This window comes from Colwellia asteriadis (assembly GCF_039523295.1).
Classification (GTDB): domain Bacteria; phylum Pseudomonadota; class Gammaproteobacteria; order Enterobacterales; family Alteromonadaceae; genus Colwellia; species Colwellia asteriadis.
The window spans coordinates 467,086-524,756 of sequence record NZ_BAAAFA010000001.1; the positions used below are offsets into that span (position 1 = coordinate 467,086).

A 57,671-nucleotide genomic window follows, 5' to 3' on the forward strand; every position below is an offset into this window, starting at 1 on the left:
GATCTTCATCTTCTTTTGCATATATTTCCGTTGATGAAAGCGACTCATGGCCCATCAATATTCTTACGTATTGTATGGGGAGACCAAACTCATCATTTGGAAGAGGTAAGTAATTTAGGGTATACCCACCATACGTGTGCCTCATCGAATGTGGACTAATATGAGTCGTATCTGTAATTCCGGATTTCTTTGCTGCCTTTTTAAATTGTTTAATGCGACTGCTTCTATCTGAGCAAAAAAATGGTCTTAATGTCTTGTAGTTTTGAAAAATAAACGGATGACCACAAGTTGAAACCCTGTCTTGCTTCATATACTTTCCTAAGTAACGAAAAAACATTGATTTGAACGGTTCAATAAGAAATGTTGTTTCTGTATTTCTACCTTTCCATGCTAACTGTCTTTCTTCCTCGGGAGTCAATCCAAGCGTATTTCTATTTACTTCTGCCGGATCACGTAGATACACCTCTTTTTTATGTATATCAAAATCCGTAAGTCTCAACTGAAGTGCTTCGTGCGTTCTAGCGCCAGATGCTGCCAACAATGAATAAAGAGTTTTATCCCTAAGGTTTGTCGCTGACTCAATCAAGCCGCTAATACATGAGAGTTCGATGGATTGAGTCGAATATACTTTATTTTTTTTACTTGACCTTTTTGTTATAAGTACACCATAGCTTACACGCTCTTTTGCTGTTAACCCTCCCTTAATGACACCGGCAATCATGCTGTTCTTTTTAATATTTTTACTTTCAAAAGAACTAATTAGACTTTTTGCAGCTGTAAACAAAGGAGTGATATCTCCTTCGTCAGCTTCTTCAAGTTGTTTCAGTTCGCCAAAACGAATGAAGTAGGAAATAGCATTATCAATTAGTACAAGAGAATTCAATGATGTCTTTTCTCTTTTACCTTGTTCAATCGCAATTTGTCTAACAATTGGATCTGGTGCATCTTCAGCATGCAGCAAATAACTAGTGTAGCTAATAATGATTAATTTAAGCGAAGATTTATCAATTGCTCCGGGGGTAAGCTCAATTGCACGTGTGATATAGTTCAGGAAGCGATAAACATGTTCGGCATAGCCATTGACGGTATTTGCCGCATACCCCCTTTCGATCATGTGTTGAACAAAAAACTGATATGGGCGGTATAGGTTACCAGCTTTATCAGCAATAATGCCGTCAATTGGTTCACCGATCATGTAAAAAGCTTTGCTTACTGTACCGTACTGCATAAATACTACTCCTACTACTCACCACTATAGTCGGATTTTTTAAATGTGCAAATACATTCTCGCATATATAGATTATCAAATCGATTACGTGTATTTAAACGGAGATATACAAATGGACTAAATTCCAGTAGTTATTTTGTGCCCTCGCTACATTGAGTTCTACATTAAATCGTGGATGTTATAATATAGTTTTGGGTGGTAGGTAAAGTGCATACGTTGAACTTTCTGCTCTTCTGATACAAAAAAAGACGCCATATGGCGTCTTTAGATGATGTATGGTGGCCCCTCTGTGATTTGAACACAGGACCTACCGATTCTGGTTATCCAATACTTTCGTAAAGGCCTGGACTATATCATCACCCTCGAAATACTTCGGTGGGGTGTTGGACGCTAATGATGTATTAATCAGCAAGATCGTGCTGAGCCATCTAGTCTCTGAACCTTCCTGATACGCTTATCAGGCTTGGCTGCTGATTGGCATGTTTCAAAAGAAACGAAGCTTTCCAGCAATTCATCCAATTTTCCATACAGCATTACTGCCATAGGTCACAATTTCTTATGAGTCGGGCGCTCTAACCAACTGAGCTAAGGGGCCAAATTGTTTTTTAAATATGCAAGTTGCATAAGCAAATCATATTAACGGCAATACCGTTTTATTGCAAGGCGTTAAACCTTGTTCTACACTCTTTCAAATACACTAGCTCTTACTATACCACATAAGAACGGGGGACCTGCCGATTATGAGTCGGATGCTCTAACCAACTGAGCTAAGGGGCCACAAATCCATCACTTGGTTTGGTGATGTTGCTTAACAAATAGGATAATTCATTGAAGCGCGGGCAGTATAAGCATTTTTTATTTTATTGTCACCTAAAGAGCTTTAAATATTTTATTCTTTTTTACTGTTAGCTTATTTGTTAAGCAAATAAGCTAACTCGTGGGCTTATTACACTTTAAAATGCGATAGAAATACCGGCATTCACCTCGCTTTGCACCCAAATATCACTGGAGATTGAAATTAAACAATTGTTTTGATCACAAAAAATACTACTGTCTGAATTAAAGAAAGTACCATATACACGACCACTTAATTGAAAATTTACATTGTCAGTAATCGGCAGTTTTGTCATTAAACCAATATTCATTGAAAAGCGAGTTTCACTGTCAAGTTGGCTGTCTTGTGGTGATAAATACGTTAAGCCTAAGCCTCCTGTAACATACATAGGCACTAATCCTTGCGATATAGCAACATTGCCACCTAAATGAGCATAGGTTATGCCTAGTTCATCATTTGATGGAATAAAATCGCTATGTTGGGAAAAGTTGGTTTGATAGTGGCTAATTAAAAACTCACCTTGTCTAAATTTATCGTATTTCCAAGCAGTAAGTAAGCCGTAACTCACTTCATCTATTAATTTAAGGTTAGAGGTTTTACTGTTGTTGGTAACATCAAAATCACCACCAAAGCGATAACCTATTAAAGGGGTCATTTCGAAGTTGTTTTCTTGTGCCGCAAAGGCAGGTGCGGCAAGTAAAGCACTAAAAGCAATCGTGATTAATGTACGTAACATAATAACTCTATTAATAAGCAATAAGTTTGGTGAAAAGTTTACAGGGTTTTCGGTTAAAAAACAGCAGCTTTTCATTTTATATACTGACATAAAAAAAAGAGTAAACTAGCTTAACTAATTTACTCTTTTATAACTTACACTAAATATTACACAGTGTATTTTATCTAGGTATTATTCACCGTCTAAGAAGCTTTTTAATTGCTCTGAACGTGATGGGTGACGAAGTTTACGTAGTGCTTTCGCTTCAATTTGACGAATACGTTCACGTGTTACATCAAATTGCTTACCTACCTCTTCTAAAGTATGGTCGGTATTCATATCAATACCAAAACGCATTCTTAATACTTTAGCTTCGCGAGCTGTTAAGCCTGCTAACACTTCGTGAGTCGCACCTTTAAGGTTTTCAGCAGTTGCTGAATCTACCGGTAATTCACCACTACCATCTTCAATAAAGTCACCTAAGTGTGAATCTTCATCATCGCCAATCGGTGTTTCCATTGAGATTGGCTCTTTCGCTATTTTTAATACCTTACGAATTTTATCTTCTGGCATTATCATACGTTCAGCTAATTCTTCAGGTGTAGGCTCACGTCCCATTTCTTGTAACATTTGACGTGAAACACGATTAAGCTTGTTAATGGTTTCAATCATATGCACCGGAATACGGATAGTTCTTGCTTGGTCGGCAATAGAACGCGTAATTGCTTGGCGAATCCACCATGTGGCATATGTTGAGAATTTATAACCACGACGGTATTCAAATTTATCAACGGCTTTCATTAAGCCGATGTTACCTTCTTGAATAAGGTCAAGGAACTGCAAGCCACGGTTAGTGTATTTTTTAGCAATTGAAATAACTAAACGTAAGTTAGCTTCAACCATTTCTTTTTTAGCACGTCGTGCTTTTGCTTCACCAATTGACATACGACGGTTAATATCTTTAATACCGTGAATGTTTAAGAATGTTTCTTCTTCAACTTGGTTTAACTTATAAATACAACGCTCTACATCAAGCTCTATGTCGCCTAGTTTGGCTGAGTAGCTATGCCCTGCAGCTTTTTCTGCTTCAAACCAGTCTTTTGACGTTTCATTACCAGGGAAGATCTTAATGAAAGTTGTTTTTGGCATGCCAGCACCAACAACACAGTGCTTCATAATTAATCGTTCTTGAACACGTAATCTGTCCATCATGCTTCGCATGTTAACGACTAATTTATCAAATAATTTTGGAATTAAACGAAACTCTTTAAATACATCGGCAACCGCATCAACAGCAAGTTGTGCGTCTTTATGACCACGACCTTTTGCTTTAATCAGTTTGGTGGCATTTTCATGTGCTACGCGCAATTCAGTGAATTTTTCACGCGCTAACTCAGGATCAGGACCAGTATCTTCTTCTTCCTCATCCTCGTCATCTTCGTCGCTGTCTTCGGTATCTTCGTCTTCTAAGTCTTCTTTAGATAACTCAGATCCTACATGTGTTGCTGCAGCAGCAATATCATCATCTTCAGCATCTGGGTCTAAAAACCCGGTGATAATGTCAGTTAAACGTAATTCTTCAGCTTCATAATTGTCCCACATTTCAAGGAGATAATTAATTGCTGGCGGATACTCAGAAACACTACGTTGTACTTCTTTAATACCTTCTTCGATACGCTTCGCAATAACTATTTCACCTTTACGGGTTAATAGTTCTACCGTACCCATTTCACGCATATACATACGTACAGGATCAGTTGTGCGACCAATTTCACTTTCAACTGTGGCAAGTGCTTGAGCAGCAGCTTCAGCGGCATCTTCATCGGTATTCGCTTCACTCATCATCAAGGTATCTTGATCTGGTGCGCTTTCAAATACTTGAATACCCATATCGTTGATCATACTTACAATGTCTTCAACTTGATCTGAGTCGATTATGTCTTGTGGAAGATGATCATTAACTTGCGCAAACGTTAAATAACCTTGTTCTTTACCTTTGGTTATTAAGTCTTTAAGTCTAGATTGAGGGGCTTTGTCCATTGACGAGTGTCCACCTATGAATTATAAATATGGAATATAAATATGTGCAAATGAGAAGTCTTTCACAAATACCACACACACAATAAAGCAGGAAATTATAGCGAATTTTTTGAGCAGTTACCAGCAGATACACTGCTTAATTTTAGCGTCAAAAGCTATAAAATCCAGCCTTAATAAAAATTTATTCGTTAAGCATTCAATAATGCTTGCAGCTCTTGCTTTTCATTATGATCCATTTGCCCAAGACGTGCTTTTTGCAATAACACTTCTGTGCGTTGTTCAACAAAATTATTCAGCAATTTTTCAATACTATCTAAAAATACATCTTGCGCTGCTTCAGGCTCTATATGATGTTGCCAGCACATTAATTTAGCGAGTTGCTTACCTTGCTCTGTATCTCTAAAAAATTCTAATAGCTGTGCTGATTTTATATTGGGCTTGTCTAAACAAATTTCAAGTACCTGAATCAAAAGAGGTATGCCTGGCATAGTTAATGGGCGCAACACATCAACGTGCCCTAAGCTTTGAGCAATACTGGGTTGCTCTAACAATAAGGCAATCGCGAGTCTTACAGGCGTTACTTTAGAGCTAGTTTTAGCTTTTTGTACTGGCTTTTCTGGTTGGATATTTTTGGTGAGTTTTGTTAAAAACTGCTCGCTGCCTGTGCCAAAGTTATTTGCAATATCATTTAACATTGCATCCTTTAAGTTGCTATCAGGCAGTTTGGCTAAGTAAGGGTTAAACATTTCGACTAATGCGCCTCGCCCTTCAAATGAATTCATATCGACTTGCTGCATTAGCTGTTCAAATAAAAATTTTGATAAGGGAACTGCGCTTTCAATAATGTCTTCAAAAGCTTGCTTACCTTGCTCTCTAATTAATGAGTCGGGATCTTCACCGTCAGGTAAAAATACAAATTTCAATGAAAAACCATCTCGCATTAATGGCAGAGCATTTTCCATAGCACGCCACGCAGCGCCACGCCCTGCTTTATCGCCATCGTAACAACAAACAACATCATTAACTGTTCTAAATAATGTTTGTAGTTGCTCAAAGGTGGTTGCTGTGCCTAGTGATGCTACTGCGTAATCAACGCCATGTTGCGCCAAAGCAACCACGTCCATATAACCTTCTACTACCACTAAACGTTTAAGATCTTTGCTCGCTTGTTTGGCTTCATACAAGCCATAAAGCTCTTGCCCTTTACTGTATACGCGTGTTTCAGGGGAGTTTAAATATTTAGGTTTTTCATCACCGAGCACTCGACCACCAAAACCAATAACACGACCTCGTTTATCACGTATTGGAAACATAATACGACCACGAAATCTGTCATAAGGGCGATTTTGCTCGCCAGAAATGGCCATACCTAAATCAACCAATTGCTGATTAGCACTTTTACTGCGACCAAAAACGCTCATCATGCCGTCCCAAGCATTACTAATATAGCCAATGCCAAAGCGCTTAACGATTTCACCACTTAAGCCACGACCTTTTAAATAATCAATAGCAACGTCTTTATCATTCGCCACTTTTAATTGCTGCTGGAAAAATCGACTTACTTGTAACATCAACTCGTAATCATCTTGCTTTTGTTGATGTATTTGCTGTTGGCGGCGTTGCTCCGCTGGGCTGGCAGTGTTTTCTTCTCGTATAACCTCCATACCACAGTGTGATGCTAGCTCTTCAATAGCATCAACAAAGTCAAGACGATCAAACTCCATTAAAAATGAAATGGCGTTACCATGCTCACCACAACCAAAGCAGTGATAAAACTGTTTATCTTGGCTTACTGTAAACGATGGGGATTTTTCATTATGAAAAGGACAACAGGCTTGATAATTTTTACCGGCTTTTTTGAGCGGTACACGCGAATCAACTAGCTCAACAATATCTGCTCGTGCTAATAAATCATCTATAAACTGTCGAGATATACGTCCGGCCATACTTGATTAGTCATTCAAAAAAAATAAAATTACTGGGCTATTCTACACAAAAAGTACTGATAAAGTGCTAGCTATTTTAGCTGTGTGAATAATTATTGAGTCTGAACTCAGGTTATTTAGTGTTCAAAAAACAAAAACCGCAAGTGCTAGGCACTTGCGGTTTTTTTATAATACTTTGAAAAGTAATACTTATGCGTTAAGTGCTGCTCTAACTTGACCGCTTACTGCGCCCATGTCGGCTTTACCCTGCATTAATGGTTTTAATACTGCCATTACCTTGCCCATGTCAGCCATAGAGCTAGCACCGGTTTCGTTAATTGCATTAGCGATTAATTCATTAATTTCAGTATGACTTAATGGCTGAGGTAAGAAAAACTCTAAAGCAATAACTTCAGCAGCTTCTTTTTCAGCTAATTCATCACGACCACCTTCGCTAAACATTTTAATAGACTCTTTACGCTGTTTAACCATTTTGGTTAATACGGCAATAACATTGTCATCTGTTGCTTCGGTATTGTGATCAATCTCAGCTTGCTTAACAGCTGATAGCGCCATGCGAATAACACCAAGACGTAATTTGTCTTTAGCTCGCATAGCGACTTTCATTTCATCGTTGAGTTGTATTAGAAGTGACATCTAAATCAAGCTCTTAGATAACTATACTAAGATATTTCTTAGTACATGCGAACGCGACGAGCGTTCTCACGAGAAACTTTTTTAGCAGCACGTTTTACCGCAGCAGCTTTCTTACGTTTACGTTCCCAAGTTGGCTTTTCATAACATTCGCGACGACGAACTTCTGAAAGGATTCCTGCTTTTTCACATGAACGTTTAAAACGACGTAATGCTACGTCAAATGGTTCGTTCTCTCTTACTTTAATTACTGGCATGTACTTTTTACCTTAGTATGTATCTATAAAATCGGTATTGATTCCCGCAAAATTAACTCATTTCCCTTAGTTTTAACGCTAAGTTAGTTATATTTGCTTCATCTCCACCCGCTCTATCAAAAATTGGTGCCGTATTCTACTGCTAACGAGAGTATAAAGTAAAGGCTATTTTATCAATCTACTGAGTTAATTCTGGAGAAAAAGAGCAATGACAGGTAAAATCGCCGCTCTCTTTTTTTCTAAGGCTCAATGTTATGCGTATTTTAGGTATTGAAACCTCTTGTGATGAAACTGGTATTGCTATTTATGATGATGAGCAAGGTATTTTGGCACATCGCCTTTATAGCCAAATAGCGGTACATGCTGATTACGGTGGAGTTGTGCCTGAATTAGCATCGCGTGATCATGTCCGCAAAACAATCCCTTTAATTAAAGAAGTGCTGGCTGACGCTCAATTAACTCCACAAGATTTAGACGGTGTTGCCTACACCGCAGGCCCTGGATTAGTTGGCGCTTTACTTGTTGGCTGCTCTATCGGTCGCAGTTTAGCTTACGGTTGGGATTTACCCGCGGTGCCAGTACATCATATGGAAGGTCATTTACTTGCGCCGATGTTAGAAGATGATATTCCTGAATTTCCGTTTGTCGCATTATTAGTTTCAGGCGGACATACTATGCTGGTACGCGTTGATGCTATTGGCGAGTATAAACTATTAGGTGAGTCGGTAGACGATGCTGCCGGCGAAGCATTCGATAAAACAGCTAAGTTACTAGGCTTAGATTACCCCGGCGGTCCTGCATTATCTAAAATGGCAGAACAAGGTGTTGCTGGTCGCTTTAAATTACCACGCCCAATGACCGACAGACCCGGCTTAGATTTCAGCTTTAGCGGTTTAAAAACAGCAGCAGGTACTTTAGTTCGCAAAGAATGCACTAATTTATCAGCAGATGAACTTGCACAAACCCACGCAGATATTGCTAATGCATTTCAACAAGCGGTAGTTGATACTCTGGCAATAAAGTGCAAACGTGCTTTACAGCAAGAAGGATTAAAACGTTTGGTGATTGCCGGTGGTGTCAGCGCAAATACCAGCCTTAGAGAAAAATTAGCAATAACAACTAAAAAGCTTGGTGGTAGTGTTTTCTACCCTCGCCCTGAGTTTTGCACCGACAACGGCGCTATGATCGCTTATGCAGGTATGCAGCGTTTAAAGTCGGGTACTGATGCCGATTTAACCTTTAAGGCTAGCCCTCGCTGGTCACTCGACTCATTGCCACCAGTAAAACAAGATTAGTCAGTTGAGAGTTAAGTTAGTTGTTTATTACAGCTAACTTAACCTGAATTCGGTTTAATAGACATTTAACAAATTGAAATATCAACAAAAAATTCAAATTTTATGAGTAATTTTGCTTTCCATACCTGTTAATAATCGAGCAATATTCGCACGATGCCTAAAAATAATCAGCGCACTGAGCATTAACGTAGGGTAAACATATAAAGGTTTAAGCAAATAGACATAAATAGGTGCAAGTGACACCGTAATAATAGCGGCTAAACTTGAGTACTTAGTTACCTTAACTACCGCCAGCCATGTTGCCATTAGTAAGGCTCCTAAAGTAAAACCAATAGGAAGCAAAGTGCCTAATGCGGTAGCAACTGCCTTACCACCTTTGAAGCCAAAAAATACTGGGTACATGTGCCCTAAACAAGCAGCTACACCAACAAAGCCTAAATACAAAGGTTCAACCGCTAAAAAGTAAGCGCCCCATACCGGAATAGTGCCTTTTAATACATCAAGCATCAGCACCGTTAGTGCTACCATTTTATTTGATATACGCAACACATTAGTTGCGCCAGGGTTTTTAGAGCCGAAAGTTCTTGGGTCAGGTAAGCCTAACGCTTTGCATATTAAAATTGCACTAGAAATTGAACCTATTAAATAGGCCGCAATAATCATGGCAAGCGTTAATATCAACATATATGAGAAATCCGTTACTAAATATCTGTTAAGGCAAAGGGGTAAACTAAAAAAGTTTCGACATTTATTATTCTATCTTGTTCTGCGCTAGTTTTTCTACAGTTACACAGGTAAACTCGGCGTTTATTTTGTAAAAATATAATTAATTAGAGCATATAGTCAAACTAATAATACGTTTAAGCTTGTATGACTATGGCACGATTACCGATAAAGAGTACTAGAGAGCAATAATGGATAAAGTTTTCATCAAAGGTTTGAGCATACAAACAACGATTGGTTTTTATCAGTGGGAAAAAGAAATAAAGCAAACCTTAATAATAGACTTAGCCATGGGTTGGAATATTGCCGCAGCAGCAAAAAATGACGAATTAGCCAAAACCTTAGATTATGCGGATATTTCACTTGCCGTTGAGCGTTTTGCTAATGAAAACCCCGTTGACTTAATTGAAACCTTAGCAGAGCGTTTAGCTAACTTTTTAATGACTCAGTACCAGATTCCTTGGTTAAAGCTAAGCATTGGTAAACCCGGTGCAGTGCATAATACGCAAACGGTAGGTGTTGAAATTGAACGTGGTCAATATAACTAATGGCCACTATTTACATTTCACTTGGTAGCAACATCAATCGTGAAAAGAATGTAAAGCAAGGTATTGAAGCACTCACTAAAGCTTTTGGCACATTAACCTTATCTTCATTGTTTGAAAGTAAAGCCATCGGTTTTAGTGGCGCTGCTTTTTATAATATGGTGATTGGTATAGAAACCAATAAAAATATTGAACAAGTAACCGCCACATTAAGAGAAATAGAGTTTGCTAATGGTCGTAGCTTTGATGCGAAAAAATTTAGCCCGCGAACATTAGATTTAGATTTATTGCTTTTTGATGATTTAATATGCGAACACCCCGCACAATTACCGCGCGCAGAAATAACAACCAATGCTTTTGTTTTATGGCCATTAAGCCAAGTAGCTCCCAACTTATTGCACCCTATTTTAAACAAAAGCTACCACGAGTTATGGCAAAATTACGACAAAAAAAGCCAGCAACTAGCTATTATTGAGCCGTGTTGGTAAAACTGCATTTAATCAAAATTACACCCTATTTGCCCAATCACCGAGTTAAAGGACAACGACGCTAAATGAGTACTTTAGAAATTATTATCTTAGCTTTACTACAAGGCTTAACTGAATTTTTACCTATTTCAAGTTCGGCACATTTAATATTGCCATCGCAAATTCTAGGCTGGCAAGATCAAGGATTAGGCTTTGATGTTGCCGTACATGTTGGCAGTTTACTCGCCGTCGTGCTTTATTTTAGAAAAGAGGTTGGTGAAATGGCCGTTGCTTGGTTAGGTACGGTTAATATAGGCCCCGCAGCCAATAGCAGCCAAGCAAGCTTCGATGGTAAACTAGCTTGGTGGATTATTCTAGCCACAGTACCTGCTGGCTTATTTGGTTTATTTGGCAAAGACTATATTGAAGAGCATCTACGCTCTGCATTAGTTATTGCTGCAACCACATTACTGTTTGGCTTTTTATTAGGCTTTGCCGATGTAAAAGCCGGCCATAGAAAAGTAAATAAACCACTCGAAAAGTTAGGGCTAAAAGGCGCGATGTTAATTGGTTTAGCGCAAGCGGTTGCCCTTATTCCTGGCACATCACGATCAGGTATTACCATGACAATTGGTTTAATGCTTGGCTTAAGCCGTGATAACGCCGCACGTTTTTCATTTTTGCTCTCAATTCCAGCCATTGCCATGGCAGGTAGTTACCTTACTTTAAAATTAATACTTTCAGCAGAAGGTGTAGATTGGTATGCCATGGGGCTTGGCAGCTTACTCGCTTTTATTAGCGCTTATGCTTGTATACATTACTTTTTAATTCTAGTGAATAAAGTCGGCATGATGCCATTTGTTATTTATCGATTAATTTTAGGTGCTGGTTTATTGTGGTTTGTTTTAGCTTAATAACTAAACTTTTAACCGTGACTTCCCTTGAGAAATTGCTATATAGACGCATATAGAGACTAAACGAGACCATAAGTGGGATATACCGTGAATACAAATATGATTGAAATCACCCTAGAAAATTTTCAACAAGTTATTATTGATGAATCAAAAAACAAACTTGTGTTAGTTAGCTTTTGGGCTGAGCAAGTCCCTGAGAGTATTACGTTGCGCGATGCGCTTGCCACTAAAGTAGCCCCTTTTACAGATCATATCTTATTAGCAAGTGTTGACTGTCAAAGCCAAGGTCAAATTGCCCAGCAATTTGGTATTCAAGGTTTACCTACCGCTATTTTAGTGAAGGATAGCCAACCACTTGACGGGCTTTCTGGCCCTCAAGAAGAAGCGACTATTGCGGCATTTTTAGATAAATACCTGCCTAAAGCTGAAGATTTATTACTACAACAGGCACAGACTTTTTTAATTGAAAATAAACTCGCTGATGCACTACAAGCCATAAGTCAGGCTTACCAAGAAAACAATGAACGTGCAGATATTAAATTAGTGCTCGCTGACGTTTTATTGCAAAGCGGTAAAAATGACGAAGCAAGAGCACTGCTTGATAGCATTTTAATGGCAGATCAAGACAGCTACTACAAAGCACTAATTGCCAAGCTTGAATTAGCTGACGAAGCCGCTAACTCGCCTGAAATACAAGCATTAGAAACACAGTTAAAAAACAACCCTGACGATGCTGTATTAACGCAACAACTTGCTGCTCAGTATAACCAAGTTAATCGTAATGAAGAGGCACTGGCACTACTGTTTAATTTAGTTCGTGCTGGTGGCACTATTAACGATGATGGCAGTAATTCAGCGGTAAAAAGCCGAGAGTTATTACTTGATATATTAAAGTCATTGCCCGATGGAGATTTACTTGCCACCAAATACCGTCGCAAACTTTATACCTTAATGTATTAAGCTATAAAGCACACACAAAAGCCTTAATTGAATCAATACAATTAAGGCTTTTTTTATAGCTCAGTAATATTACTTAATTTGAGCTCGGCTCAACAAATGAAAAGTGATTTTTTCTGATATTTCAATTTGTTAAATATCTATTAAACCGAGTTCAGGTTACATAAGCGGATGTATCCGCTAACCTGCTATGGCTATAAAGTGAAATAGCGTTAAGGTAAGTGCTCACTTGCTAAATAATCGTGAGATTGCATTTCTTGCAAGCGACTTAAACAACGTTTAAATTCAAAGGCTAAACGCCCACCACTGTATAACGCTTCTAATGCAACTTCGGCTGAGATAATAAGTTTAACGTGACGCTCGTAAAACTCATCAACCAAGGCAATAAAGCGCCTAGTACTATCGTCACTGTCCACACCCATTTGTTTAACATTAGCTAATAATACCGTATGACATAATTGACTTATCTCCATATAGTCGCCTTGGCTACGGGCACTTTCACAAAGCACTGCAAAGTCAAAGTAAGCAATGCCATCACTTAGCATAACCGTCTCAAGTTCACGGTTATTAATTTCCATGCTCTGCCCAACAGTGACATTCTCGCTAGAAAGTTGCTTAAAGTAATGTTGCAAATTTTGAGTCGCTTTATCATCTAACGGGTAATGATAAATTTCGGCCTGCTCTAAAGTACGCAAACGGTAATCAACGCCACTATCAACATTAACCACCTCGGTATGTTCATTAATCAAACGAATTGCAGGTAAAAAACGTTCTCGCTGTAAACCATTACGGTATAACTCGTCAGGAACAATATTTGAAGTTGCCACTAAAATTACGTTGTGCGCAAACAACTCTTCAAACAAACCGCCTAAAATCATCGCATCAGTAATATCTGAAACAAAAAATTCATCAAAACAAATGATTCGTGTTTCTTTTGAGAATTTTTTCGCGATAATTTTTAATGGATCAGACTGCCCTGAAAGCCCTTTTAGCTCTTGATGTACTCGGTGCATAAAGCGATGAAAATGCACACGCATTTTATTTTGAAAAGGTAGACAGTCAAAAAATGTATCAACTAAATAGGTTTTTCCTCGACCAACACCGCCATAAAAGTAAACCCCTTTGATAGGCTTAACTTCTGCTTTGCTGTAAATTTTTTTCCACTGACTCATGATTTTTTTAAAACCAGCCACTTCCACAGGCTTATTCTGCAAATCTTCAAATAAGCGCTGTAAATGCTTTACTGCATTTTCTTGTGCGGCATCAAAAAGAAAATCATCTTTAAGTAAATCTTGTTTATATTTATCAAGAGGTGAAAGTGGGATCATATAAAACCTATTTTTATGTAAAACTGATAATCTTTTCGCTTGAAATCGAAAATTTTGCCAAGATATCTTAAAAATACTCAGAGAAATAATGAGCAAATACGCTTGATAGTATTGTAAACTATCATAATACCAAGTCCATTAAATTAGTTCCCTGGTTGCATTAACTCGCAATTTACATACTAAAATACAGGGAATGGGTATAATGTTATTTTTCACTCATTTTTCTAAAACAAGGTAAGGTACATTTATGAATGAACTCATCATTTTAGCCTCATTAGTTGCAGGTGGTATTATTGGTTTTTTTGCCAACCGTTTGCTTTCTTCATCAAGTAAAGAGCAACGTAAGTTAGTTGATCAAGCGACTAAAAGTGAAGCTGCATTAGAGCAATATAAATTAGACGTTGCCGACCATTTAGCCAACTCAGCAAAACTGTTAGAGCAAATGAATAGCACCTGCCAAACGGCTATGAAGCAAATGCATGAGAGTACACAGCTGTTACAGCAAGCAACTCATGTTGATGTAGAAAATATGCCTTTTTTCTCGGTTGAAACACAGCAACAATTGGCACAAACGGCTAACTTAAGACACCCTAAAGGCGACAGTAAATCTCAAGAAGAAGTTACTGAAGCCCCGCTAGATTACTCAGGAAACCCGAGTGGTTTATTTGCAGATAATACACAAACTGTTACAACTGCAAAGTAGCGAAAACTGAACTAAAGCCTTTCTGCTTAGTCTATTTCAGGGTGTAATAACTAGGTTGCTGTTTGACCTAGTAATCATCCAGTTGTTAATTTTTCGGAGAACGCTTAATTATGAAAAAACTATCCCTTGCAATAAGTGCCGCTTTACTTTCTTCAACCATGGCACTTTCTAGTTTACCTGCCGTTGCCGCATGGCCAACCTCTGTAGATGGACAAACCATGCCAAGTTTGGCGCCAATGCTAGAACATGCCACACCAGCTGTTGTTAGCATATCCGTTAAAGGTACCCATAAAGTCAAACAGCAGAATGTACCAGAGGCTTTTCAATTTTTCTTTGGTAATCGTAACCCTAACCAAGCACAACAGCGCCCCTTTAGAGGTTTAGGCTCAGGGGTAATTATTGATAGCGATAAAGGCTACATTGTTACCAACAATCACGTTATTGAAAATGCTGATGAAATTCTTATTACGCTTAAAGACGGTCGTCAGTTAACCGCTAAAAAACTCGGTAGTGATGCTGAAAGTGATATAGCATTATTACAAATTGAGGCCGATAAACTCAGTGAAATTAAGTTAGCTGACTCTGATGAATTACGTGTTGGCGATTTCACCGTTGCTATTGGTAGCCCATTTGGCTTAGGTCAAACCGTTACCTCGGGTATTGTCAGTGCGCTAGGTCGCAGCAATTTAAATATTGAAAACTTTGAAGATTTCATTCAAACCGATGCGGCTATTAATAGTGGTAATTCAGGTGGCGCTTTAGTGAACTTACGCGGTGAACTTATTGGTATAAATACCGCTATTTTAGGCCCAGGTGGTGGTAATGTTGGTATTGGCTTTGCCATTCCAAGTAATATGATGAACAACCTAGTTCAGCAAATTATTGAGTTTGGTGAAGTACGCCGCGGTATTTTAGGGGTTGCTGGGCGTAGTGTTAATAATGACATTGCGCAAGCAATGGAACTTAAAAGCAGCCAAGGTAGCTTTGTTGAACAAGTTGTTCCAGGCTCAGCAGCTGATGAGGCTGGTATAAAAGCAGGTGATGTTATTGTTGAGCTTAACGGTAAAAATATACGTACCTTCTTTGAGTTACGCGCAAAAATAAGCTCAATCGGCGCTAATAAAAAGGTTAAATTAACCGTTATTCGTGATGGTGATAAGAAAACCTTTACCGTGAAATTAAAACAATCTGAAGGCAGTAATATTGCAGCAGAGAGTATTCACCGTATGCTCGAAGGTGCGAAACTTGAAAATGATAAAAACAACAAAGGTATTATCATTGAAGAGGTAGCGCAAGGCTCTCCTGCACAAATGGTAGGATTAAAGTCCGGAGATTTAATCACAGGAATTAACCGTAGCCGTATTAAAAATATTGCGCAATTACGTGATTACTTAAAAGATAAAGAAGGTGTACTTGCCTTGAGTATCGTTCGTGATGGCCATGCTCAATATTTGATGATCCGCTAACTTTATTTTACCGATAAACTGTCGGTAATAATAAGTCAAAAAAGCCAATTACGATGACTACCTAGGTCAAGTAATTGGTTTTTTTTATGTTACACTGCTCAAATTAACCTCTCACTAAAAAGAGTTGTACTTTGAAATTATTTTCGTTATTAAAATATATACTTAGCGGTATTAGTTATGGTGTAGCATTAGCTGTATTGTTATTAATACTATTTCCTAGTATTGCACCAGGTCTACATAGTAGTGCTTTTATCAGCACATTTTTTAAAAGTGATAATAGCGAGCAAGCTCCCTTATCTTTTGCAAAAGCGGTAAGTATCGCTAGCCCTTCTGTGGTTAACATTTACTCTGAAAAGATAGAGGTTAACCCAAGGTACGGTAGGCAAGCGCGTAAAAGCACCCGCTTAGGCTCTGGTGTTATTATGGATGCAAGAGGCTTTATTTTAACTAACCTACATGTTATTCAGCAGGCTGATCTTATTAAAGTTGTTCTACAAGACGGACAACTATTACCTGCGGAACTCATTGGCTTTGATCAACATACCGATTTAGCTGTATTGCGCGTAAACGCCGACAACTTACCCGTTATAGCGCAAAAGCCTAATCAAAGTTCACTCGCGGGAGATATCGTTTTAGCTATCGGCAACCCACTAAATTTAGGTCAAACCGTTACTCAAGGCATTATTAGCGCCACTGGACGAAATGGCTTAAGTAACACCAGCTATTTAGAGTTTTTACAAATGGATGCTGCTATAAATGAAGGTAACTCAGGTGGTGCGTTAATTAATAGCAACGGCATACTGGTTGGCATTAACTCACGTAAATTTACTCAATCTGATCCTCAACTTAATATTCAAGGGATTTTCTTTGCTGTTCCTTATCAACTCGCTTATAAAGTAATGCGTCAGATTATTGAAAACGGTAAAGTAGTACGAGGTTGGTTAGGAATTTCTGTTGATAATTACCGCGTAGATATTGGTGGCTTTGTTATTGGCGAAGTGATTGAAAATGGCCCTGCAGATATTGCTAACATCAAAGCTGGTGATATTGTTTATCAAATAGGCAACCAACCTATTCATAGCATTAACCAAGCCTTAGATATTATTGCAGAAACCCCACCTAATACCGACTTAGTGTTTAAGATTTACCGTCATAGCAAAGCAATAGAAGTTGTAGTGACCATTTTAGAATTTAAAGGCTAAATTAAGAGTATAAAAAAAGCGCGATAGTATCGCGCTTTTATAGGTCATACATTTACCTAAGTAACTTAACTACTAATCTAATGTTTGTAAGTGTTTAACAAGATTTTTATAATCTTCTAAAGAATTATTACGATCTAGTTCTGATGGGTTAATACGGTATTTACCATTTACAATAACAGTAGGCACGCCAGTTAATGCTCCTTTGTCAGCCATTGTCTGTTGATTTTTCTTCAATAGTTTAGCTTTACTATTAACATTAAAGCTGTTCATTAATTTATCAAATTTTTCACCGTCGGCACCATTAAGTACAAATATATTGCGTACATCTTTTTCTGAAGCAATAACTGCACGCTGTACATGGACATAATTAAACAGCGCGCCAATAAGTTTATCGGTATTATCAAAGTGTTCAGCGACAACGGTCGCTTTAGTCACCATTTGTTGAATTTGAGGACTTGCACCACGCAAGAAATCTACATGATTACGTTCGAATACAGTATCTTCAGGCAGTTCCTTTTTTATTTCGTGCATTACAGGTTCAAATTTAAAGCAATGTCCACAATATACCGAGAAGTATTCACGTACTTCTTTTTTAGTTGAAACAGTTTCATTTACTTTAGTATATTGTTTACCTTCTGTATATTGCTCTGCACAAACAGTAATTGAAACAGCAAACAGTGGTACTAATAGGGCTAATAACGGTTTAAAAAATTTATTCATTTTACTTCCTAAGGATTCTTTAATGTAATCTATGTTAGTTTATTGTCTTAATCTTATATTACTAACTCTGTTTTTTACCTACCACAAAGCTTTTATCAAACTATACCTTCAAGGCTTGTTTACTAAGGTTTGCCCCCAATAAAACTTATGAGTATAACGGATTAAAAGTTTTGTAAGTTTAACGGTGGCAGCTGTAATGCTGACATTTGTTCTTTAAGCATTAATATTTGCTGCTCCCAATATTTCTCGGTATTAAACCAAGGAAAATTTTGTGGAAAAGCAGGATCTGACCAGCGTTTACATAACCATGCCATATAATTAACCACACGCATAGTACGTAGTGATTCTATCAAAAGTAACTCACTATTATCAAACGTAAAGAACTCTTCATAACCCATTAATAGGGTATCAAGTTGTAACAATTTATCTTGTCGGTCACCTGAGAGCATCATCCATAAGTCTTGAATGGCAGGACCCGTTCGACAATCGTCTAAATCAACAAAGTGTGGTCCTTCGTCACGCCACAAAATATTACCTGCATGGCAGTCACCATGTAGCCTAATTTGATTACGTGGTTGATACTGCTCAGCCGCAACAGTAATCACTTGATCTAAAATAGTAAAAAATGGTTTTACTAAGCCTTGGCTAACAAAACCCGAGCTCGCTATTTGTTCACGAGCCCCAAGCAGCATTTCATCACAAGTAAAACTTGGTCGGTGTACAAACGGTTTTTGCGCTGACACTGCGTGAATTCGCCCTACAAAGCGACCCATCCATTCAAGCTGGTCTAAGTTATCAACTTCAAATATGCGACCGCCTCGACAAGGGAATACCGCAAAATGATAACCTTGGTATTCAAACAAGCTTTTACCGTTAACTTTAAGTGGCGCAACAATCGGTAATTCAGCTTCAGCCAACTCAAATGAAAAGTCATGCTCTTCATGTATTTGCGCTAGCTGCCAACGCTGAGGTCGATAAAATTTAGTGACGTATTTAACTAAGTTATCATCATGAAATTGATAAACACGATTTTCATAGCTATTTAACGCCAACAAACCACTATCAACCGTAAACCCTGCGCTTTCTAAACCGTCAATAATCAAATCAGGTGATAGTGACTCAAAACTAAATACTGCCATTAACGTTTATTGAAGAAGCGACTTTCTTGCGCAACCTTCACCTCAGAGTCGGTATTTATTTGTTCTACGGTAAAAGTAATATCTGTCATGTAACCTTTTAAATCATAAGGGTCAACTGAAATACTAATTGGCAAAGTAGATGCGGTTGCCGCTTTAACCGTAATTTCTTGTGCTCCATGCCATTGAGTATTTTCTATGCCACTGACTGACAACTTATAAGTGTTATCGGTTTGTGACATGTTTAATATTTTCAAGGTGAAAACATTTTCAATTTCACCATTAAAGTTTTCTTTGGCTAGCTCTGTTCTATCACGAATAATGTCCAACGATAATGGGACACGATTAACTACTTCTAAAATCAGCATGCTACTCATAATCACCAGTAACAAGCCGTAGCCAATTAACTTGCCGCGTACTACATGTACCTTCTTATGCTTCAACTCATGCTCGGTGGTATAACGAATAAGCCCTCGAGCATAATTCATTTTATCCATAACACCATTACACGCATCAACACATGCACCACAATTAATACACTCGTACTGCAAACCATTACGAATATCTATACCGGTAGGGCAAACCTCAACACACAAGTTACAATCAATACAATCACCTAAGCCCAGCGCTTTAGGGTCTTCTTTGCGCCCGCGTGCACCTCGGCCTTCACCACGCTCTGCGTCATAAGAAACCGTTACTGTGTCTTTATCAAACATTGCTGATTGAAAACGCGCATAAGGACACATGTGTAAACAAACGGTTTCTCTCATCCAGCCTGCATTACCGTATGTTGCCAACGCGAAAAAGGCGAGCACACCTGCCATCCCCAAAGAAATATTAAAAGTGAAGGTATCAATAAACAACGATTGCATTGGAGAAAAGTAGCCGGCAAAGGTCATTGCGGTTAATAGCGAGAAAAATAGCCAAGCACTATGCTTTAAAGCTTTTCTGATAAACTTATTCGCATTCATTTTTTGCTTATCAAGCTTTCTACGCTGATTAGCTGTGCCCTCTATTTTTTCTTCAAACCAAATAAAAATAAAGGTCCATACGGTTTGCGGACACATATAGCCACACCAAACACGCCCTAAAAAGGTAGTAACAAAAAACAGTAAAAAGGCACTAAAAATGAAAATCCACGCTAAAAGCGTCAAATCTTGTGGCCATAATGTTAAGCCCCACAAGGTAAAGCGCTGCTCTGTAATATCAAACAGTACCGCTTGTTGCCCGTTATATTGCAACCACGGAATAATCGCAAACACCGCAAAAAAGATTATATTCATGCGCTGTCTTAGTTTTTGAAAGAAGCCCGAGACTTTACGGACATAAATTTGGTCACCCGGCTTGTAACGATCTTTGCCCGTATTTTTTTGCCCGTGTATTTTAATATTTTTCACTGGAATATGCTGTGATACAGCATTATCTTTGCTCTTATTTGACGATGAGGATGATTGGTCGTTTGCTCTCACGATAAATCCTTGATAAATGAGTGATACACTTTGTTTTAGTGCTTTTATTGACTAGGCAGTCGTAACAGGAAATTAATTGCCCTAAATCACTGAATTAATATAACATAATAACTTACTCAATATTATAAGACATTGTATGAAAAAATTATTGATCTTAATCGTCGCCATTGCGATTTATTTGCACTTTTATCCTAACGCTGAAGTGACTAATTTTTATAACCAAAAAAAGGAATATTTATTAGATCAGTTTGCTGAGCTTAGCGATACCAAAGTCCGCTTAAAGGCTGAGAAAATATATACCGACCTAGAGCCTAAGATGACCGCTTATTCTCCAGAAGAAATAGCGCAAGTAAAGTCTATTACCTCTTCTCGTGCAAATGTTAAGGAGTTTTATCATAATATTTGCCAAACAGAGACGCGTGATATCGTGCTACATCTCAAACATCAAAAACAAGTTTGCCAAGTAATTTCTAACTATACCAATATGTTTTAGTATTGCGCATTATCAAAAAAGCCTTAACAAAGGTAATTTGTTAAGGCTTTTGACATAAATTTTTATGTTAACTCGTATGTAAAAAAACTAGTATTTTGAAAGGCGTGCTAACAGCTGAGAAAAATCATCAGCACTCTCCAGCTCTTGTTTATGCGATGTATCTCGTATTACCCAACGGCCATTTACCATAACATCACAAACTGGGCTTTGCTGGCTTGCAAAAATAACACTATCAAGTAAGTGTTTATTATCATGAGCAAACAATTGCGTTTTACGACCATCTAGCACGACTAAATCAGCTTGCATCCCGACAGCTAAAAGGCCTGTATTAGCATTGGTACTTTGAGCGCCACCCTGTGCTGCGCGTTGCCATAAATTTTGACCTACCGAGGCTTGCTCGTTATTCGCTAAAATAGCACGTTGTTGCTTAATTAAGCGCTGTGCATATTCTAACCAACGTAACTCTTCAATGGGGTTAACTGAAATATGACTATCAGAGCCTATCGCAAAGGTGCCTTGCTCGGCTAAAAATTCAGTCGTTGGAAAAATACCATCGCCCAAATTTGCTTCTGTGGTAGGGCAAATCCCCGCAATAGCTTTAGTTGCAATAATACCTTTTCGCTCATCTTCATTAATATGCGTTGCGTGGATTAAACACCAATGTTGATCAAGTGAGGCGTTATCAAGTAGCCACTGTACTGGACGTTTCCCATAATGCGCTAAGCAATCATCAACTTCTTTTTGCTGTTCACTAATGTGAATATGAATAGGCGCTTTGGCATCTAAAGCACGCACATGCTGAACAGCTTCAGTTAACGACTGTTTATCAACCGCTCGTAATGAGTGTGGCGCAATACCAACGTTCGTATTAGCGTACTGCTCACTTAAGACAAAACACTCAGTCACTAATTGATTAAACTGCTCGGTAGAATTAATAAAACGTTTTTGACCATCGTTAGCTGCTTGAGCGCCAAAGCCGCTGTATTGATACAATACCGGCAGCATGGTTAAGCCAATACCTGACTCGCTTGCCGCTTTAAATATTGATTCAGCCATAGTGCTTAAGCCAGAGCTATTAGCTAAATCACTAGTATTTTCATAGCAACTGCCATCAATTTCATGATGAAGATAGTGAAACTCAGCAACACGGGTATAGCCCATTTTAAGCATTTCTATATAAAGCTGTTTAGCGATCACTTTAGCGTCATGCTCAGTTAGCTGCGCTAAAAATTGATACATAATTTTTCGCCAAGTCCAAAAACTATCTTGTCCTTCGCTGCCCTGCTCGCTAAAACCAGCAAATGCTCGCTGAAATGCATGAGAATGACAGTTAACCATACCGGGGATAACAGCCCCTTTGGCAACTTCGGCACCTTCAACAAAACCTGCCTCAATAGCAGTGATTATACCGTTTTCAATGGTAAGGGTTTGTTGCTTTGCCCAACCCGCCTGTAACAAAATATTGTCTGCGTATAATTTCATTATTATCTTCTATATCTAAAGGTTTACTTGGCAAAGTTAGCCAAGCATTTAACAAAGCTCGCTAATTTAAGCTTTACCTGAGTAGCCTTCTCTTCATTATAATGATCACTTGGCTCGTCCATATAAGTATGTTGCGACAGCTCTAACTGAATAGCGTGAATATTATTAGCTGGGTCGCCATAAGCCCTAGTTATATAGCCCCCTTTAAAGCGACCATTAACAACACTGGTGTATGGTGACAAATCAAGCTGTTGAATTTTTTCAATAAGATCATCACTACAGCTTTTACCATCAGCATTACCAAAGTTAAAATCTGGTAGCTGCCCTTCAAAAAAGCGAGGCACGTGAGACAAAATAGAGTGGGCATCCAATAAAACTACTTTGCCGAACTCTTGTTTCATTTCAGCTAAGGTTGTAGCTATTGCTTGATGATAAGGTTGCCAATATTGCTCAATTCTGCGACTTATTTCAGCTTCACTTGGTGTTTGTTGCGGTAAATATAACGGGCTATTATCAAAGGCTGTGGTTGGGCACAGTTCGGTACTGTTGGCACCAGGGTATAAATTAACACCGGAAATATCTCTATTTAAGTCAATAACATAACGACTATATTTAGGTTTAATAATACTAATCCCTAACTCAAGAGCAAAGTCATAGAGTTTGTCCATATACCAGTCAGTATCAGGAACCTGCTTTGCAGTTTCGGTCATAGTGTTCGCTATTTCACTAGCAATTGCCTGGCCATTATGTGGCATGCTAATTAACATGCCAATGCTACCCTTATCTATTGTGTAACTTGAATTCATCGGTGCCACCAAATTGTATATACAACTTTAATATCGCTAATTTATCACGCAGTAGTGCTTACTAGCAAACCCTTAATACTTATTTATCGCTGCTACAAGTATCTTATTCTTTATAGCGTACTAAACTAAGCTAGCCACTATGAGTAAAGACAACAATTGAAGACAAAAAACATTATCGGCTTGGTCTATGTGTTGAATAAAATATTAAACCGCTCATTAATAGGTAAAACCTATCGTAATGAATGGTATTTACAATTTTATATTTAACTTGAATATCAACATAATAGTCCCAAGTTAATTATTAGCGTTAACATTTTAAACCACCTTGGAGCACACTATGTTTAAAGATATGACAGGTCAAAAAGTACCATCGGTTACCTTTCCAATAAGAGCAGAAGATGATTGGAGCCAACGTGACAGCAAGGAAATTTTCTCAGGTAAAACCGTTATTGTTTTCTCATTGCCTGGCGCATTCACGCCAACATGCTCATCTTCTCATTTACCTCGTTACAACGAATTAGCCCCTAAGTTTTTTGAAAATGGTATTGATGAAATCGTTTGTGTATCAGTAAACGATACGTTTGTTATGAACGCTTGGGCAAGTGACCAACACGCTAACAACATTAGCTTTATTCCTGATGGTAATGGTGACTTTACTGACGGCATGGGCTTATTAGTTGACAAAAAAGCCATTGGTTTTGGTAAGCGCAGCTGGCGTTATGCAATGCTAGTAAAAGATGGCGTTGTTGAAAAAATGTTTATTGAGCCAGACTTACCAGGCGACCCGTTTGAAGTATCTGATGCTGATACTATGCTTAACTTTATTAACCCTGAGGCATTACCAAAAGCTAACGTAGCCATGTTTACTAAGCCAGGTTGTTCATACTGCACTAAAGCTAAAGCGTTATTAGCTGAGCAAGGTTTAAGTTATGAAGAGCTAGTACTCGGCGAAAACACATCACTTTCTGCGATGCGCGCTATTAGTAACGGTGACACTACGCCACAAATATTTATTGATGGGAAGCACATTGGCGGCCATGATGAATTAGTTAAACACTTTGCCTAAGCAAAGTTGATAAAACTCTAAACACAATAGTGGTATACTCACCCTATTGTGTTTTATTTTTTAAAGTTTCTCATCATGGATAACCAACCTTATAACCCACTACATGGCATTACCTTAAAAGCCATAGTTACCGACCTAGAAGCCTACTTTGGTTTTGAAGCGCTCGGTAAAGAAATTAAAATTAAATGCTTCACTGACAACCCGAGTATTAACTCAAGCTTAAAGTTTTTACGCAAAACACCATGGGCACGTGAAAAAGTTGAACAACTTTATATCAAAAATAAACATAAGCTATCTCAATAACACGTTTTAATAAAAATAACTAAGCGCTTTCACTATAACGTTTGTTTAGCTACTTATAGCAATAAGGGCTATGAAAACGCTAGTAATCCCTTTAAAAATATCTAATGATGAAACTATAAAATTTTATCTTTAGGTTATTTATGTCTGGTATTACCCATTATATTTTAACATTGCAGTGTCCTGATAATACGGGCGTTTTAGCACAAGTCTCGCAAAGCCTATTTGCTCACGGCGCTTTTATTACCGAAACATCACAGTACAGCGACCCGTATACTGAAACGTTTTTCTCGCGCATTGCTTTTGATGACAGAAATTTAAACGTATCTAGCCAAGAGTTTTTGCAAGCAATGGACGAGTTAGCTAAACCCTTAACCATGCAATACCAACTAAGAAAGCGTGAAGATTTCCCCAATATATTAGTGGCAGTATCAAAAGATGATCACTGTTTAGTATCACTATTAACCAAGTGGAAGTCAGGTGCTCTGCCAGTTAATATTGTAGGAGTGGTTTCTAATCACCAAACCTGTGAGTCATTAAGCCAGTGGCATGACGTGCCTTTTTATTACTTACCGGTCACCCCAGACACTAAAGCCGCACAAGAAGCGCAAATATTAGCGCTAATGAAAGAGAAAAATGTCGACTTATTAGTACTCGCCCGTTATATGCAAATTTTATCTGATGATTTATGCCAGCAGCTACAAGGGCATGCTATTAATATTCATCATTCATTCTTGCCAAGCTTTAAAGGCGCACGTCCTTACCATCAAGCACACGCACGAGGCGTAAAAGTTATTGGTGCTACTGCACATTACGTGACCGCAAACCTTGATGAAGGACCTATTATTGCTCAAGAAGTTAAACCAATTAACCACACATTCACCATAAACCAAATGGTGCACATGGGTCACGATTTAGAGGCAACCGCCCTAAGCCATGCGGTGCGCATGCACGCAGAATTACGTGTTTGTTTAAACGGTGATAAAACGGTTATTTTGGCTTAAACAGCAGCTGCTCTATTTATCGGTTTTTATCAGCATAGCTCCTCTTATTATGTTGATAAAAACTACGCTGTAATAATTTCTATACATGCGTCAACTCACAGTAACGCCAGTCAACTTATTAAATATCGTCAACATTAGCCCCTCGATTAAATTTATGATTAAAATTAGCTTAACTATTTATCTAACGATCTTTAAATAAAGAAGTCCTGCTTATGATTAACATTGAAAAAATTCATCACGTTGCGTATCGATGTAAAGATGCGAAAGTAACAACCAACTGGTACAAAGACATGTTAAACATGGACTTAGTATTAGCAATTGCTGAAAACGAGGTGCCTTCAACCAAAGCCCCTGATCCTTACATGCATATTTTTTTAGATGCAGGTAACGAAAACGTACTCGCTTTTTTTGAACTACCTAACTCCCCAGAAATGGATCGTGACCAAAATACACCAGCATGGGTACAACACATTGCCTTACGTGTAAGTAATGTTGAAGCGTTAGTTTCAGCAAGAGATGAACTCGTCAGCAAAGGCGTTGATGTGTTAGGTCCCGTTAATCACGGCGTATTTAAATCTATTTATTTCTTCGACCCTAATGGTCACCGTTTAGAGCTAGCCGCTGATATTGGTACCCCTGAGCAATACCAGCAATTAAATGAAGTAGCACAAGACATGATAGAAGAGTGGTCTGTCACTAAGCGTGCTCCACAACACGCTGCTTGGTTGCACGAGTCATAGATAACAAAGCGATAACAGCATAGCCTTCACGAAAATAAACAAAAGCGAGCTCATAAGCTCGCTTTTTTCGTTTTAAGACCTACCTAGATGATAAATAGTCATGAGAACAACTAAACATCAAAAAACATATAGACGTCTAGACGTTTAAATAGTTATACTTTAGAAAAGCGATAGGAAAAATAGCCGAAAATAATTCAACAGGAAGTTGAAAGGAGTTAACCATGTTCGAAATTAAACATTTAAAAACCATGGCAGCACTTGCCGATACCGGGAATCTTCGTAAAGCTGCCGACAAATTATTTAGCAGTCAATCGGCTTTATCACATCAAATTAAAGACTTAGAGAGCCGTTTAAGTTCGCCACTATTTATTCGCAACAGTTCGCCAATAGAGTTTACTGAAACAGGTAAAGTATTACTCGCTTTAGCAACTGACATTCTCCCAAAAATAGAACAGACCAAGCAGCAATTAAAAGCACCAAGTAAACAAAAACAGAGCTTACGCTTAGCCGTTGCCTGTCATGCGTGTTTTCAGTGGCTATTGCCAGTAATTAATAACTTTTCACCAAGTAATACTAACAGTATTACTGACGATTCAGCCTATAACAATTCGTACAACATTGAGTTTATTGATGAAAACTTTCCACGCATAACCACTCAATCTTCAACTAAAATGTCTTCATCTAGCCCCCATCAACAAGAGAACGATCAAAGTGTCGATATTTTATTTACCGATGAAAGACACAATGATGATACTTTTGTGTATCATGAAATAGGCCAGTTTGAGGTAGTAGCAGTATCATCAAAACAGCAACAACTAAACCCACACTATAACTATTTAAACGCACAAGATTTTCAGCAACTCACTTTATTAACCTACCCTTTACCGATAACAGAATTAGATATTTTCAAGCTCTTTTTAACCCCCGCAAAGGTTACGCCAGCAAAAGTAAAGCAAGTGAACAATAGTCATATTATGCTACAAATGGTGGCAGCAAATATGGGCGTTGCCACATTGCCTGATTGGTTAGTAAGTAGCCAAGCTCAGCAATCACTACTACAAAGCTATCGTTTAGGTGAACATGGGGTATTTAAAACCTTGTATGCTCGCTATCAAGTAGGTAACTCACAAGTAACTATAATAGAACAACTTATTCCGCAAGCGATGCAAGCTTTTGCTCAGTTATATGCAAATAATGAGTAATGCATTAATAAATAGCTAAAAAGGAGCTAGGAAATAACTATGTGGTATCAAACACAAATAACCTTAAAAGCACGAAAACGTGGCTTCCATTTAGTAACTGATGAAATTATCAGAAGTTTACCCGAACTCAGGCAAGTAGAATGTGGCATTTTACACTTATTTATTAAGCACTCTTCAGCCTCGTTAACTATCAACGAAAATGCAGATCCAACAGTGCGTAGCGATATGGAAGCGCATTTTAATCATTTTGTACCCGAGCGTGCTGCCTATTATCAACATACCTATGAAGGTGACGATGATATGCCTGCTCATATAAAAGCCAGTACATTAGGCTGTAGTTTAACAATACCTATTAGCCAAGGGGTTTTGAATATGGGAATTTGGCAAGGGATCTATTTAGGTGAACATAGAGATTACGGCGGCAGTAGAACCATTGTCGCGACAATTAATGGCAACATTTCATAGTTTAGCCTTACAAGATGCTCCACATAACGTACTATAAAATAAGTTAAACGTTGTTCAGAAAACGTTAACATGATTTAATTTTAGCTGCTGTTATATTTTACCAAGCGTGAACTATAGTTTAAATCACTAAAATATAACTTATTAAAGTACTGCCTTTGAGCAATCCCCTTAAGCAATAAGACTTGTAGCATAAAGGTTGCTCATACGGCCACTTTAAAAAATTAAAGGATTAAGTAATGAAATACACTTTACTAAGCTTACTAACTTTATTACCACTGACAACTATCGCTGCCGAAGAGAAAGAAGTGCAAGACATGTCAGACCCCCTTGCGGTATATACCCAAGCAGGCTTTGGAGTTACAGATAAAGGCATTAATTTAAAAATTGGTCAAACCTATGATACTGGTGATAAAAGTACCGCTGGTATGAATATAATCGAAGTCAAAGGTATTTACGGTGATGTTTTCGGTTTTCGTGATGATGATAAAACAACTGACTCGATAGACTCATTTCGCTTTCGTAACTTTGGTACCAACCTAACAAATGGTCGCGCAACCCAAATTGACGCTAATTACAACCTTAAAGCTAGTTTAGTGTCGGATGAAAGCATGGATGTGTCTTATAGCTTTATTCAAGCTTTACCGCCACAAGGGATTTTTACTTTTTATCCACTTGCAGGTGCAGGTATTTCAGTAGGTGAAAATGTACTTGAAGATGACGGCAGCTACGACAGTGGTTACTCAACCATGGGAGCATATGCCTTAGTAGGGATGTATGCGAAAGTTACCATTACTGATAAGATTTGGTTGAATTACAACCCGTTTTGGCTCACGACAGTTGCAGGCTCTGATAACTATAAAGACAACTATTATGGCGCAAACCAAAGCAATATATTAACTCATGAGTTTGTTGCTAGTTACCAAATCAACCCTCGTATGAATTTACGCTACTTTGCCAACTGGAATAAAAATGTCAACTTTGCCGATGGCGACCATCGCATTGAATTTAATTATCAGCTGTAACATATTTACTAAAAATTAAATTCAAGCTTTCAGCTTAAACAGTTAACGCTGCGCTAAACATATTTATCTAGCGCAGCTATTAATTAAACCGCGTTACTTTTTATAAACAACCGACCAATCATTTTTCATATCAACAACTAGCCAGTTTTCTTTTTCCGCTTGTATTAATGCTTTATCAAGCTTACCTATTTTTGAATCTTTATCGTACGCCCATTCACGTTCTTTATCCGTATGATGAACGATAACCCCTAAACGACTCTCTGCACCTGCAGTTGTCCATTCAAGCATAGCTCTGTCACCATCAGAATTGCCGACTGCGATAATTGGTCGCTTGCCAATAGCATTATAAATACCAATGGGCTTACCAGCTTTGTCATTGTTAAATTCAAGTTCAGGTAATCGAACAATTTTCGGCACACCATCAATTACTTTATATTCAGAAGCAATGCGACTGCCAATAATTTGTTCTGCGGGAATACCATAAACGTCAGGGGCCCATGCACGCATAAACTCAACCCCACCACCAGAAACAATGAAAGTTTTATAATCATGCTCACGTAAATACGTTAGTAACTCAAGCATCGGTTGATAAACCATGTCTGTAAATGGCTTTTTCGTTATTGGATGTTTTGCTGAACTCATCCATGATGAAACTTGCTGAGTAAACACCTCGCTCGTCATCCCTGCGTGAGTATTCATCACCAACTCAATTAAATCTTTTTCTGTCATATGAGCAGGCATTTTACCTTGAAGAATATCTGCGTATGGCTGAGTGGTTTTCCACTGCGGGTTATCAGGAGCAAGCTGCTTAACTTGTGATAGTGCAAAAAACAACTGAAAATATGCTGGTTGTTCAGCCCATAAAGTACCATCGTTATCAAATACCGCAACTCGGTCCGCAACAGCAATAAAGTCTTTAGAGCCTTCGGTGGTAGTTTTTTTCACAAATTCGATAATTGTATGTTTACGTGCACCTTCTTGCCATGACGCTAACGGCTCAGCCGCAACACAAGTGGTAGTAACCACAAGACTTGTTATAACAAATAATGATTGAAGTAATTTCATACAAACTCCTTTTAAGTAAAAAAGCCAATTTCAAACGAAATTGGCTTTAAGATTAAATTAATACCTAGTTGGCATTTAATTAATGCTTATGTTTAGTTACGAGGAACTAAAGCATCAAGCTCTTTTAATTTTTTCAACGCATCTTGCTGTCTAAATGTGTCATAGCTGATATTACCTGAACTTAAGCTAGAACCCATTTGGAAAGGATAGTCTGGAATAGTCTTTAAGAATCCCATAACTTTCTCTTGTACTGGTACGAATAACCACATAGTGTTTTCTGCATACCATTTTAAGTACATTTCAGACTCAAGTGCACCTTTTTGGTACGGGTCTTGACGAAGGTTAATAATCAACGGCCATGCTGGTGTTTCACGAGTTGCGGTATTAATACCACCAGAAAGTGTTGCAAAGTGAATTTTCCAATCGTTCCAACGAACAGCATTTAGCTCACCCGTAGCGCCAAAGTAAAAGATGCTATCACGAGGTGATTTATCTACTTTACCTTCAAAGAATGGCTTCATGTTGTAACCGTCAAGGTGTACACGCCATTTTTTACCATTAGCACGGTAACCTTTTTTCAGTTTTGCAACCACGTTAGGCTCACCTGCAGCAGCTAGGAATGTAGGCATCCAATCTTCTTGTGAAATGATATCGTTGATAATAGTATCTGGCTTAACCGTACCAGGCCAACGAACCATCATCGGAACACGGAAACCTCCTTCCCATGTAGTACCTTTCTCGCCATGGAATGGTGTAGTACCACCATCTGGCCAAGAAATAGTTTCTGCGCCGTTATCCGTTGAGTAAACAACGATAGTGTTATCAGCAATTTTAAGCTCATCAAGCTTATCTAGTAGTACACCTACTGCTTTATCGTGCTCAGCCATACCGTCTGGGTATAAACCTTTACCTGTAACACCCACCGACTCTTCTTTTAAATGAGTCCAAACGTGCATACGTGTAGAGTTCATCCACATAAAGAATGGTTTTTTCTGTTTAACAGCGCGTTCCATAAAATCAAGACCCGCAGCCATAAACTCGTCATCCGCATGTTCCATACGTTTCTTAGTTAATGGACCAGTATCTTCAATTTTTCCATCAGCAGTTGCTTTTAATACACCACGAGGGCCGTACTTTTTACGGAACTCTGGGTCTTTAGGGTAAAAGTAACCTTCTGGCTCTTCTTCAGCGTTTAAGTGGTAAAGGTTACCAAAAAACTCATCAAAGCCGTGGTTAGTTGGAAGATGCTTATCTTGGTCACCTAAATGGTTTTTACCAAATTGTCCTGTTACATAACCTTGTTCTTTTAATAAGTCACCAATAGTTGGTGACCAATCTGGAATACCGTGATCAGAGCCTGGCATACCAATGGTTAATAAACCCGTTCTAAATGGGTGTTGACCTAAAACAAATGATGCACGACCTGCTGTACAAGACTGTTGTGCATAAGAATCGGTAAACATTGCCCCTTCTTTAGCAATACGATCTATATTCGGCGTTTGATAACCCATAATGCCATGATTGTATGCGCTGATATTATGTACACCAATATCATCGCCCCAAATAACTAAGATGTTAGGTTTTTCTGCAGCTTGTACAGAGCCAACCCCCATTGCAAGTGCTGCAACTGCAACGAGTTGCTTAATATTCGATTTTATAGAAATCACCTGTGTGCTCCTTGTTAAAACTAACGTAATAAGATGTCTAATCTAGAGACTAGTTTAAAGCTATACTATTTCAACTTTATTGCAACGAAAAAAAATCATGTACCATGTTGCTATATATACAAAAAAAGTAAATCAAGTAACTATTATGTACGGTTACAAAGTCTTTAAAATTTAATCTCTTATAAACTTTACTCTGGTAGCTTAGTGCTGATATAAGTTAATAAAAACCACATAATTATGTTCGCGCAAGGATAACTGTAAATGCGATTTCTCCCTTTATTGATATGGCTATATGCCTTGTTTCTGGCTCAGCCAATATATGCTAGCGAGCAAGCATGTATTTCATGTCATCAAAGCCAAGTGCAAGACTGGCAGCAATCTGACCATTTCCACGCGATGGAGCCCGCCACAACAGCAACAGTGTTAGGTAACTTTGATAACCAAACCCTTAATTATCAAAACCAACAAGCTCGGTTTTACACCGAAAATAAAACATTAATGATCACTATGCCTAATTTACAAGGCAAGTTAACAAATTACCCCGTGCTTTATACCTTTGGTTACCAACCACTCCAGCAATACATGTTTGATATGGGCCAAGGTAAAATCCAGTTATTTCCCTTTGCTTGGGATTCTCGAACAAAAGAGCAAGGTGGGCAGCGCTGGTTTGTTTTACACCCTGATCAGAAACAACATGATTTATTTCACTGGTCACAAATGGGACAAAACTGGAATCATATGTGTGCCGACTGCCACTCAACTGATTTTAAAAAGCAGTTTGATTTAAAAACCAATAGCTTTAAGTCAACCTTTAGCGAAATGAATGTAAGCTGCAAGGCATGTCATGGTGATACTAAACAACATTTAAGTTGGGCTCATGGCGATACTCAAATTAAAGACAAAGGCTTTGCTGTAAATATCAATAAAAAAACACCGCTATTTGTGCGCCAAGCTGATGGTAGTATGAAAAGCGCCGAGCCGATTCAAAGCTCAGAGCAAGTTCCCGTTTGCGCAACGTGTCACTCAAGGCGAGCTCAATTAGGAGACCGCAAAGAGCCGCACGCCTTTTTAACACAGTTTCAACCTTCGTTAATTACCCCAGAGTTATATCATGTTGATGGACAAGTATGGGATGAAGATTATGTCTGGGGCTCATTCCAACAAAGCAAAATGTTTGAAGCGGGTGTTACCTGTAGCAATTGTCATAATCCACATTCAGGTAAATTAAAGCTACCGGGCAACCAAACCTGTACTCAATGTCACACCAGTGAAGTATTTAATACCCCTACCCATCATGGTCATAAGGTTGATACCGCTGGCAGCCAATGTGTGGATTGTCATATGCCCGCCACAACCTTTATGCAGGTTGATGCGAGACGTGATCACAGCTTTCGTGTGCCACGCCCAGATTTAACCTTAAAAACAAAAGCGCCTAATGCCTGTAATAGCTGCCATGAAGATAAAACACCACAGTGGGCGGTTAAAAATATCAAACAATGGCATCCAAATTCTAAATTTATAGGCAGCGAGCATTTTTCATTAGCTTTTCATGCGGCAGATAACCGCTTACCTAATAGTTCATCAATGTTAACTAAAATAGCTCAAAATAATGATTTCCCAGATATTATTCGCGCATCGGCTTTAAGCCGTTTAGCAAATACCCCAGATAACAATGCCGTGGTTGCTATTGTTAGGGCGGTCAAAGAAAATGAGCCGCTCAAACGCCAAGCAGCGATAGAGGCCGCTATGCCTTATGATATATGGCAGCGCTGGCGCATGCTTAATAGCTTATTAGATGATTCACACCGCTATATCCGCAGTGAAGCCGCTCGCGCATTAGCCGCGATATTAGTGGAGCCATCTGGCAAGCTAAATAACGCTGATACTAAACGCCTAACCAACGCTTTAAATGAATATAAACAAAGCCAAGTTTATCAGGCCGAGCGTGGCTTCTCTCATACTAACTTAGGTAACTTAGCGCTTGAACTGAACAAACCTGAGCAAGCAAAAGCGCATTATTTAACGGCAATTGAAGTGGAAAATATATTTATTCCTAGCTATGTTAATTTAGCTGACCTTTATCGTACTCAAGGTGATGAAAAATCAACACAAGATATTTTACAACAAGGGCTGAAAATAAACGCCGAAGCCGCTGATTTACATTACGCTTTGGCAATGAGTTATGTGAGAAGCCAAAATAAGTCCGCAGCATTAACACACCTTCAAGAAGCGGCAACATTAGCGAATGATAACGCCAGTTATAGCTATACTTACGCGTTATTATTACAAGATATTGGGCAGATGGATCGTTCCTTAGCAGCATTACAGCATGCTTTTAAAATAACACCTAACAACCCCGATATTAGTTATAGTCTGGCGCAAGCTTATTTAGCTAAAAAGCAGTACGACCTTGCGCTACGCTACGCAAAAAACTTAGCACAATTAGTACCAGGGAATCAGCAAATTCAGCAGTTTATACAACAAATACAAACGATGCAGAGCCTAAATAGATAAGGATAGTAGCATGGAAACACTCGCACAAATAAAACAACTACAAGCGCAAATGGCCGCCAGTATTATTGGTCAACAAAAAGTCATTGAACGCCTATTAATTGGAATATTAGCCAATGGTAACTTGTTAGTTGAAGGTTTACCTGGGCTTGCCAAAACCCGTGCGATCAAGTCGTTAGCTAAGAATATTGATAGCCAATTTAGTCGTATTCAATTTACTCCAGACTTACTGCCTTCAGATATCACAGGCTCTGAAGTGTATTTTCAAACTGACTCTGGCAGCGAGTTCAAATTTGATCCAGGGCCAATTTTTGCCAACATTGTTCTTGCCGATGAAATTAACCGCGCCCCTGCAAAAGTCCAATCAGCATTGCTTGAAGCGATGGAAGAAAGGCAAATTACTGTTGCTGGTAAAACCCATAAAATGGAACCATTATTTATGGTACTCGCCACACAAAACCCTGTGGAACAAGAAGGCACCTACCCGCTTCCTGAAGCACAAATGGATCGCTTTTTGATGCAAGTAAACATTGACTACCCAAGCGTTGAAGACGAAGTTGATGTTATTGGCTTAGTCCGACAAGAAGAACAAGCTTTATACACCACAACGAACAGCGATGAAAAAACAGCAACTGCCGCTACAAACCGCTTAGCTCAACAAGTTATTTTTGACGCACGTAAAGAAATTGCTAATATCACGGTAAGCCCTGAAATGGCACGTTATATTGCCGATTTGGTTTACGCCACTCGCACCCCTGAAAAATACAGTGACGAACTTGCCAGTTGGCTTGATTTAGGTGCATCGCCACGTGCTTCTATAGGCTTAGATAAGTGTGCTCGCACTCATGCTTGGCTTGCTGAGCGTGACCAAGTGTTGCCAGAAGATATTCGTAGCATTGCTGTTGACGTACTTCGCCACCGTATTAGCTTAAGTTATCAAGCCCAAGGCGCAGGCGTGACGAGTCAAGATGTCATTACAAAAATAATTGAGCTTGTTGCCTTGCCATAAAGGAGTAAGCAATGGCTATTTCAAATTCCCCCGTGGATAAGCGAATTTACTCAGAGTTTAAGCAACTTAAAGGTTTGCAAAGTCGTGCTCGAAAACTGAGTTTTTTACCTAAGCAACACAGTAACAGCGTACTTGCGGGTCGACATAGTTCTCGTATTCGTGGTCGTGGTTTAAGTTTTGAAGAGCTTAGAGACTACCGTGTTGGTGATGACATTCGAAGTATCGATTGGCGTGTTACTGCACGCACGGGAAAACCTCATGTTCGTATTTATGCTGAAGAAAAAGATCGCAGCGCCCTGATCATTGTCGATCAGCGCGTTAATATGTTTTTTGGCTCAAAGCTCAATATGAAATCAGTCACTGCGGCAGAATCAGCGGCAATATGCGCTTATCGTATTCTAGAGCAAGGTGATCGCGTTGGTGGAGTAGTCTTTAACGACAATAAAATAAACGCTTTTAAGCCGAGTAAAAAACCACAGTCATTAGAACAATTTATTAATACCTTGAGCCAATTTAATCTTGCATTACATTGTGAGCTTCCGCTTCCAGTAAAACCGATGCTTTTAAATCAACCATTAGAAGCAGCAACGCGCCTCATCAGCCATGACCAAATGATTATTATCATCAGTGACTTTGATCAAGTAGACACTGCCACAGAGCAATACTTAGCACAAATGGCAGCCCACAACGACGTTATTTTATGTTTAGTCACAGACAGTATCAATCAGCAATTACCCGCTAATTTAAATCTCAATGTCAGTGATGGTGACAAGCAGGTCACCTTAGATACCAGTGACAAAAAACTGCATCAAAAATTACAGAGTACCTTTACTGAACGCACAAATAAGGTCAAAAATTGGCAGCACCAATTAGGGATCACAGTGATAGAATTAGATGCCAGTCAAGATACTTTAAGCCAATTTTCAAATGCATTTGCGGTAGGTTAATGATGGATAATAGCGATCTTGAAAACTTAGAGCTGTACCAGCTAATGGCTGAAATAAAACCTGTTAGTGAGCCTGCGGTAATTTCAATGTGGCCACAAGGTCCTGGCTGGACAGTATTATTAGTCTGCGTAGCGGTTATTGCTGTACTTGCTTTAACCATTTATAAATACAAGCAATTTAAACAACGTCATCGCCGTTTTGCCATTGCCGAGATTAATGCGCTTAATGATAACGCCAGCCCTTTAGCAATAAGTAGTATTTTAAAGCGCTGTGCATTTAATGACTTTAATCGAGCACAAATAGCCTCATTAACAGGCACTAACTGGGTGGATTTTTTAAACGCTCATTGCCATAAACACACACCTTTTCATGATTTTTACCAGCAAGATCAACAGCCTGAACTGGTGTTATTAAAACAGCAAGCCATTATTTGGCTCTCTCACTACAAGGTGCAATTATGATCCTCTTTAAGCACTTGTGGGTATTTTCGCTATTATTACTACCGATTATTTTAGTTTGGTTGTTACCAACCTTTAAACAAAAATCCTTAGCTATTCGCATTCCTTTCTTTGCGCTCGCGGCTGATGCTATTGGCGCAAAAGCCAGTCAAGGTGCCAAGGTTAATCAAAAATCATTATTGACTTGGCTTTTTGCCGGCATTATTTGGATATCACTCGTGACTGCGCTTGCACAGCCGATGCAGCTTGGCGCTACGATAAAAAGTAGCACTATCAGTCGCGATATTATGTTGGCTATCGATTTATCAGGCTCAATGGATGAACCTGACTTCCCAACTGACAATGGTGAAACTATTCAGCGTTTACAAGGCGTTAAGCAGGTTGTTAGTCAATATATTAGCGACCGTAAAGACGATAGAATTGGCTTAATTGTTTTTGGCACACAAGCTTATCTACAAGTACCTTTTACCCAAGACTTAACAAGCGCCGAGCAATTGCTTAATGAAACACAAGTAGCAATGGCTGGCCCGCATACCGCGATTGGCGACGCCATCGGCTTAGCTTTAAAAACCTTTGAAGCATCAAAGGTTGATGACAAAATTTTAATTTTATTAACCGACGGTGCCGATACCGGCTCAAGAATGTCACCACTTAATGCTGCTCAAATCGCAAAACAGTCTAACTTACGTATTTTTACCATTGGCATTGGTGATGAGCACGGCGAAGGACAGTATCGTGTTGATTTTTCTACTTTGAAAAAAATAGCTAGCACCGCTGACGGTGAATTTTATCAAGCACAAAATAGCCAAGCGCTAACTAACATATATCAACAAATTGACCAAATAGCCGCTGTTGAAACGCCACACACTAAAACCCGTAAAGAAACCAGTTTAGTGCATTTTCCACTACTTATCGCGCTAAGCTGCTTGGTACTTATTTTACTAGTACAAGTACTTACGCATAGGGAGCAAAGCAATGCTTGATTTTCACTTTTTAAGACCTTGGGTTTTATTATTCCTGATTGTTGTGGTTGGACTATGCTATTTAATTCGCAAACAACAAACCGAAAAACAACAGCGTACAGATGCTATTGCCAATCACCTTGCACAAGCACTAACCCCCAAACAAAGCTTATTTGATAAAATAAAGCCCATTGACTTTACCCTAGCCACTGCGGTGTTATTGGTGATTGCTGCCGCAGGTCCCGCTTGGTATAAACAAGTCGATAATAAAGACGATAAAGCACCGCTTATCGTACTACTCAAAGTAACGCAAAGTATGCAGGCCAATGATATTGCACCGACTCGCTTAATTAGAGCAAAACAAAAGCTCACTGATTTATTTAACTATCGAGCAGGTGCAAAAACCGCGTTATTTGCATACGCCAGTTCAAGCCATAACGTATTGCCCTTTACAGAAGACAGCCAAGTATTTCAGCCGTTTTTAGCGGCGTTAACGCCAGAAATTATGCCCGGTAGTCACACTATTGCTACCGACAACCTTTCAGCGGCGATAAAAAAAGCGCAAGAGCTAGTCGAAAAACAACCTTACGCGAGTATTGTGGTTATTGCCGACGATATTAGTCAGGCGCAAGTAGCCACGCTTAATAAAATACAGCAACCTTTTATTTGGTGGCAATTTTCAACCCCAGAAGGCGGTACGATTACCGATGAAAATAATCAGCTATTGTCAGATCAGCAAGGCCAAACATTGATCATTAAACCAAATAGCACGACTTTATCGTCACTACAAACAGCCACAGCGCAAGAAGTTAGTTTAGGCATGCAAGATATTGTCGCGATTGATGAGCTAGCGCAACAACGTTATCAACAAAAACTTGATGAAAACAATGCTCAACCATATCAAGATATGGCGTGGTACTTTACTTGGCCAGTATTATTACTTAGCGCACTATGGTTTAGAAAAGGTTGGACATCTATTTCGACCAGAAAAGCAGCGCAACCTGTTAATTTAATTGTTTTATCTACATTTAGTATGATGTTGTCTTATAGCCCAAATAGTGATGCATCTGCCGCTGATTGGTTTTTCACTCGCGACCAACAAGGCATGATGGCCTATAAAAACTTAGATTACGCACGCGCGACTACTTTATTTTCAGACCCTCAATGGCAAGCTAAAACACTTTTTGAGTCGGGTCGTTATGTTGAAGCCGCTAAAATTTATGGCTCGCTAAGCACCATAGATGGCTTTTATAACCGCGCTACAGCTCTTTTAAAAGCACAAGAATTTGAAGCAGCCATCGCCGGCTTTAAACAGGTACTAAAGCAACAACCTGATCATCAAAATGCTCAGCGTAACTTAGCCATAGCGCAATATGCATATGCTGCGGTAATCGCGCAAGCAGGTGGTGTCGATGCTGAGCAAAGTATTACTACTGAGGTAGATGGTAACGAAATCAGCGATAAGCAAAATGGCGAGTCACAGGATTATCAAGTGGCAGACACATTATCAACTGATGCAAAAGAACAATGGATGCGCAGCGTCGACTCGCAAATGGGCGATTTTTTGAAAAATAAATTTGCTACTGAAGCCAATAACCAAGGAAGAAAATAATGCGCTACCTATTTGTGATATTTATTAGTTTTTTCTGTGGTGTGGTTAATGCACAAGAGCCCAAAATAACCGTTACCCTAAGTGAGCAACAGCCACTAGTTGGCCAAGTGACTACCATAAAAGTAAAAGTGCTAGTACCTACCTGGTTCTCTAAACCCTTATATTTTGATGAAGTTGAAGCGATAAATATCATCAATATTAAAGGTAATAAAAGTACCTACCCAACTTCTGAGCGTATTGAAGGCTCAACATGGACAGGAGTTATTAAAGAGTATCCCGTGATTGCGATGGCGCAAGGCAAATTTGAGTTGCAACTACCAACCCTTAATATTCACTTTATGAGCGAAGATAGCCAACCGATAAACCGTAAACTCACACCTGAAACTGTGATTTTTAACGCGACTATTCCAGAAAAAGCACGCGCATTAAACCCTGTCATTATTACTGAAAACATCAACTTAACTGAGCAGCTAAAACAACCTGAAAAACTCATAACAGGACAAAGTATAAAACGGAAAATTACTGCTGAAATAGCAAACAGCTCAGCGTTATTCATTCCGCAATTACTAACAGCAACAAACACTGACCAAGCACAAGCGTACCCTACGACAGCGCAAACAGCAGATATTTTAAACGACCGTACTTCTGAGCTTTTAGGTAGCAGAGTTGAACAACAAGATATTCTGATCAAACAAGATGGCCAGTTTTCCCTTAGCGCTATTAATATTGAGTACTACCAACCAAGCACCGATACTATTCAAACGGTAACAATTGAAGGTCAAACTTTAACGGTGAAGCCGCCAGCAATGAAAGCTAAAACAATGATTTGGCTAATAATTGGCGGAGTAATTGCCTTAATTGCACTGTTTTATTTACTCAAGTTAATTAAACAGCTTTGGCAGCGTTATCAACAAACAGAGTACGCGCACTATAAGCAATTCAAAGCTAGCGCTAATAGCGATATTAAAAGCTATTATCACTGTTATATAAACTGGTACCGTTTTTTCAAAGATGAAATAAACAAACAACCATTGTTGCTGCAAACACACCAAGCAATAGTTATTTCTTTTGAGCAAGCACTTTATAATAATGCTCGCGTACCCAAAAACTTCCAGCGTGAATTAGCTAACTTTAGACAAACAATTAAACGCAGCCAAAAAGCAGATACCGAGCAACTAACGCCATTAAACCCCTAAAAACTCAGGTATTAACCGCTTGAGGTAAGTCTATTATCTTTTAATTGGTTTAATTAAATCTCGCGCTAATACTTCTTTAACGCTTAAGTAAAACTAATGAGTTTGATCGCTTTAATTGAAAAAGCCAGTTAACCTAAAGGCTAACTGGCTTTTTATCGGTTCTTATAGAAACTACCTACTAGAACTAGCTTTTTGTGCCTTTTTAATCGCTTCATTAATATTTAATGAAGCGGACTCTTGGCGAGGTGGGAATTTAGCAAAAGTTTTTACATGCTCAGTTAGCTTGGCAATAATTGGCTGCATTAACCAGCTCTTACGCATAATTTGATGAAATCCAGTAACATCATCATAACTCTCTAGTGGGTCTTTACGTAAATTGAATAACTTAGGAGTGCTATGCACGACTAAATCTCCATAATATTTACCGCTGGGCTTAGTAGCAAAGTGCATTTTCCATGGACCATAACGAACCGCTGTTAGCTGCGATTCATAATAGTAAAAGAGTGTATCACGTGCTGACTTATCAGACTTACCTAACCAATAATCAAGATTATTTTCACCGTCAATATACACTTTATGTGACTTTTTCATTTTTTCACGAAGTTTAGGCTCACCAACTGCAGCAGCAATAGTAGGGAATACATCTTCATGCGATGAAATACCATTAAGCTTTAAGCCCTTAGGTATTTTATCAGGCCAGCGGACTAAGAAAGGTACACGTACGCCACCTTCCCATGTAGTCATTTTCTCGCCAAAGAACTCTGTAGTTCCCGAGTCTGGCCAGCTACTTTGCTCTGGACCATTATCGGTGGTGTAAATAACAATCGTGTTATCCGCTATTTTAAGCTCGTCTAACTTGTCAAGTAATACGCCAACATGGCCATCATGCTCAAGTAAACCGCTACCAAATAAATCTTCTTCTGAAGAAATACCTGACGCTAAATTACGACTTTCTTCTTTAAGGTGAATATAAACATGCATACGACTAGTGGCATGCCAGATAAAGAAAGGTTTTTTCTGTTTTACTGCACGTTCCATAAAGTCTACAGAGCGCGCTAATATTTCTTCATCGAAGGTTTCCATACGCTTTTTAGTTAATGGTCCGGTATCAGACACTTTACCGTCAGCATAAGACTCAATAACACCACGTGGACCAAATTTCTTCTGAAATTCAGAACTTTTTGGGTAATCAGCCTGCTCAGGCTCTTCTGAAACATTTAAATGGTACAGGTTACCGTAAAACTCATCAAAACCATGCCTAGTTGGTAAATGTTCATCTAGGTCACCCAAATGGTTTTTACCAAATTGCCCCGTCATATAGCCTTTATCTTTTAAGAACTCTGCTAAGGTTGGATCTGCCGATTTAATGCCTAATGGGTTACCTGGTTGGCCAACAGTGGTTAAGCCTGTTCGAACTGGTAGTTGGCCCATTAAAAATGCAGCACGTCCTGCGGTACAACTAGGTTGCCCGTAATGGTCTGTGAATAAAGCTCCCTCATTAGCGATACGATCTATATTCGGCGTTGGATAGGTCATGCCGTGTGAATATGCACTTAGCGAAATAGCGGCAACATCATCAACCATGATCGCAAGAATATTGGGTTTATCCGCTGCATATGTACCTATACTTGCAGTAGCGAGTAGTACTGCAGAAAGTATTTTTTTCATTGCTAATCCCTTATATTGTTGAACTTATGAGTTGGCTTAAACAACTTCATTTAAGCACCATTAACTAAAGTAGCAAGGAAAGTGTATATTACGCAATACATATCAATAGGTGCAGCAATACTAAAATAGCTTAAAGATGTTACCTGGTACATATTAGTCTTATTCTAATACGTACGATTCAGTGGAATTATAAAAAACATAATAGTGACTAACAGGTTAAAAGATTTTTTAAGCGCTTTAATAAATGGTAACGCTCAATACATAGTTTAAGTATTAAGGTTATTTGATACACAAACAATCACACTATATTTATTAGCTTTTTTGTGAGCTCCTAGTGAGAACCTCCTATCATTCGCCGATTTTTTATACCACTTGCTCGACAAACTTGTTAGGGTGAATAACCAATTAACATCTGAGCACCGATAAAATGCACAAATTAACGAATATTTATACCCTTGTTGGTTTGACTTTGTCTATATTGATGTCAACTCAATTAGTAGCAAAAACACAAGTTATTCATGCTGGTAAACTATTAACCGTTCCAGGAAAGTCCCCCCTTACCAAACAAACGCTAGTTATTAAAGATGGCATAATCTCCGATATTAAAGCAGGATTTATTGCCGTGAGTCTGTTCGAACAAGACGCGCAATTAATTAACTTATCGAAAAGCTTTGTTATGCCTGGTTTAATGGATATGCACGTGCACTTACAAGGAGAGCTTGGTCCTCAAAATGATAGTGAAAAACTCAGAATGTCAGACGCTGACAGACTAGTTAAAAGCGCCTATTTTGCCAATAAAACCTTGATGGCAGGCTTTACCACAGTAAGAGACCTCGGTGGCAGCGCTGAGCAGAGTTTTGCATTACGCGATGGTATTGCAAAAGGCTATTTACCAGGGCCACGAATTATCGCCGCTGGCAGCAGTGTTGCCGTTACTGGTGGTCATGGTGATGTTGATGGTATGAGCCCCGATTTATTAGAAATGCATACCGCAAAAACTGTTTGTGATGGCCCTTATGATTGTCGCCGCGCGACACGACGTGCGATAAAGTTTGGTGCTGATGTCATCAAAATAACTTCTACTGGCGGTGTGTTATCTGATACAAATACTGGTACAGGCCAACAAATGGCTGATGACGAGTTAATTGAAGTGGTAAACGCTGCACATGCTTTAGGACGAAAAGTAGCAAGCCATGCGCATGCTGCTGCGGGTATCAATGCTGCTTTACGTGCAGGTGTTGATAGCATCGAACACGGCAGTTACGCTAACGAAGAAAGCATCAAACTATTTAAACAACATGGTGCTTACTTAGTTCCAACCTTAATGGCTGGTGATACCGTAGTTAATTTAGCGAAAACCACTGAGTTTATGTCACCAGCGATTAGCGCTAAAGCAATTCGAGTTGGTGGCGATATGATCAAAAACTTTAAACGTGCCTATAAGTCGGGCGTAAAAATAGCCTACGGCACCGATAGCGGCGTATCTCGTCATGGCTCTAATGCTAAAGAAGCGGTGTTAATGTTCAATACTGGCATGACACCTCAAGATGTATTAAAGTCAGCCACAATTCATGCTGCTGATTTAATTGGTCGAACAAACGATTTAGGAACTCTAGAAGTAGGTAAAGTTGCCGATATTATTGCTACCAATGAGAGCCCATTACAAGATATAAAAGCGCTACTAACCGTGGGTTTTGTGATGAAGTCAGGTGTGGTATTTAAACAACCAGAATAAGCTAAACTCGAGCTATTAAGTAATAAAACCATTCAAAAGCAAAAAAGTTAAGAGCAGTACTCACTTAACAATTATTATACCGCGGCTCTTAACTTACCTTAAAATATTATTTAGCTCTATATGCTTAAAGGACACTATAGAGCTAAAGGCGTTAACATTAATCTTCTTCTAACACATGCGGACCAGCGTAATTATCAAAGCGTGAAAACTTACCTTGGAAGGTTAACGGTACTCGTCCTATCGGGCCATTACGTTGTTTACCAATAATTATTTCAGCCATGCCTTTAAACTCAGAATCGTCGTGATAAACCTCGTCACGATAAATAAACATGATTAAATCGGCATCTTGCTCTATTGAGCCCGACTCACGTAAATCCGAGTTAATTGGACGTTTATCTGAACGTTGCTCCAAGCCACGGTTTAGCTGAGAAAGTGCGACAACAGGCACTTGTAATTCTTTAGCTAAAGCTTTAAGTGAACGAGAGATTTCTGCAATTTCTAAGGTACGGTTATCTGAAAATTGTGGTGCACGCATCAGTTGTAAGTAATCGATCATGATCAGGCTAATGCCCCCATGGTCACGATGAATACGACGCGCACGAGAACGAACTTCTGTTGGCGTTAAGCCTGCCGCGTCATCAATATACATTTTACCTTTTTCAATTAACAAGCCCATGGTTGACGACAAACGCGCCCAATCTTCATCATCGAGCTGACCGGTACGAATTTTGGTTTGGTCAATACGACCCAATGATGCCAACATACGCATCATGATTTGATCTGACGGCATCTCTAACGAGAAAATAAGTGCTGGGTAATCTTGAGTCATGGCAGCGTGTTCTGCCAAGTTCATCGCAAAAGTGGTTTTACCCATTGATGGACGTGCCGCTACAATAATCAAGTCTGATTTTTGTAGACCTGCCGTCATTTTATCTAAATCAGCAAAACCACTAGGTACACCGGTAACACCGCCAGATGGGGTTGAACAAAGTTTTTCAATACGATCTACGGTTTTTTCTAATACTGAATTAAGGTTTTCAGGACCTTCAGATTTGTTCGCTCGCTTTTCAGCAATGGCAAAAACTTTCGTTTCAGCAAAATCAAGTAAGTCGGCACTACTACGGCCTTGAGTATCGTACCCTGCTTCAGCGATTTCATTAGCAACACTAATCATTTCACGAGTAACAGCTCGTTCACGCACAATATCTGCATAAGCGGTAATATTGGCGGCGCTCGGCGTGTTTTTCATCATCTCTGCAAGATAAACAAAACCACCGGCATCATCGAGCTTTTGATCGTTTTCTAAAGCTTCAGAGAGAGTAATTAAATCGACGGGTTCACCTAACTCAATGAGTGCGCCAATGGTTTCAAAAACTAAACGGTGTGAGCGTGAGTAAAAATCTGCAGCAACCGTTTTTTCTGCGACCTTATCCCAAGTTTCATTATCAAGTAGTAAACCACCGAGTACCGACTGCTCCGCTTCAAGAGAGTGAGGGGGAATTTTTAATTCGTCGATTTGTTTATCTTTAATAAATTGCTGTTCTTTGGCAAATTTACGTGGCTTTCTTTCTGCCATTTACTTAGCCTCTTGCTGCTGATGATTTGAAATTAACTGAGGTGAGTAATGTAGCAGAAATTGCTAAGCGGGAACATCAATAATTACTATCGAGTCACCTACAGTCCCTAGCCTTTGCTCTGTAGATAATTTTTAATATCGTCATCAATAAAAAAAGCGTTTAAGTGAAGAAATAGTCACTTAAACGCTGATAAAACTATACGCTATATGTGCTTACATTAGTGGTACTAATCACCTTTAACAATCACGTTACCACTAACGGTATTAACACGAACTGTGCTGCTGCCATCCCCCATTTGAAAGTTAAGGGTTGAGCTTGGTCCGTACTTCGCTTCTTTAGCTTTAACATCGCTAAGCTTATTGATTAAGTCGCCACCAACATTAGACTCAAGCGCAAAATCTGCATTAATATCTTTTTGAAAAATAAACTGCAAATTGCCACTAACGCTTGAGGCTTTTAATAAACCTTTATCTTTTAAGGCTAACTTAACATCAACATCGCCACTGACCGTAGACACTCTTAACTCCACTACATCAGCTAAACTTAAATCACTATCACCTGAGACAATATTAAGTGATACTTCACTTGCAACCGACTCACTAACAATGTGGCCACTTACCGTTTTTATTTGTAATCGACCTTGAGAGTTATTATCGTCAATATCACCGCTAACCACAGATAAACTAATTTTCCCTGATAAATCAGAGCTACTAATATTACCGCTGATGCTACTAAGCTCAATATTATGACTTAAGTCTTTAGCCACAATATCACCACTTACCGTACCTGCTTCAATACCACCATGTAAGTTACTCAGTGCCAACTCACTCGACACACCAGTAAAATCAACGCTAATATGCTTAGGCATGAAAATAGTTAACGCTGACCCAGATGAATTCCAACCACTGGTATTAGGGTATTCAACTTTAATATAAGCTTGTGCCCCTTTTTGTTTAAAAGTTAGCGACTCAACCTCATCACCTAACTCACCGCTTAAGCTTATTTTATCTTTATCCCAACCAACAACATTTACTGAGCCACTGCGATTATCAATCATTACGTTCGTAATATTTTCACTAGAAATACTGCGTGAAACTTCTTCACCAGCCATAACGTTACTAGTGTGTATTAACGTGCTCATTATTAATAAGGGTAATAAAAATACTTTAACTTTTGTCATTATCAATTCTCTCTTGTCTGGTGTTTGCTTATATTGGTTACGTTATATCACTTGATATTGGCGATATAGTTGCTCTAGTAGTTTCAACTCTTGCTGCTGGGTAAAGTCTAATAAATTTAACAAATCAACATTATGTTTATCAGCAAGTAGTGCTTTACTAATCGTTTTACGCGCTTCAGCTAGTTTGGTTAATTCATTTTGCATTTCAATGGGTAAGTTTGTCAGATTTGGCTGTCTGAAACTAACCTGCATTGCTTGTTTTTGTTGAATGAAGTTTTGCTCCATATATTGCACTAGATCTTCTGTAACGGCTCCCCTGTGAGCAATTTGTTCATTAGGCTGGGTTAGCATTGATGGTGCAAAAGTAAACCAACTCACCATAACAGCTAATACTAAAGAAGCAGCCCAAGCCATAGGCACTGTCGATGTAAATTTTTTAAATGCTGAAACGTTTTCAATATTTGTTGCTGGCTGCTGAGGCATATTGTGAATGGCTCGTTCAATACCCGACCATAAATCACGTTCGGGCTGCATTTCACATGGCAATGCTGTAATACTCTGCGTTAAATTCTGCTCGCTATCGACGATTTTCGTCGAGCTACTTTGTGCTTTTAAATTATTTATTACTTCGTTACTCATTATGCGTCTCCACTTTCAGGTGTCACAGCGTCATAACCTTCTATTTCTAGCCACTCTTTTAATAATGTTCTTGCTCTATGGTACTGAGACTTACTTGAGCCGACCGCCATTTTTAACATGCTGGCAATTTCTTCATGCCGATACCCCTCAACCGCAAAGAGTACAAATACTAAACGTGCTCGCTCAGGTAAACGGGCAATATGTTTATCTAGACTTTCTAATGTTGAGTTGTCAGTTAGTTTTTCGCTTGGCTCAACCACATTACTCACTTGCTCTTCAATGCTAAATACTCGCTGTAACCAATTCTTTTGTTTACGTAAGTGCCCTAAAATAACATTGGTGGCAACGCTATGAAGCCAAGTACTAAATTTACTCTCACCGCGAAAATTCGTAATTTTTTGCCACAACACTACAAACACCTCTTGGCAGACATCTTCGGCACTGTCTTTATCTGCCAGCATGCGCCAACATAACGCATATATACGTTTATGGTGGCTTTGATATAAATGGTGAAACGCGTGCTGCGAGCCTTGCTTAGCCTGATAAATCCATTGGCTTTCAAGGTCGCTACCACGATTAACGGCATCACCATCAGCTATATTAAGCTGCTGTCGCGGGTCATTAATGACCTTAGTTAAATTCAAATGTTCAGTCTCTTATTTTAATAATAGGGTTGAGAGTAACGCAGCAACATTTATCTGGCGGCTACTTTGATTAAGATACATAGGTTACGAAAAAGGTTTAAACAATAATAAAATAAAATGTCATTAATATGTTGTTACCTTTTGCGGTGTTAAGTTAACGGCTATTCGCTTAAACTAATACAGTAAAGTGACCAAAACTTAACATAATTATAACAAAAGCGATAACCGCACCAAGCCCATTTAAGGAACTTACATGAAACTTACCTGTGTAACGCTAGCAATTACCCTAGCGCTTAGCAGTCAATTAGCCCTTGCTGATGACGCTAAGAAATCTACTGAGAAAAAGAAAGAAAAAACCATTGCTGAGCTTATTGAGAAAAAAATAGCCACTGAAGGGCTATTCGATTTTTATCAAGATGAAAAAACCGGCGAAACTTTAATGTTAATTAATGAAAGTCAGCTTGATACACCTTTCTTGCATTTTGCCCAAACCATTGATGGTGTTTCTGATGTTGGCCACTTTAGAGGTGGTTACCGTGGTGGCAAAGTTATTGAGTTTAGAAAATATTTCGACCGTATTGATATTGTAGCCAAAACACAGCGCTACCTTTTTGATGAAAACAATCCAATAAGTCGTGCCAAAGATGCCAATATCAGTGAAGCGGTACTTGCCAGTGTAAAAATAGAAAAAGAGCAAGACGGACAAATTGCCTTAAAAGTAAATAAGTTATTTTTAAGTGAAGCCTTACATAAAGTATCACCATGGGCCCGCGTTAATGATAAAAATGCCAAAAAACGCTTTAAAATTGGTAAGTTAAATGACAAAAAATCACGTATTTTAGCAAAGCGTGCATACGATAATAATGTTGATATTGTGGTTGATTACGTTTTCAACAATCCTAACCCTAGTGTTTTTGGCTCTAAAGCAGTGTCAGATCCTCGTTCAGTATCTATCAAGTTACAACACTCATTTATTGAATTACCTAAAGATGAATTTGCACCACGTTATGATGACGCACGTGTCGGTTACTTTACGCATCAATATGACCAAATGACTTCAAGCCAATGGGCACCTTATCAAGATGTTATCAAACGCTGGAACTTAGTCAAAAAAGACCCCGCGGCCGCGTTATCTGAACCAGTAAAGCCTGTGGTTTGGTGGATAGAAAATACCACTCCCATTGAATGGCGTGAAACTATTAAAGAAGGCGTACTTGCGTGGAATAGTTCATTCGAGAAGGCAGGCTTTAAAAATGCGTTACAAGTAAAGATTCAACCTGACGATGCCACATGGGACGCTGCAGATCTTAACTACAATGTACTTCGCTGGACCTCGTCACCAAACCCACGTTTTGGCGGCTATGGCCCATCATTAGCAAACCCATTAACCGGTGAAATGCTTGGCTCTGACATTATGCTTGAGTTTATTTTCATGAAAAATCGTTGGATCTACAACAGCCTATATAGTCAAGGCGCAAGTAGTTTAACGGCTGAACATAATGAAAGCTCAGCAGAGCATAATGAAAAGTTACATTGCAGTGCAGGCCATGAATTACAGCAAGACTTCATTTTAGCGCAAGCCATGACCAACACTAATGATATAGAGCACGAAGCCCTATTAAAAGAAGGTTTACGCTCGTTAGTATTACATGAAGTAGGTCATACCTTAGGCTTAAACCACAACATGAAAGCATCTATTTTATGGGATGAAAAAGAGGTTCATGACAAGTCAAAAACTCAGGGCATTTTAACGGGTTCAGTAATGGACTATGCGCCTATTAACGCAGCACCTGTTGGCGTTAGTCAAGGCGATTACTTCCAAACTAAACCGGGACCTTACGATGACTGGGCTATTGAGTATGGTTATTCAACGGCACTAGAAAGTGCCGAGCAAGAGCAAGTCCGTTTAAATGAAATTTTAAGCCGCTCAACAGAAAAAGGCTTAGCTTTTGGTAACGATGCTGATGATATGCGCGCGCCAGGTCGTCACATTGACCCAAGAATAATGACTCGCGATTTATCATCAAACCCAGTAGCCTACGCTGTTGACCGTATGGGGCTAATTAACCACTTGTTAGGTGAACTAAAAGATAAAACTTTAATCGATGGTCAATCGTATCAGCAACTATTAATTTCAGCTAACTCGCTGTTTGGTCAATACCGTAGTCAGGCGAATATCATTTCTCGCCAAATTGGTGGTGTTTATGTAGAGCGTCATTTTGTTGATAGCAACACAAAAACACAAACTAAACCTTACACTCCTGTGCCTAAAGCAACACAACAAGCGGCAATGCAAGCACTAACAGACCATGTTTTTGCTGGTAATACCTTAGAAAGCATGCAACCGCTTTATAGCTATTTACAACACCAGCGCCGTGGTTTCAATCACTATGGTAAAAATGAAGACCCTAAAGTTCATAGCATGATCTTAAATATGCAAAAGTCAGTTTTAAGCCAACTGCTGCATGTTAATGTGTTAAAACGTATTTCAGATACGAGCTTATACGGTAATGATTACACCTTGAATGAAGTGTTAACTGAATTAACTAAGGCAATATTTGTTGATAAAAAGCAAGCCAACTCGTTAAATCATAATATTCAAATTGAGTATGTAAAACGCTTGATTACTATTGCTGGCGTAGTTAAGCCTTCGGCTTACGATAACTTAGCAAAAACTGCCGCTTTAGGACAACTAACCGAGATATTAGATAACAGTAGCTCGCTAGGTTTTGGTAAAAACAGTGCCACTAAAGCACACGATGCTTACATCAGTTTAATGATCCAAAAAGCATTAAAAGTGTAGCTTTGTTGTAATAAAGACAGGCTTTTTATTCTAGCCAAGCGAAACAAAAAGCCAGTAGTTTTCTACTGGTTTTTTGCTATTAGCTAGCCTCTCACTGTAGCGGTTTACCACATGATTTTCAGACATAAAAAAAGCGCCCTTAGGCGCTTTTTCTCGTTTACTGTAAAATAAGAATTACTTCTTACCCAATACAGCGAAACGTTTGTTGAATTTATCAACACGACCACCAGACTCAGCAGCTTTCTGCTTACCAGTGTAAAATGGGTGACATGCAGAACATACGTCTAGGTGAATATCTTTACCTAAAGTTGAACGAGTTACTACAACATTACCACAAGAACAATTCGCTTTTATTTCAGCGTAAGTTGGGTGAATACCTTCTTTCATGGGGACCTCTATCTCATTTGAGAATTTGGGCGCATCGCCACTTCGCCATTAAGACTTCATCTTTTAGTAAGAATAAAGCAAAACGCCAAGCACCATACGTAGTTAAAAATTAATGGGGCCGAATGATAAATCATCGCCAAAACAACTGCAACAAAAATAACAATAATGCTGATAAAAAATACAATGTCGCGGCTATTTTTCATTTAAATGCCAATGTTACTTGGCAGGCATTATTTCAACGGGCAGAATATTACTAAGTTTACATTAGGTAAAATAATATTCGTGTCTAACCATTACATTCAAGTCGCTATTCCGGTGCCAATGCGCCAGCTATTTACGTACTTAGTACCTGAGCAGCTTCAAAGCCCAGCCATAGTAGTTGGCGAACGAGTAGTGGTACCTTTTGGTGCACGAAAAGTTATTGGTATTGTTATGGGAACTGACGCTCATAGCGATGTTGATCAAAAAAAACTAAAAAACATTGAGAGTCGATTAAACGACAGCTTTCATTTGAGTCAATCTCTAGTTGATTACTTACAGCTTTGTGCGCATTACTATCACCACCCTGTTGGTGATGTTTTTCAGCAAGCGCTACCTGTGTTATTAAGAAAAATAGAAAAAGTAACGCTAACTCCGCCTATGGTTTGGCAAACAAGTGACTTTGAAGATGTTGATAATACGAATGACACCATCAATAAACTCAAAAGCAAAGCCATTAAACAGTTCAACCTTTATCAAATCATTAAACAACATAGTGGCATCAGCTGGGCTGAGTTACGTACTTTAGGCTATAACAAAGCACAACTTAACGCTTTACATAGCAAAGCATTAATTGAAGAAGTAGAGCAAACCACTCAAGCTTTTACTTGGCAAGACAGCTTTTTAAATCAACAAGACAAATTACAGCTATCAACCGAACAAGCCATTATTGTCACAGCAATTGAACAATCCCTTAATAGCTTTTCATGTCATTTGGTTGATGGTGTTACTGGTAGCGGAAAAACTGAAGTTTACTTACAGGCCATGGAAACTGTACTAGCTCAAAGCCAGCAAGTACTAGTGATTGTGCCAGAGATTGGGTTAACCCCGCAAACATTGAGTCGCTTTGAGCAACGCTTTAATGTACCTGTTGCACTACATCACTCAGGACTTAATGATACCGAACGTTTAAATACTTGGTTAACAGCACAGCAAGGTAACGCTGCCATTATTATAGGTACCCGATCGGCTATTTTTAGTCCACTGCATAATTTAGGCTTAATTATTGTTGATGAAGAGCACGACTCATCATTAAAACAACAAGACAGCTTTAGATATCATGGTCGTGACATGGCCATTTTACGCGCTCGACAGCTTAATATCCCTATTGTACTTGGTAGCGCAACTCCGAGCTTTGAAACCTTGCAAAATGCGTTGTCAGGTAAATATAACTACCATCAATTATTAAAGCGCGCAGGTAACAGCAGTAAAGCTAAAATTGCGCTTATTGACATGAATCATCAACAAGTCGAGTTTGGTTTATCTGGTACGTTAAAACATGAAATAACACAAACACTGAGCCGTGGTGAACAAGTACTACTCTTTTTAAACCGCCGCGGCTATGCTCCGGCAATTAACTGTAAAGAATGCCACTGGATTGCAGACTGCCAGCGCTGCGATAAACCTTATACCTTACATCAAAAGCAGCAATTACTTATTTGTCACCATTGCGGCAGCCAAAAGCGTATTCCACCACAATGTCCATCTTGTGGCAGCGTACGTATTGTGCCTTTAGGGCAAGGAACCGAGCAGTTAGAAAATCGACTTGATGAATTATTTCCTGATGCCAGTATTGTTCGAATAGACAGAGACAGTACGCGGAAAAAAGGCGAGTTGGCGAAGTTACTACAAGAAGTTAGCGATAAAAAACATCAATTATTAGTCGGTACGCAAATGTTAGCTAAAGGGCACCACTTTCCTGATGTTACTTTAGTTGCGGTGCTTGATGTTGACGGTGCATTATTTAGTTTTGATTTTAGAGCCAGTGAACAAATGGCTCAATTATTAATTCAGGTAGCCGGGCGTGCTGGTCGAGCGAGTAAACCCGGCAAGGTATTAGTACAAACTAACTTTGTTGATCATCCATTGTTACAAGATTTAGTACACAATGGCTATCATCACTTTGCTCACCAAGCATTAACCGAGCGAAAGCAGGCCTTGTTACCACCATTTAGCTACCAAGCATTAATACGGGCTGAAGCAAACTACCCTTCTTATCCTGAAAAGTTCTTACGAGGGTTAACTATGCAGCCTTTAGTAAGCTGTGAGTTTGCGGGACCCGTACCTGCGGCAATGGAGAAAAAGGCAGGAAAATTTCGCTATCATTTGATTATTCAAGCCAAAACCAGAAAACACCTTCACGGCGCTATTCAGCAATTACTGATGCAAATACCACAAAGTGAATGGCTTAATAAAGTGCGCTGGAGCTTAGATGTCGACCCAATTGATCTTAATTGGTAGCTTATTAAGTCATTAAATAAAATCAGCTCATGGTGAGAAACATTATTGATCATATTTGTGAATCCATTGGCTGATTTTTACCTTATTGTCAGTTAGAATACCGACAATTACTTTGTGTTAACTATGTTAAGCCTTCATGCCAAATCAAGATTATATTTCCCGTAAGCCAACAAAAAAGAAAAGCCCTAAAGGCTCAGCTAAAGCTAAAAAAAATAGTGCTCCAGCAAAAGCGACACTACCTCTTAAAAGTAAAGTAATCATATTAGTTACCTTATTATGTATTGGCGCATTTGGTTACGGCTTATGGGCGTTAAAAACAGCACCAAGCACCAAAGTACCTGTGACTGAAAAGCCTCAAACAGCCCCCGAAAACGAAGCCAAAACACTACCAGAGCCACCAAAAGAAAAGTGGAGTTACGTTAAAGGCTTAGAGCAAAAAGAAGTTGAAGTGGGCCAATACGAAGTCAAAGAAAAAGGCCCTTACAAAATGCAGTGTGGCTCGTTTAGAACTCAAAAGCAGGCTGAAGTACTTAAAGCCAATATTGCTTTTGCAGGGCTTGAATCGACCATTCAAAAAGTAGATGGCACCAATGGCACTTGGTATAAAGTGTTTCTTGGGCCTTATCAACGTAAGCGCTTGGCTGAAAAAGACAAGCACAACCTCAGACGTAATAACATTAACCATTGTCAAATTTGGTTATGGCGTTAATTGAAATAATTACGCTTGCTCCTTGAAAAAAGCAGATAACCCCCAACTTAATTAACATTCAAGCATTCTGTTAATTTTCGAGGTTTATATGACTACTATTGTTTCCGTAAGACGCAATGGCAAGGTTGTTATTGGTGGTGATGGCCAAGTATCACTAGGCAATACTGTAATGAAGGGCAACGCCCGTAAAGTTCGCCGTTTATATAACGGTAAAGTACTGGCTGGCTTTGCTGGTGGTACTGCTGATGCTTTTACCTTATTTGAGCGTTTTGAAAGTAAATTAGAACAACATCAAGGTCACCTAACCAAAGCCGCTGTAGAACTTGCCAAAGACTGGCGCAGCGATCGCGCCTTACGAAAACTTGAAGCGTTGCTCGCAGTTGCCGACGAAACAGCCTCTTTAATTATTACCGGTAACGGTGATGTTGTTCAGCCAGAGCATGATTTAATCGCCATTGGTAGCGGTGGTAATTTTGCGCAATCAGCCGCAACCGCTTTATTAGAAAACACCGATTTAAGCGCGAAAGAAATTGTAGAAAAATCGCTAAAAATTGCGGGTGATATTTGTGTTTTCACAAACCAAACTCACGTAATTGATGAATTATAAGTAATATAGTCTGCTCATCAGACTGTGTGCAATCCCCTATAAAATAGACCTAATGATGATTGCCTAAGTTATTTATTAGGCAATACCGAGGAAAATACTATGTCAAATATGACTCCCCGCGAAATTGTTCATGAATTAGATAGCCATATTGTTGGCCAAAGCGACGCCAAACGCGCTGTTGCTATTGCACTGCGTAACCGCTGGCGACGTATGCAATTAAATACCGATTTACGCACTGAAGTAACGCCTAAAAATATTTTAATGATTGGCCCAACAGGTGTTGGTAAAACTGAAATTGCTCGTCGTTTAGCTAAGTTAGCGCGCGCACCTTTTATTAAAGTTGAAGCGACTAAATTTACCGAAGTAGGCTATGTGGGTAAAGAAGTCGAAACCATTATTCGTGATCTTGCTGATATGGCAATCAAAATGGTGAAAGAAGACGAAATGGAACGTGTTAAGCATTTAGCAGAAGAAGCTGCTGAAGAGCGTATTCTCGACGTTTTACTACCACCTGCACGTGATAATTTTGGTAACGATGAAACCAGCGAAAATACCAACACGCGTCAAATATTCCGTAAAAAATTACGCGAAGGAAAGCTCGATGATAAAGAAATCGAACTCGACTTAGCCGCCCCACAAGTTGGCGTTGAAATCATGGCTCCTCCAGGTATGGAAGACATGACTTCTCAGCTACAAAGCATGTTTCAAAACATGTCGAGCGAAAAAACTAAAAAGCGTAAATTAAAAATTAAAGATGCATTTAAAGCACTTCAAGAAGAAGAAGCCGCTAAAATTGTTAATCAAGATGATATTAAACAAAAAGCGATTGATGCTGTAGAGCAAAATGGTATTGTTTTCATTGATGAAATAGACAAAATTTGTAAGCGTGGTGACAGCTCTGGCCCTGATGTTTCTCGTGAAGGGGTACAACGTGACTTATTACCATTAGTTGAAGGCTCAACCGTGAGCACTAAGCACGGCATGATTAAAACTGACCATATTTTGTTTATTGCTTCTGGCGCGTTTCAAATGGCAAAACCTTCTGACTTAATTCCTGAGTTACAAGGTCGCTTACCTATTAGAGTTGAACTACAAGCGTTAAGTGCTAATGACTTTGTGCGTATTTTAACAGAACCTTTTGCCTCATTAACCGAACAATATAGTGCGCTATTGGCAACTGAAGGTGTAAACGTTGAATTTAGTGACGATGGTATTCAAGCCATTGCCAATGCAGCATGGCAAGTTAACGAAAGTACTGAAAACATTGGTGCCCGCCGTTTACATACTATGATGGAGCGTCTGGTTGAAGACTTATCATTTAACGCTGATCAGCGCAGTGGTGAAACGATTAATATAGATAAAAGTTACGTTAATAATATCTTAAGTGACGTAATTAAAGATGAAGACCTAAGCCGCTTCATCCTTTAGTTATCACTGAACGATAAAGATAATAACCAGCGCTACTTGAGTAAACACCATGAACATAAAACGTTTTACATTAAACAACGAAAACAAGATCTTAATTATTGATTTTGATAACTCAAGTAGCTATCAGTTACCGTATGAATATTTGCGTATTAGCTCACCTAGTGTGAAAAACAGTAAAGGTGTAAAAGAGCTGATTTGCCACAAAAAGCAAGTGCAGTTATCAGCAATAGAGTGTGTGGCTAAACATGGTTACCGCTTACTTTTTAATGATAATCATAGCGCTATTTATTCAGCTGAGTATTTATTACAACTAGCGACTGAACATGATATCCGCTGGCAAGATTACTTAGCACAACTAGCTAATAGCGGCCACTCTAGAGAGGCCATGATTGAAATCAAGCAGGTTCAATAATAAAGGTAAGCATTAAATTACTTTGTTACATGCTAAACAAAAAAGCCAGAACTCTGACAAGCGTTCTGGCTTTTTCTATAGACCTATTAAATCACTAAGCACTAACTGCCTTAAACACTAAAGCGACTGACCTCACTACTTAACACATCTGCTTGTTCTGATAACTCTTTACTCATGCGTTCATTTTCTCTTGCTGATTCAGCAGATTGCTCCGTCACATCTCGAATCATAACCACATGTTCATTAACTTCAGATGCCACCGTACTTTGCTCTTGAATCGCAATCGCAATAGCGCTGTTCATATCCATAATAAGTGATACATCTTGCGTTATTTCATCAAGCATAGCTCCTGCTGAGCTTGCTTGGTCTGCACTCTCTTCACCTTGACTACGGCACTGCGCCATTAACACCACAATCTCTTGAGTTCTTTTTTGTAAAAGGTTAATAATGGTTTCTATTTCTTGTGTTGAGTCTTGAGTTCTACTAGCTAAGGTTCTTACTTCATCAGCAACTACCGCAAAACCACGCCCTTGCTCACCAGCTCTAGCGGCTTCTATTGCGGCATTAAGTGCCAGTAAGTTAGTTTGCTCTGCAATACCGCGAATAACACCTAATACAGAAGCAATGGTAACGCTTTCTTTCTCTAACTCTTTCACAACATTTTCAGAGTCCATTAATTTCTCTGATAATTGCCCTATTTGATTAATAGTTTGCTCAACACCTATTTTACCTTTTTCAGCATTACTGTTAGTAAGCTCTGCTTTATATGCGGCTTCTCGGGTATTAGTCGCAATTTC

Annotated in this window: 53 protein-coding genes (2 of these 53 only partly in view); 31 read left to right on the forward strand and 22 right to left on the reverse strand. The window is 38.9% G+C overall.

Annotated features, from left to right (window positions below):
• The 6 genes from ABD005_RS01915 to rpsU all read right to left on the reverse strand — a co-directional run.
• Positions 1–1,228: the 5' portion of a tyrosine-type recombinase/integrase gene (locus tag ABD005_RS01915; RefSeq protein WP_343814354.1), read on the reverse strand. Its footprint begins 155 nt before the window's first position; only the first 1,228 of its 1,383 coding nucleotides appear in the window; it begins with the start codon at positions 1,226–1,228; its stop codon lies beyond the left edge, outside the window.
• Positions 1,229–2,181: 953 nt separating this feature from the next.
• A complete protein-coding gene (locus ABD005_RS01920) occupies positions 2,182–2,799 on the reverse strand; it encodes a hypothetical protein (protein ID WP_343814355.1) in 618 nt (205 codons plus the stop codon).
• Between the two features lie 171 nt (positions 2,800–2,970).
• A complete protein-coding gene (rpoD, locus tag ABD005_RS01925) occupies positions 2,971–4,818 on the reverse strand; it encodes an RNA polymerase sigma factor RpoD (protein WP_215980247.1) in 1,848 nt (615 codons plus the stop codon).
• A 188-nt stretch (positions 4,819–5,006) separates the two neighbouring features.
• Entirely contained in the window at positions 5,007–6,764 is a 1,758-nt protein-coding gene (gene dnaG, locus ABD005_RS01930) for a DNA primase (protein ID WP_343814357.1), read from the reverse strand.
• Between the two features lie 189 nt (positions 6,765–6,953).
• Positions 6,954–7,400, reverse strand: coding sequence for a GatB/YqeY domain-containing protein (locus ABD005_RS01935; RefSeq protein ID WP_215980245.1), 447 nt, complete (start codon positions 7,398–7,400; stop codon positions 6,954–6,956).
• A 38-nt stretch (positions 7,401–7,438) separates the two neighbouring features.
• Positions 7,439–7,654: a 30S ribosomal protein S21 gene (gene rpsU, locus ABD005_RS01940; RefSeq protein ID WP_076420232.1), complete on the reverse strand. Its 216-nt coding sequence runs from the start codon at positions 7,652–7,654 to the stop codon at positions 7,439–7,441.
• 254 nt (positions 7,655–7,908) lie between these two features.
• Between rpsU and tsaD the strand changes: the two genes are divergently transcribed.
• On the forward strand, positions 7,909–8,949 hold the full coding sequence (gene tsaD, locus ABD005_RS01945) for a tRNA (adenosine(37)-N6)-threonylcarbamoyltransferase complex transferase subunit TsaD (protein WP_343814371.1): 1,041 nt from the start codon (positions 7,909–7,911) through the stop codon (positions 8,947–8,949).
• Positions 8,950–9,042: 93 nt separating this feature from the next.
• On the opposite strand, the gene plsY is transcribed toward tsaD, so the two are convergent.
• The gene (plsY, locus tag ABD005_RS01950; protein WP_343814374.1) at positions 9,043–9,633 is read right to left on the reverse strand and encodes a glycerol-3-phosphate 1-O-acyltransferase PlsY; all 591 of its coding nucleotides are present in this window, start codon (positions 9,631–9,633) and stop codon (positions 9,043–9,045) included.
• A gap of 230 nt (positions 9,634–9,863) precedes the next feature.
• Between plsY and folB the strand changes: the two genes are divergently transcribed.
• The 4 genes from folB to ABD005_RS01970 all read left to right on the forward strand — a co-directional run bounded on the left by folB (position 9,864) and on the right by ABD005_RS01970 (position 12,558).
• Positions 9,864–10,220, forward strand: coding sequence for a dihydroneopterin aldolase (gene folB, locus ABD005_RS01955; protein ID WP_215980242.1), 357 nt, complete (start codon positions 9,864–9,866; stop codon positions 10,218–10,220).
• Positions 10,220–10,705 carry a 2-amino-4-hydroxy-6-hydroxymethyldihydropteridine diphosphokinase gene (gene folK / locus ABD005_RS01960; RefSeq protein WP_343814378.1) on the forward strand — a complete coding sequence of 162 codons (486 nt, stop codon included), beginning with the start codon at positions 10,220–10,222 and terminating at the stop codon, positions 10,703–10,705. The genes folB and folK overlap by 1 nt, the downstream gene beginning before the upstream one ends.
• Positions 10,706–10,770: 65 nt before the next feature.
• Positions 10,771–11,598, forward strand: a complete 828-nt coding sequence (locus tag ABD005_RS01965) for an undecaprenyl-diphosphate phosphatase (protein ID WP_343814380.1) — start codon at positions 10,771–10,773, stop codon at positions 11,596–11,598.
• An 87-nt stretch (positions 11,599–11,685) separates the two neighbouring features.
• Positions 11,686–12,558: a co-chaperone YbbN gene (locus tag ABD005_RS01970; protein ID WP_343814382.1), complete on the forward strand. Its 873-nt coding sequence runs from the start codon at positions 11,686–11,688 to the stop codon at positions 12,556–12,558.
• Positions 12,559–12,767: 209 nt separating this feature from the next.
• Here ABD005_RS01970 and zapE read toward each other — a convergent pair whose 3' ends face one another.
• Positions 12,768–13,883: a cell division protein ZapE gene (gene zapE / locus ABD005_RS01975; protein WP_343814385.1), complete on the reverse strand. Its 1,116-nt coding sequence runs from the start codon at positions 13,881–13,883 to the stop codon at positions 12,768–12,770.
• A gap of 247 nt (positions 13,884–14,130) precedes the next feature.
• Between zapE and ABD005_RS01980 the strand changes: the two genes are divergently transcribed.
• From ABD005_RS01980 to ABD005_RS01990, 3 genes are all read left to right on the forward strand, one after another.
• Entirely contained in the window at positions 14,131–14,586 is a 456-nt protein-coding gene (locus ABD005_RS01980; protein ID WP_343814388.1) for a Z-ring associated ZapG family protein, read from the forward strand.
• A 110-nt stretch (positions 14,587–14,696) separates the two neighbouring features.
• Positions 14,697–16,052, forward strand: a complete 1,356-nt coding sequence (locus ABD005_RS01985) for a Do family serine endopeptidase (protein ID WP_343814391.1) — start codon at positions 14,697–14,699, stop codon at positions 16,050–16,052.
• Between the two features lie 131 nt (positions 16,053–16,183).
• Complete coding sequence (locus ABD005_RS01990) at positions 16,184–17,254, forward strand: trypsin-like peptidase domain-containing protein (protein WP_215980236.1); 1,071 nt, start codon at positions 16,184–16,186, stop codon at positions 17,252–17,254.
• Between the two features lie 72 nt (positions 17,255–17,326).
• On the opposite strand, the gene ABD005_RS01995 is transcribed toward ABD005_RS01990, so the two are convergent.
• The 3 genes from ABD005_RS01995 to ccoG all read right to left on the reverse strand — a co-directional run bounded on the left by ABD005_RS01995 (position 17,327) and on the right by ccoG (position 20,579).
• Positions 17,327–17,974, reverse strand: a complete 648-nt coding sequence (locus ABD005_RS01995; RefSeq protein ID WP_343814395.1) for a thiol:disulfide interchange protein DsbA/DsbL — start codon at positions 17,972–17,974, stop codon at positions 17,327–17,329.
• Between the two features lie 161 nt (positions 17,975–18,135).
• Positions 18,136–19,113, reverse strand: coding sequence for a serine/threonine protein kinase (locus tag ABD005_RS02000; RefSeq protein ID WP_343814397.1), 978 nt, complete (start codon positions 19,111–19,113; stop codon positions 18,136–18,138).
• Positions 19,113–20,579 (reverse strand): cytochrome c oxidase accessory protein CcoG, encoded by a 1,467-nt coding sequence (gene ccoG / locus ABD005_RS02005; protein ID WP_343814401.1) that lies wholly within the window; start codon positions 20,577–20,579, stop codon positions 19,113–19,115. The genes ABD005_RS02000 and ccoG overlap by 1 nt, the downstream gene beginning before the upstream one ends.
• Before the next feature lie 136 nt (positions 20,580–20,715).
• On the opposite strand from ccoG, the gene ABD005_RS02010 reads away from it, so the two are divergent.
• The gene (locus ABD005_RS02010; protein WP_215980232.1) at positions 20,716–21,072 is read left to right on the forward strand and encodes a hypothetical protein; all 357 of its coding nucleotides are present in this window, start codon (positions 20,716–20,718) and stop codon (positions 21,070–21,072) included.
• An 87-nt stretch (positions 21,073–21,159) separates the two neighbouring features.
• Here ABD005_RS02010 and ABD005_RS02015 read toward each other — a convergent pair whose 3' ends face one another.
• Both ABD005_RS02015 and hutG read right to left on the reverse strand, forming a co-directional pair.
• Entirely contained in the window at positions 21,160–22,554 is a 1,395-nt protein-coding gene (locus ABD005_RS02015; protein ID WP_343814405.1) for a formimidoylglutamate deiminase, read from the reverse strand.
• Between the two features lie 23 nt (positions 22,555–22,577).
• Positions 22,578–23,360: an N-formylglutamate deformylase gene (gene hutG / locus ABD005_RS02020; RefSeq protein ID WP_343814408.1), complete on the reverse strand. Its 783-nt coding sequence runs from the start codon at positions 23,358–23,360 to the stop codon at positions 22,578–22,580.
• A 337-nt stretch (positions 23,361–23,697) separates the two neighbouring features.
• Here hutG and ABD005_RS02025 point away from each other — a divergent pair, with 337 nt between their 5' ends.
• The 7 genes from ABD005_RS02025 to ABD005_RS02055 all read left to right on the forward strand — a co-directional run bounded on the left by ABD005_RS02025 (position 23,698) and on the right by ABD005_RS02055 (position 29,159).
• Positions 23,698–24,426 carry a glutathione peroxidase gene (locus ABD005_RS02025; RefSeq protein WP_215980229.1) on the forward strand — a complete coding sequence of 243 codons (729 nt, stop codon included), beginning with the start codon at positions 23,698–23,700 and terminating at the stop codon, positions 24,424–24,426.
• Positions 24,427–24,501: 75 nt separating this feature from the next.
• Positions 24,502–24,729, forward strand: a complete 228-nt coding sequence (locus ABD005_RS02030) for a VF530 family protein (RefSeq protein ID WP_215980228.1) — start codon at positions 24,502–24,504, stop codon at positions 24,727–24,729.
• Positions 24,730–24,869: 140 nt separating this feature from the next.
• Positions 24,870–25,730 carry a formyltetrahydrofolate deformylase gene (gene purU / locus ABD005_RS02035; RefSeq protein ID WP_215980227.1) on the forward strand — a complete coding sequence of 287 codons (861 nt, stop codon included), beginning with the start codon at positions 24,870–24,872 and terminating at the stop codon, positions 25,728–25,730.
• A 212-nt stretch (positions 25,731–25,942) separates the two neighbouring features.
• On the forward strand, positions 25,943–26,470 hold the full coding sequence (locus ABD005_RS02040) for a VOC family protein (RefSeq protein ID WP_343814415.1): 528 nt from the start codon (positions 25,943–25,945) through the stop codon (positions 26,468–26,470).
• 221 nt (positions 26,471–26,691) lie between these two features.
• The gene (locus ABD005_RS02045; RefSeq protein WP_343814418.1) at positions 26,692–27,672 is read left to right on the forward strand and encodes a LysR substrate-binding domain-containing protein; all 981 of its coding nucleotides are present in this window, start codon (positions 26,692–26,694) and stop codon (positions 27,670–27,672) included.
• A gap of 39 nt (positions 27,673–27,711) precedes the next feature.
• On the forward strand, positions 27,712–28,137 hold the full coding sequence (locus tag ABD005_RS02050; RefSeq protein ID WP_215980224.1) for a secondary thiamine-phosphate synthase enzyme YjbQ: 426 nt from the start codon (positions 27,712–27,714) through the stop codon (positions 28,135–28,137).
• Positions 28,138–28,373: 236 nt separating this feature from the next.
• Positions 28,374–29,159 (forward strand): hypothetical protein, encoded by a 786-nt coding sequence (locus ABD005_RS02055; RefSeq protein ID WP_215980223.1) that lies wholly within the window; start codon positions 28,374–28,376, stop codon positions 29,157–29,159.
• Positions 29,160–29,252: 93 nt separating this feature from the next.
• On the opposite strand, the gene ABD005_RS02060 is transcribed toward ABD005_RS02055, so the two are convergent.
• Together ABD005_RS02060 and ABD005_RS02065 are read right to left on the reverse strand one after the other, a co-directional pair.
• A complete protein-coding gene (locus ABD005_RS02060; RefSeq protein WP_343814423.1) occupies positions 29,253–30,224 on the reverse strand; it encodes an HAD family hydrolase in 972 nt (323 codons plus the stop codon).
• Between the two features lie 92 nt (positions 30,225–30,316).
• Positions 30,317–31,837 (reverse strand): arylsulfatase, encoded by a 1,521-nt coding sequence (locus ABD005_RS02065; RefSeq protein WP_252738905.1) that lies wholly within the window; start codon positions 31,835–31,837, stop codon positions 30,317–30,319.
• A gap of 315 nt (positions 31,838–32,152) precedes the next feature.
• Here ABD005_RS02065 and ABD005_RS02070 point away from each other — a divergent pair, with 315 nt between their 5' ends.
• From ABD005_RS02070 to ABD005_RS02100, 7 genes are read left to right on the forward strand one after another with little or no spacing between them, the layout of a single operon-like run.
• Entirely contained in the window at positions 32,153–34,405 is a 2,253-nt protein-coding gene (locus ABD005_RS02070) for a tetratricopeptide repeat protein (RefSeq protein WP_343814426.1), read from the forward strand.
• A 10-nt stretch (positions 34,406–34,415) separates the two neighbouring features.
• Positions 34,416–35,411, forward strand: coding sequence for an AAA family ATPase (locus tag ABD005_RS02075; protein ID WP_343814429.1), 996 nt, complete (start codon positions 34,416–34,418; stop codon positions 35,409–35,411).
• An 11-nt stretch (positions 35,412–35,422) separates the two neighbouring features.
• On the forward strand, positions 35,423–36,358 hold the full coding sequence (locus tag ABD005_RS02080; RefSeq protein WP_343814432.1) for a DUF58 domain-containing protein: 936 nt from the start codon (positions 35,423–35,425) through the stop codon (positions 36,356–36,358).
• Entirely contained in the window at positions 36,358–36,819 is a 462-nt protein-coding gene (locus ABD005_RS02085) for a DUF4381 domain-containing protein (protein ID WP_343814435.1), read from the forward strand. The genes ABD005_RS02080 and ABD005_RS02085 overlap by 1 nt, the downstream gene beginning before the upstream one ends.
• Positions 36,816–37,799: a VWA domain-containing protein gene (locus ABD005_RS02090; RefSeq protein WP_343814438.1), complete on the forward strand. Its 984-nt coding sequence runs from the start codon at positions 36,816–36,818 to the stop codon at positions 37,797–37,799. Before ABD005_RS02085 ends, ABD005_RS02090 begins: the two co-directional genes overlap by 4 nt.
• Positions 37,792–39,390: a VWA domain-containing protein gene (locus ABD005_RS02095; protein WP_343814441.1), complete on the forward strand. Its 1,599-nt coding sequence runs from the start codon at positions 37,792–37,794 to the stop codon at positions 39,388–39,390. The genes ABD005_RS02090 and ABD005_RS02095 overlap by 8 nt, the downstream gene beginning before the upstream one ends.
• The gene (locus tag ABD005_RS02100; protein ID WP_343814444.1) at positions 39,390–40,586 is read left to right on the forward strand and encodes a hypothetical protein; all 1,197 of its coding nucleotides are present in this window, start codon (positions 39,390–39,392) and stop codon (positions 40,584–40,586) included. The genes ABD005_RS02095 and ABD005_RS02100 overlap by 1 nt, the downstream gene beginning before the upstream one ends.
• Positions 40,587–40,757: 171 nt before the next feature.
• On the opposite strand, the gene ABD005_RS02105 is transcribed toward ABD005_RS02100, so the two are convergent.
• Complete coding sequence (locus tag ABD005_RS02105) at positions 40,758–42,254, reverse strand: arylsulfatase (protein ID WP_343814447.1); 1,497 nt, start codon at positions 42,252–42,254, stop codon at positions 40,758–40,760.
• A gap of 481 nt (positions 42,255–42,735) precedes the next feature.
• On the opposite strand from ABD005_RS02105, the gene ABD005_RS02110 reads away from it, so the two are divergent.
• A complete protein-coding gene (locus ABD005_RS02110; RefSeq protein ID WP_343814857.1) occupies positions 42,736–43,989 on the forward strand; it encodes a metal-dependent hydrolase family protein in 1,254 nt (417 codons plus the stop codon).
• 157 nt (positions 43,990–44,146) lie between these two features.
• Here the strand turns inward: ABD005_RS02110 and dnaB are convergent, their stop codons facing one another.
• The 4 genes from dnaB to ABD005_RS02130 form a co-directional block, all read right to left on the reverse strand.
• Entirely contained in the window at positions 44,147–45,565 is a 1,419-nt protein-coding gene (gene dnaB, locus ABD005_RS02115) for a replicative DNA helicase (protein WP_215980210.1), read from the reverse strand.
• Between the two features lie 227 nt (positions 45,566–45,792).
• On the reverse strand, positions 45,793–46,746 hold the full coding sequence (locus ABD005_RS02120; protein ID WP_215980209.1) for a DUF4097 family beta strand repeat-containing protein: 954 nt from the start codon (positions 46,744–46,746) through the stop codon (positions 45,793–45,795).
• A gap of 42 nt (positions 46,747–46,788) precedes the next feature.
• Complete coding sequence (locus tag ABD005_RS02125; RefSeq protein WP_343814451.1) at positions 46,789–47,385, reverse strand: hypothetical protein; 597 nt, start codon at positions 47,383–47,385, stop codon at positions 46,789–46,791.
• Positions 47,385–47,984, reverse strand: a complete 600-nt coding sequence (locus tag ABD005_RS02130) for an RNA polymerase sigma factor (RefSeq protein WP_343814860.1) — start codon at positions 47,982–47,984, stop codon at positions 47,385–47,387. The genes ABD005_RS02125 and ABD005_RS02130 overlap by 1 nt, the downstream gene beginning before the upstream one ends.
• Before the next feature lie 298 nt (positions 47,985–48,282).
• Between ABD005_RS02130 and ABD005_RS02135 the strand changes: the two genes are divergently transcribed.
• Positions 48,283–50,832 carry a zinc-dependent metalloprotease gene (locus ABD005_RS02135; RefSeq protein WP_343814454.1) on the forward strand — a complete coding sequence of 850 codons (2,550 nt, stop codon included), beginning with the start codon at positions 48,283–48,285 and terminating at the stop codon, positions 50,830–50,832.
• A gap of 174 nt (positions 50,833–51,006) precedes the next feature.
• On the opposite strand, the gene rpmE is transcribed toward ABD005_RS02135, so the two are convergent.
• Positions 51,007–51,219: a 50S ribosomal protein L31 gene (gene rpmE, locus ABD005_RS02140; RefSeq protein WP_215980206.1), complete on the reverse strand. Its 213-nt coding sequence runs from the start codon at positions 51,217–51,219 to the stop codon at positions 51,007–51,009.
• 122 nt (positions 51,220–51,341) lie between these two features.
• Here rpmE and ABD005_RS02145 point away from each other — a divergent pair, with 122 nt between their 5' ends.
• From ABD005_RS02145 to ABD005_RS02170, 6 genes are all read left to right on the forward strand, one after another.
• On the forward strand, positions 51,342–51,476 hold the full coding sequence (locus ABD005_RS02145) for a hypothetical protein (protein WP_289847616.1): 135 nt from the start codon (positions 51,342–51,344) through the stop codon (positions 51,474–51,476).
• 25 nt (positions 51,477–51,501) lie between these two features.
• The gene (gene priA, locus ABD005_RS02150) at positions 51,502–53,718 is read left to right on the forward strand and encodes a primosomal protein N' (protein ID WP_343814457.1); all 2,217 of its coding nucleotides are present in this window, start codon (positions 51,502–51,504) and stop codon (positions 53,716–53,718) included.
• 136 nt (positions 53,719–53,854) lie between these two features.
• Positions 53,855–54,427: an SPOR domain-containing protein gene (locus tag ABD005_RS02155; protein ID WP_215980205.1), complete on the forward strand. Its 573-nt coding sequence runs from the start codon at positions 53,855–53,857 to the stop codon at positions 54,425–54,427.
• Between the two features lie 88 nt (positions 54,428–54,515).
• Positions 54,516–55,034 carry an ATP-dependent protease subunit HslV gene (gene hslV / locus ABD005_RS02160; protein WP_215980204.1) on the forward strand — a complete coding sequence of 173 codons (519 nt, stop codon included), beginning with the start codon at positions 54,516–54,518 and terminating at the stop codon, positions 55,032–55,034.
• A 99-nt stretch (positions 55,035–55,133) separates the two neighbouring features.
• The gene (hslU, locus tag ABD005_RS02165) at positions 55,134–56,462 is read left to right on the forward strand and encodes an ATP-dependent protease ATPase subunit HslU (protein WP_215980203.1); all 1,329 of its coding nucleotides are present in this window, start codon (positions 55,134–55,136) and stop codon (positions 56,460–56,462) included.
• Between the two features lie 49 nt (positions 56,463–56,511).
• On the forward strand, positions 56,512–56,874 hold the full coding sequence (locus ABD005_RS02170; protein ID WP_215980202.1) for a gamma-butyrobetaine hydroxylase family protein: 363 nt from the start codon (positions 56,512–56,514) through the stop codon (positions 56,872–56,874).
• A gap of 110 nt (positions 56,875–56,984) precedes the next feature.
• Here ABD005_RS02170 and ABD005_RS02175 read toward each other — a convergent pair whose 3' ends face one another.
• Positions 56,985–57,671: the end of a methyl-accepting chemotaxis protein gene (locus tag ABD005_RS02175; protein WP_343814464.1), read on the reverse strand. Its footprint extends 1,173 nt past the window's final position; 687 of the gene's 1,860 nt are visible here — the last part of the coding sequence; the start codon falls outside the window, past its right edge — the gene reads right to left on this strand; the stop codon is at positions 56,985–56,987.

Excerpts from the sequence above, each read along its gene's own strand:
- dnaG (WP_343814357.1), bottom strand. The coding sequence starts at position 6,764 with ATGGCCGGACGTATATCTCGACAGTTTATAGATGATTTATTAGCACGA.
- ABD005_RS01965 (WP_343814380.1), top strand. The coding sequence starts at position 10,771 with ATGAGTACTTTAGAAATTATTATCTTAGCTTTACTACAAGGCTTAACT.
- ABD005_RS01980 (WP_343814388.1), top strand. The coding sequence starts at position 14,131 with ATGAATGAACTCATCATTTTAGCCTCATTAGTTGCAGGTGGTATTATT.
- ABD005_RS02025 (WP_215980229.1), top strand. The coding sequence starts at position 23,698 with ATGTTTAAAGATATGACAGGTCAAAAAGTACCATCGGTTACCTTTCCA.
- ABD005_RS02065 (WP_252738905.1), bottom strand. The coding sequence starts at position 31,837 with ATGGGGGTTGGCTCTGTACAAGCTGCAGAAAAACCTAACATCTTAGTT.
- ABD005_RS02085 (WP_343814435.1), top strand. The coding sequence starts at position 36,358 with ATGATGGATAATAGCGATCTTGAAAACTTAGAGCTGTACCAGCTAATG.
- purU (WP_215980227.1), top strand. The coding sequence starts at position 24,870 with ATGTCTGGTATTACCCATTATATTTTAACATTGCAGTGTCCTGATAAT.
- ABD005_RS02125 (WP_343814451.1), bottom strand. The coding sequence starts at position 47,385 with ATGAGTAACGAAGTAATAAATAATTTAAAAGCACAAAGTAGCTCGACG.
- ABD005_RS02145 (WP_289847616.1), top strand. The coding sequence starts at position 51,342 with ATGATAAATCATCGCCAAAACAACTGCAACAAAAATAACAATAATGCT.
- rpoD (WP_215980247.1), bottom strand. The coding sequence starts at position 4,818 with ATGGACAAAGCCCCTCAATCTAGACTTAAAGACTTAATAACCAAAGGT.
- ABD005_RS02060 (WP_343814423.1), bottom strand. The coding sequence starts at position 30,224 with ATGAAATTACTTCAATCATTATTTGTTATAACAAGTCTTGTGGTTACT.
- ABD005_RS01920 (WP_343814355.1), bottom strand. The coding sequence starts at position 2,799 with ATGTTACGTACATTAATCACGATTGCTTTTAGTGCTTTACTTGCCGCA.
- ABD005_RS02075 (WP_343814429.1), top strand. The coding sequence starts at position 34,416 with ATGGAAACACTCGCACAAATAAAACAACTACAAGCGCAAATGGCCGCC.
- ABD005_RS02135 (WP_343814454.1), top strand. The coding sequence starts at position 48,283 with ATGAAACTTACCTGTGTAACGCTAGCAATTACCCTAGCGCTTAGCAGT.
- ABD005_RS02095 (WP_343814441.1), top strand. The coding sequence starts at position 37,792 with ATGCTTGATTTTCACTTTTTAAGACCTTGGGTTTTATTATTCCTGATT.
- ABD005_RS02155 (WP_215980205.1), top strand. The coding sequence starts at position 53,855 with ATGCCAAATCAAGATTATATTTCCCGTAAGCCAACAAAAAAGAAAAGC.
- hutG (WP_343814408.1), bottom strand. The coding sequence starts at position 23,360 with ATGAATTCAAGTTACACAATAGATAAGGGTAGCATTGGCATGTTAATT.
- ABD005_RS02050 (WP_215980224.1), top strand. The coding sequence starts at position 27,712 with ATGTGGTATCAAACACAAATAACCTTAAAAGCACGAAAACGTGGCTTC.
- ABD005_RS02080 (WP_343814432.1), top strand. The coding sequence starts at position 35,423 with ATGGCTATTTCAAATTCCCCCGTGGATAAGCGAATTTACTCAGAGTTT.
- ABD005_RS02100 (WP_343814444.1), top strand. The coding sequence starts at position 39,390 with ATGCGCTACCTATTTGTGATATTTATTAGTTTTTTCTGTGGTGTGGTT.
- hslU (WP_215980203.1), top strand. The coding sequence starts at position 55,134 with ATGTCAAATATGACTCCCCGCGAAATTGTTCATGAATTAGATAGCCAT.
- ABD005_RS02120 (WP_215980209.1), bottom strand. The coding sequence starts at position 46,746 with ATGACAAAAGTTAAAGTATTTTTATTACCCTTATTAATAATGAGCACG.
- ABD005_RS02010 (WP_215980232.1), top strand. The coding sequence starts at position 20,716 with ATGAAAAAATTATTGATCTTAATCGTCGCCATTGCGATTTATTTGCAC.
- folK (WP_343814378.1), top strand. The coding sequence starts at position 10,220 with ATGGCCACTATTTACATTTCACTTGGTAGCAACATCAATCGTGAAAAG.
- rpmE (WP_215980206.1), bottom strand. The coding sequence starts at position 51,219 with ATGAAAGAAGGTATTCACCCAACTTACGCTGAAATAAAAGCGAATTGT.
- hslV (WP_215980204.1), top strand. The coding sequence starts at position 54,516 with ATGACTACTATTGTTTCCGTAAGACGCAATGGCAAGGTTGTTATTGGT.
- plsY (WP_343814374.1), bottom strand. The coding sequence starts at position 9,633 with ATGTTGATATTAACGCTTGCCATGATTATTGCGGCCTATTTAATAGGT.
- ABD005_RS02015 (WP_343814405.1), bottom strand. The coding sequence starts at position 22,554 with ATGAAATTATACGCAGACAATATTTTGTTACAGGCGGGTTGGGCAAAG.
- zapE (WP_343814385.1), bottom strand. The coding sequence starts at position 13,883 with ATGATCCCACTTTCACCTCTTGATAAATATAAACAAGATTTACTTAAA.
- ABD005_RS02040 (WP_343814415.1), top strand. The coding sequence starts at position 25,943 with ATGATTAACATTGAAAAAATTCATCACGTTGCGTATCGATGTAAAGAT.
- ABD005_RS02090 (WP_343814438.1), top strand. The coding sequence starts at position 36,816 with ATGATCCTCTTTAAGCACTTGTGGGTATTTTCGCTATTATTACTACCG.
- ABD005_RS02105 (WP_343814447.1), bottom strand. The coding sequence starts at position 42,254 with ATGAAAAAAATACTTTCTGCAGTACTACTCGCTACTGCAAGTATAGGT.
- folB (WP_215980242.1), top strand. The coding sequence starts at position 9,864 with ATGGATAAAGTTTTCATCAAAGGTTTGAGCATACAAACAACGATTGGT.
- ABD005_RS02030 (WP_215980228.1), top strand. The coding sequence starts at position 24,502 with ATGGATAACCAACCTTATAACCCACTACATGGCATTACCTTAAAAGCC.
- rpsU (WP_076420232.1), bottom strand. The coding sequence starts at position 7,654 with ATGCCAGTAATTAAAGTAAGAGAGAACGAACCATTTGACGTAGCATTA.
- dnaB (WP_215980210.1), bottom strand. The coding sequence starts at position 45,565 with ATGGCAGAAAGAAAGCCACGTAAATTTGCCAAAGAACAGCAATTTATT.
- ABD005_RS02000 (WP_343814397.1), bottom strand. The coding sequence starts at position 19,113 with ATGGCAGTATTTAGTTTTGAGTCACTATCACCTGATTTGATTATTGAC.
- ABD005_RS01935 (WP_215980245.1), bottom strand. The coding sequence starts at position 7,400 with ATGTCACTTCTAATACAACTCAACGATGAAATGAAAGTCGCTATGCGA.
- ABD005_RS01985 (WP_343814391.1), top strand. The coding sequence starts at position 14,697 with ATGAAAAAACTATCCCTTGCAATAAGTGCCGCTTTACTTTCTTCAACC.
- ABD005_RS02070 (WP_343814426.1), top strand. The coding sequence starts at position 32,153 with ATGCGATTTCTCCCTTTATTGATATGGCTATATGCCTTGTTTCTGGCT.
- ABD005_RS02055 (WP_215980223.1), top strand. The coding sequence starts at position 28,374 with ATGAAATACACTTTACTAAGCTTACTAACTTTATTACCACTGACAACT.
- tsaD (WP_343814371.1), top strand. The coding sequence starts at position 7,909 with ATGCGTATTTTAGGTATTGAAACCTCTTGTGATGAAACTGGTATTGCT.
- ABD005_RS02045 (WP_343814418.1), top strand. The coding sequence starts at position 26,692 with ATGTTCGAAATTAAACATTTAAAAACCATGGCAGCACTTGCCGATACC.
- ABD005_RS01995 (WP_343814395.1), bottom strand. The coding sequence starts at position 17,974 with ATGAATAAATTTTTTAAACCGTTATTAGCCCTATTAGTACCACTGTTT.
- ABD005_RS02110 (WP_343814857.1), top strand. The coding sequence starts at position 42,736 with ATGTCAACTCAATTAGTAGCAAAAACACAAGTTATTCATGCTGGTAAA.
- ABD005_RS02170 (WP_215980202.1), top strand. The coding sequence starts at position 56,512 with ATGAACATAAAACGTTTTACATTAAACAACGAAAACAAGATCTTAATT.